Source organism: Vreelandella zhaodongensis, from assembly GCF_013415115.1.
GTDB lineage: Bacteria > Pseudomonadota > Gammaproteobacteria > Pseudomonadales > Halomonadaceae > Vreelandella > Vreelandella zhaodongensis.
Map to the genome: position 1 here is coordinate 1 of NZ_JACCDD010000010.1, position 57,671 is coordinate 57,671.

Genomic DNA, 57,671 nt, shown 5'->3' on the forward strand with positions numbered 1-57,671 from the left:
GCGCTCAAGTGGCTAAATGCCGATATTAAGATTACTCAGCCAGATGACCGGCTGGGTAAATGAATAAGGACAATAGGCGGTGGAAACGGCTCGAAATCGGGTTTTTCTACAGCCTCGTTAGCCAACAAGCGAGCCACTCGAAAATCATGCAAAGTCCTAGATCAAGAAACATTGATAGAAAACCTAAAGCGCGGCGCTGGATTGATGGGAATACGGAAAGCTCTGCCCTGCTACTTGGAGCGATTCGCACCCTCGAAGCGGGTTACGGTGGTGATTTCTCAGGCTTCGTCGATTTCGCTCCAGCGGAATACCGGTTCAACGGCGAAGAATCCGGAGGATACGTGCTCCTGCGTGCTCGTAAGAGCGGATCAGTGCGTGCCCAAGTACAGATAGAAGCTGATGAATGGACGGAACTAGAGTTAAAAGATTCGGGCGATCTCCGTGCGCTCGTTGAGCTCATTACAGAGCACCGCCTGACGGATTTCGACTTTGCAACCGAAAGGAGTCAGGCGGAGTTTGATGAAGCCGTGAAAGCCGCGCTTGATGATCCGCAGAGTGAGCGAAAAGAAAGGTTAAAGTATGCGGATCCGCAGGCTAAGAAGGTGTGGAGAAAGGTTGCGGTCTACACGAGAAATCCTGATGTTGTAGCGGAGGTGTTACACTGGGCCAACGGCAACTGCGAAGAATGTGGAAAAACTGCACCCTTTTTGAGGAGTTCGAACGGTACACCATATCTCGAAGTACATCATCGTCAACAGCTTTCAGATGGGGGCGATGACACCATTGAAAATGCGGTTGCACTCTGCCCAAATTGCCATAGGAAACAACATTTTGGCTAACAATGCGTTGCATCGGTCAAGCCGGTGAACGCGGCGTTAGCACTACCAATAACGCAGCCAAATTCACTATGCCACTACAAACCTCGGCCGATGAGCTGGTACACAACGCTGTTAGTGCAAGGATTATTGATGCCATCATGTAGTGCATCCTTTAAGTGCCCCAACGTCATAAGGTTAACTCTCCTGTTCAGCCAAAATCGGTGCTTTGTTCGATCCGACATCAATGCATTCATCGGCAAGCGCAAGTACCTGCTCACGATGGCTTACTACCACCAGGGTCTCAACACGTGACCTTAGTGCCTGCATAAGCTGAATCTCACGCATACTATCCAGCGCCGCAGTGGGTTCATCGAGAATCATGGTGCGTGTGCCGCGCAGTAGCGCTCTGCCAATGGCGATGCGCTGTTGCTCCCCACCGGAGAGATTTCTGCCCTGTACGCCAACATCCCGATCCAGCACGCTGTCGCCAGAAGTTTCGCCGCCGACCCGTTCTAGATCCAGCAGTTTGACGACTGCCAGTAGCTCCTGGTCAGGCACGGGCTGTTGGTGTGCGTACAGAAGGTTTTCGCGAACGCTACCGCTGAAAATCAGCGGTGCTTGGGGAACGACACTTACTTCGCAAAGAATATTTTCCGGTGAAAGGCGGCGAACACTGACACCGTGGAAGAGAATCTCGCCAGCAGCTTGAGGTTCAAGCCCCAGAAGGGTTCTTAACAGCGTGGATTTTCCGCTTCCCGATGGACCACGCACCCCATACATCTTGCCAGCCTGAATCTCCGCGCTGAGCGGCATGGCTGAAGTAGCGTCATCGGCGCGCAGGACAACGTCACGTAGCGTGAACACTGGCTGCTGAGAGTCAAGAGTGATATCGGCTGTGGCCTGGGGGTTGGTCGGCAGGTCAAGGTATCTAAGGCCGTCACCGAGAGCGACGTAGTTCTTCTTGAGGTCGATCAACGCCGCCGCAATCATGACGAACGGGGAGGTAAGTTGAACCACATAGGTCGTGATCATGATGAAGTCGCCGACTTGATAGTGCTGGCGTAGCGTTTCGCTGACGGTATAGAGCGTAAACCCACCCAGCACGAGTCCCACGGCGAGCACTTGTCCACCCATCAAACCGCTAAGCTTGGCATGGGTTCCGTATACGGTGTGAACGTAGGTGCGCAAGTGACGGTCGAGGGTGCGTTCTTCATGTCCAGCAGCGAGGTTGATCTTAATGTCGTACAGTGCGCGTAGACGCTCGGCGAGGAATTCACTCAGCTGAGTATGCGTCTGGTAGAAGTTTTTGTGGATGCGGGTTGTCGTATCGGCAATTCGGTAGGTCAGCACGAAGAGCACAATGATGGCCAGAATGAAGGCGGCCGCGAAGGCAAGGTTTATCACCTGCCAGAGAATACCAAAGACAAAGCAGAGCTGAATTACAACCGGGGTGATGGTCCAGAAGAGGGCGTGGTTGATCAGGCCAAAGCTGCTCATCGCCCGGTTCACGTCGGCCATGACCACGCCTGTATCAAGCTGATGCTGCGCTTGGTAAGGTAACCGTAGCAGACGCCGCACAATACTCGAGTACACGGCCGCATCGCATCTAGCCATCACGTATGCACTGGCGAGATTCTTGCCCCACTCCATCATGTTGCTTAACGTCCAGCCGACTGCATAGGCAGTAGCAAAGACGTAGATCATACCCACTGCCGCCTCACCCGAATCCTCTACTAATAGGTTGGTTGTTTGCCGCAGTAAATAGGGAACAGATGCACCCACCGCCGCTATACCGATCATCAGCAGCACCACCAATACGAGATGGACAAAGAATCGCGGATAGCGTGCGCGAACCAGCTCGAGCCCGCGTCGATAGGTCGTCACGTAGGATGAAGGAGAGGTATCTCTCATGGCAGGGCTCTTTAGTCTGGATATCAATGATCGGGCGCATCCGCTCGGTCAAGTGCGGAGCATCGCCTAGTACTCGCCCAACCTCAGCGCGTATTGACTAAATATAACGCTAAGAAGTGTAACTCATTCGCATATGTATTTTAAATGAAGTAGTAGTATGCGGTACGGTGTGATCCTTCTTTTCACTCGTAAGGACTGCGCCCGAGGCCGCAAAGCCATACTGATTTCTTTATATTTTCGCTTCTCTACCAAAGAAGCCGGTGCTGAAAGAGCTTTCGGACTCGTAACCCAGTGAGAAGGATATGACGGCCACATTCTCGTTACCGCTTCGCAAACGGTCCGCTGCCATTAGCATGCGCCAGCGTGCCAGATAGTTCATGGCCGTACTTCCATTGGTGACTATACGGCCTCGCCGATGGCAACCGCGCATTATGGGCCTCCTGGGGCATCGAGGACGACGGGCTACGTGTTTTTTTAGCGGCGACACCAGCTACTTCGACGGCTTTGCCTAGATCGGCCAGCGCTTCGGCCCCTTCGATGTGACGCTGCCCAGTTCCGGCGCCACGGGTTGGAGCGTAGGCCGATACAAGCTCCGTCAGCCTTTGGTAATCCTACGTGTGGACAAATCATTCTTAGGTACTAGACTGAGCATTAGATTATTAATAACTGTTAATGGCGCGACCTATACGCAAGAGATGACCCTATGTCTCGTTTGATGATGTGGCTGATATGTCGTGGAGCTATGAGCAATCGTTGGAGGAAGTGGGGGAGACGAGAGAGTGAATAAATAGCCGGGAATAACCCCGCACTGAACTCCCAGAAAATGAAAGTAACATCAACGTAGGGAGCTACGACATGGGAACAGCAGCCGCAAGTCAGAATCTTCAATATGGTTACCCGACACCCGGGCCGCAAACCCCCTCCGGGCAACGGGTAATGGATCATGTGTTCTTCTTGTCCAATGCGGGGTGGAAAGCCGCCAGAGAGCAGAACCGTTACGACTACGTGGTAGTAGGGACGGGGTTTTGTGCCCTGGCGTTTGCGAAACGTGTTTTGGCGTCAAACCCTCATAGCCGTATTCTTATGATCGAGCGCGGCCCTTTCTTTCTTCCGGAGCATTTTCAAAACCTTCCCTTGCCCTTTAAAGACACCCTGGGTGGGCTTTCTGAAACCTTCCCTTGGACGATGTCCGCTTCTACTGCCCTGGGCAAGAATGGCCCGGTTCGCTGGCAACACGGCATGGTGCCTTTCTTTGGCGGTCGCTCTACGCTGTGGAGTGCCTGGTGTCCACGGCCGAATGATGCTGAATTTAGCGGTTGGCCGAAAGCTACCATCGATGCCGCACGAAAGTATTCTGATACCGCTGAGGAGCTGCTGCGAGTCCAGAGAGCTGATCAAATTGACCAGGGGCGCAGCACAGAGGAGTTAAACGTCATCGGCAAGAGTCGGCCCGTCTATGGCCCCCTGCAGAAGCGTATTCAATCGCTGCTTGAAGAAAAGGGGGAGAGTGTCGAGGGCATCTACCGAACCCAGGCCGCACCTTTGGCGTCCGCCTCTAAGAATGTCAACGGCGTTGACTTCCAGAAGTATTCAACACCTGGCGATATTCTCGCACTGGCCGATCAGCAGGCCAAGTTGCATGCTGACGGGAAAGGCGCCAGGCTGGATATTGTCACTGAGTGCGTTGTAGAAAGAATTCAGCAACAAGAGATCAATGGTTCTCGTCAGGCCACGGCCCTGGAAACCTCCCGAGGCGTGCTGCCACTGGGCGAGGCAAAACTGGTTCTTGCCATGGGCACCTTGCCGCCCACTACTCTCCTGCGCAACTCTTTCCCAGACACCCAAACGCTAGGTGAACGTTTTTCCGCGCATTTCATCAGCTCCATTGTGGCACGGGTTCCCAAGTCTTCACTGGATCCGCAAGATAAGTTTGGCGACCTGGAGTTGAGTGCCTGTTATGTGGCTGGTGTGGCCGAAAAAAGCTATGAACAGCAATTCCATATTCAGTTGTCATCGCTATGGGATGTGAACCCGGAGAAGAATGCGGGTACGGCATTGCGCTACATGCCGGATGTGGTGGCAACCGCGTCACAAACCCAACTGAAATCATCCGAAGGCTATGTGGTGTTTGTCTGTGCGGTGTTGGGTGAACTGGATTATAAAAACGCGGAATCCTGGTTCTTGAGCAATGCACAGGACCAAAATATCACCACCAATTCACTGCTTCAGGTCAAGGAGAATACCCGAGACTATCAGACCTGGAAGGCCATGGATAATGCCACTTTCGGTATCCTGGAAGATGTGCTGTCTCCAATGGGGGCTTCTCAGGTTGAGTACTGGCATGGTGACCCTGATTTGGGGGAATGGAGTTCCGAGCGGCCGAGTGAGGATCAGCGGCGGGTTGATGCCCTGGTTCACGAAAGTTCCACCCTGTATCTTGGTGAAGAAGCGTCCGCCCCTGTGGATCTGAATTATCGATTCAGAGGCAGCAATAATGTGTATGTCACCGGTGGCTGCTTATGGCCGCAGGGTGGTTCCTGGAACCCAACACTGACCATGGTGGCCTTGGCTCAAGATCTCGCGGACAAACTGGAAAGCGCGAAATAGCACGGCTTGCTTTCCCAAGACCGGCAGCGCCATAACGCTGCCGGTCATCATTCCCTTCCCTGTCTCCTTTCCTTCCTATGCCCGTCATAAGACTCTCGTCATCGTGCCGGGGTGGTAAAACCCTTGAAAATTATACGGAGGTTTCGTTAGTCGGCCTGTGCTTGACCACTCAAGCAAGCGTGAGACTAAGGAGATGTTACGGGCAGTGGCAGGGCAGTCATAGTGAAATAGACAGCATTAGCATAAATATGACCCAGGTCATTTCCGTAGCCTAAAGTGCTACGAGGGAGGCGTAGGACTCAACGGATTTAACTGCTAAGCTAATTTTACTAGAGCAATAAATGCCGCAGGGAACAACCTAATGCCAAATGCCCCACGCATTGAGCTTCACCCTATTAGCCAACACGTGCAGGTGCATGTTGATGGCACGTTAATCGCCGACTCCATTAATACGCTTCAACTCCGCGAACGCGGCTATCCGCCACGCCATTACTTCCCACGCGAAGACGTGCGGATGGAGTTACTCACCGTGTCAGAAACCACCACGTATTGCCCGTTTAAAGGGCATGCGGTGTATTTTTCGCTGGGTGAGCGCCAGGATATCGCCTGGAGCTACGAGCAGCCGATTGAAGGCATGGAAGCTATTGCGGGTAGGGTGGCGTTTGCAGGTGGTAGTGTAAAAGTGCAGGTGAAGGATGAGTAAGTGCAGCTTGGTATCCTCATGGTGTTATTGAAGCAGAGGATTCAGCATGCGTGTGATTTAATTACATGCAAACAATTAACCTTAATAATATTCTTAAATTATGTTGAAACAAGTTTTTGATAAAGAACAGCTTTCCAAAGTACTTACATCATCTGATGTTTGGCAATGGGATTTGCTGTCAATTTATGGTGATGTCGAAAAAGCAGTAGATCATACCGTTAAATATTGGAAATTACACAATTTAAATTTGTCATTATTAGAAAAAAGAATAATAAATGGAAAGACAGTCTTTTCCCCTGCTGTTATGGAAGATGCTTTCGCAATTAAGTTGCTTGATAGGTTTGTTAGAAGGATTTATAAAGTCCGGCAATCAGACCGTAATCGAATAGTTAGACAGCTAATAACCTTATTGAAAGACTCAGGATGTTATCATGTTCTTCGGTTGGATATAAAAGATTGTTACGAATCCATTCAATCTGATTCGATTATTAGGAAGTTTGAAGAGGAAATGATACTTGCACCTGAGTGTATTAAGTTGCTTAATGATGTTTTTACTGATCTTCGAGTAGAAAAAAATATGCATGGTTTGCCAAGGGGGTTGTCAATAAGCCCTACGCTTGCTGAGCTTTACTTGGAAGATTTAGATAAAAAGATAGCATCACATAATGATGTGATATATTGCGCAAGATATGTTGATGATATTGTGCTTTTAACACCAGTAGGAAAAGAAGATAAAGTGAAGGCCGATATTCAGTCTTTTATTAATGAAATGGGCCTGTCTCTAAATGATAATAAAGACAAGTGTTATAGTGGTCTCTCAAGTTCAGCAGAATTTGATTATTTAGGTTATTCTATTAAGGTGGAGCGTCAGAATAAAAAGCCAAACAAAGTAAATGTAAGAATATCTCAGTCAAAGATAAATAGAATAAAGACACGAATAGTTAAAAGTTTCTGCGATTATAGAAAGAGAAACGATTTAATTCTTTTGAAAAGAAGGCTTGAATATCTTTGTATGCTAAAACATGTGCGGAAAGGTAAAAATGGTGATTTGTTAGCTGGAATTGCTTATAATTATCAGTATGTCACAGATGGCTTTGAATGTTTAAAAGAAGTTGATGGTTTCCTTTGTCAGCAGTTAGTTGACCCTCGGTTTGGACTTGCTAAACAAGGGCAAGAAAAGATTAAAAAAGTGTCGATATATGGGAATGCTAGAAAAGGTAATATAGGTAAATTTAGTAAAAGCCAAACAATTAAGATAATGAGAGTCTGGAAGAATGCCTAATATTATCAAGGTGGATACCAATGATAAATTGAGAACATTGATAACTGATGTTCTCCCTTATGAATTGCCACTGTGGTTTTCAAATTTTACTATGTATCAAAGATTTAGTACAAAAGCGCATGTTAACGCATACCGAGCAGTTTCTGGTTTAGACTTTGAAAGTCAAGCTGGTTTTTATATTCCACTTGATTATCTCGTATCTCGAGGAGGAGGGAAAACACCACGTACGATATCAATAATGCATCCGGTAGCTCAACTAAAGGTTTGTGATTTTTATAATAAATATGATGATCTTATAGAGTATTATTGTACAAAATCAAAATATTCACTAAGGTATCCTTATAGAAAATCAACAAAATTTTACGGCAAAGCTCGAAAAGGATCAAAGTTAGTTGATGGTGTTGAGAGTTCGGACGAAGAGCGAATTGTTTCAAGTTCTTATTTTAAATATAAAAAATATCCATTTCTATATCGGTTTTTTGAATCTTATGAGTATCATAAGCTTGAAAAGCAATTCCATAGCATGCTTCAGGTTGATATTTCAAAATGTTTTCCCAGTATTTATACGCATTCAATTGGATGGGCGGTGAAAAACAAGCGCTTAGCAAAGGCAATGCCAAGAGCATGTGGCGATTTTGACGGACAATTCGATAGTTTGATGCAATTTACAAATTATCGTGAGACTAACGGCATTATTATAGGTCCTGAAATAAGTCGAATTTTTGCGGAAATTATTTTACAAAAAATAGATTTAAATTTGGTTGATAAAATGAGTAAGCGTGAGTATAGGGTCTCTAAGGATTATGACTTTAGGCGCTATGTCGATGATTATTTTATTTTCTTTCGTTCTGAAAGTGTAAAGTTGGCTTTCATAAAGTCACTTGAGTCTTCTCTCTTAGAATATAAGATGTATTTGAATGAGGCAAAAACTACTATAACCTCTAGACCTTTTGCAACTGATATATCATTGGCGAAAAACTCATTAAGTCATGCTGTTGGCGAATATTATAAGTCGCGATATAAGGATAGAGACACTAATAGTGAGTCTGTTGTTAAGTTAAAGAATCCAAGTTACAAAGCAAACAAAGCAATAGCTGAAGTTAAAATGGCTTTGGCTAGCCATAAGGTTGAGTATAATTCAATTTCTAACTATCTTTTTAGTGCGATTGCAAAGAGGCTGTCTTCGTATTTATCGAAAATTAGAGAGGTTGAGGTAAAAGAAGATTTTCATTTGAACTGGGTTTTGGTTGATTTAGATATTTTATTCTTTGTCCATGCAATGGATATTCGTATAAGGCCAACAGATAGGTTGGCAAGATTAATTTACGATATACTTGAAACAACCGAAAGCTGGCCAGAGAACTATAAGGAAATAATAAACAAAAAAATATTTGATCATGTCAAGCATGCAATGAATATATTTATTAATCATGCTAATGATATAATTGGGCTTGAAACCTTAAATCTATTAATGATATTAACTATGCTACCATCAAAATATCAAATTCCAGAGTCGAAACTAACAGAGTATTTTGGTAGCTTGACAGAGAGTTCTGTAACCAATGATTTCTATTTTCGCTGGGTAACATTCATGCTGTATGCTGGAAAGAAGCCGGAATGCCAGCTGATTAGAGATATATTAATTGCATCAGCCGACCATTATTTGCTGAATAGCGATGATATGTTTGTTGATTCTGAATACTTTATGTTTTACTTTGATTATTTGGCTTGTCCATATATTGATAAAGCAGTAAGGAAAGATATGATGGAAAAAGTAAAAAAAATCACTTTTGATAACAGAGGGAATTTGGTAGAATTCGATCTTAACAAGCAAAGTGGAGTAGTTCTTAATAACGATTTCATTGTTAGTTGGAGAAATTCAAATTACCTAAAGAATAGTTTGGAGAAGAGGGAATATATTTTCTCTTACAGCTAGTTTATGTCGCCTGCCTCCGTAGGTTTCTGCATTCGTTCTTGTGTTTGCAGGGCTTTGGGAAACCTTAGCCACACACACGATTGGGGGGAGGCGGCACCCAATATAAGGTACTTTTTTACATTGCCTTAAATCTTGCGGAAATGTACCTGTACATACTTATAAAAAAATATTGTTTGTTTTAAATATGGGCTCAAGCCTATAGGGAAAGAGCTATTAAGGTCTCTCAACTTGGCTCAGTAAAACTATATTTTTGCTGGTAGTGTTAACCCATCCCACTAACCCTCATCACCTCTCTAGTCACCGCCTCATTCAACACCCCGCGTTTGGCTTCGATCAACGTGAGCCAGTCGCGGGCGCGGGTGATGCCGGTGTAGACCAGCTCGCGGGTGAGAATCGGGTTGATGGTGGGCGGTAGCAGTAGGGCGGTGTGCAGGAACTCCGAGCCTTGGGATTTGTGTACCGTCATCGCGAATACGGTTTCTACCGCGTGCAGGCGGGAGGGCAGCACCCAGCGGATGGGGTTATCAGCATCGCTAGTCGGGAACGCGACTCTTAACAGCTTTTGTTGTGGATTGCGGGGATCTGGCACCGCCAGGGTGATGCCGATATCGCCGTTCATTAGTTTTAGGCCATAGTCGTTTTGGGTCACCAGTACCGGGCGGCCTTCATACCAGCCTTTTTCCAACGTGTAATCACTGCCATACAGCAGCTTTTCACTACGTAGGGTTTTGGCGATATGCAGGTTTAAGCCTTCTACGCCCCATGGGCCTTTGCGCAGCGCGCATAGCAACTGAAAGTGGCTGTAGGCGCTTAGTACCTCAGAAGCCCAGGCGTTATAGGCCGCTGGGTTTTCCTCAAACGATTCCCCACGCGGGCGCTGTGCGTTCAGTACCTTTAGGTAATGTCGGTAGCCGGTGGGTGGGGCGATGGGCTCATTTTTGTGGTTAGTGCGACCTGCGCCATCGTTTAGAAATTTATCCGCGCTGCCATGAATGACCAGCTTATCTAGCGCGGTGTCATCAGCAATCGTTAGGTGGTGCAGGTCTGGGTAGCCATGGCGCAGCACGGCGTTAACGGCCTGCTGTTTTTTCCGGTCAGTTTGGGCATGGCTGGGCTGGTTAATCGCCTGGGCCAACTGGCCGATGCCGCTGTGTTCGTTAAAGCGGTGGCTTACCCGCAGCATGGTAATGGCTTGGTCGAGTGGCTGGCCGTCAGCATCCAGGTGCTCGGGTGGCAGCGGCTGGCCGGTGGCTCTTTCTAGCCATTGGGCGGTTTCCGGGGTGTAGTGGGCGGCTTCGGCACGGCGGCATAAATCGCCAAGTACCGAGCCAGCTTCTACAGAGGCCAGCTGGTCTTTATCCCCAAGCAGCACGCACTGGGCATTGGTGGGCAGGGCGCTCAGCACGGCGGCCATCATTTCGATATCCACCATGGAGGCTTCGTCGATCACCAGTACGTCCAGCGCTAGCGGGTTGGCGGCGCTGTGGCGGAAGTGGCGGGTGTCGGGGCGGGCGCCCAGAAGGCGGTGCAGCGTTGTCACTTCAGTGGGAATGGCTATCTCGCTGGGGGCTGCGGAGGGTGAGTGTTCACTTAGCAGCGTTTCTAGCTGAGCAAGTGGCAAACTGCTTACCTGCCCGGCGATGGATTCATTCAGGCGGGCAGCGGCTTTGCCGGTGGGGGCGGCTAGGCGAATGCGCAGCGGCTGGCTGGGTGAGTGGGCCAGTTGCAGGGTTTGCAGAAGGGCGAGCAGGCGCACCACGGTGGTTGTTTTGCCGGTGCCGGGGCCGCCAGTAATAATGCCGAAACGGCTGCGGGCGGCCAGGGCGCAGGCGGTTTTTTGCCAGTCGAGGCTGTCGCTTGGCTTGAACAGAACGTTCAGCGCCTGGGAGAGAAGGTCGGGCTGGCTGTCGTCACCCATCGCTTCTAACCGTGTGGCGATTTGCTGGTGCAGGGTTTGCTCATACTGCCAGTAGCGGCGTAGGTAGAGCCGCGTGTCTGAAGCTGAGTGAGTAGTCACTATCACCAGCGGTGTGTTGCCGGGGCCTTCGCTGGTGAGTAGTGGGTGGTGCAGCGCGGCTTGCCATTCGCTTAGCGTAAGCGTTGCCAGCACGTCGCTGGGCAGCGGTGGCGGGTCGGTTAAATCATCCCCTTCTGGCGGTAGCGAAAGGGCGAAATCTGGTGCGTTAAGCGTGGCGTTTAAATCCAGGCACACATGGCCTCGGCCTAGCTGATGGCTGGCCAGGGCGGCGGCCAACAGCAGCAGCGCGGGGGCATCCGGTGCTTCTGCCGCTAAAAAGCGCACCAGGGCGCGGTCTAAATCACGCAGCCAGCCCCTGGCTACCCAGCGCTCGCATAGGGTTAGCAATTCAGTGGTATCGCTTAACGCAGGGTGAGCGCTCACTGGCGCGGGGACCATTGAGGGCTGGGCATCCTGTGTCTCGACGGCATCGCCAAACAGGTCGAAAGTGTGGGTGTCTTTTGGCTTACTCATACCGTCGCTTCCTGTGCGGGGCTTGAAAACGATGCGCCTGCAAACAGGCTATCCAGTGCTTCGATCAGTTCAACCGGGGCGGGCTCGGAAAATACCCCGCGCCCTGGGCTGCGGCTACCGCGCAGAAATACTGTCATCGAACCGCCCAAGTGCTGGTGCGGGTCGTAGTCGGGCAGGCGCGCTTTTAGCAGCCGATGCATAGCCAATAGGTAAAGCGCGGCCTGGAGATCGTAGCGCTTGGCTAGCAGCTCATGGCGCAAGGCTTCCGGTTCGTAATCGCTGTCATTCGGCCCTAAATAGTTCGATTTCCAGTCCAGTACGTAAAAGCGCCCTTGGTGCTCAAAGGCTAAATCGATAAAGCCTTTGAGCATACCGTTTAGGGTATCGGCATCCAGCGCTGGGCGCTCAACCCCTGGCAGTAAGTGCTTGCTTACCAGGGCATCAATTGCTTGGGTGTTAACCCGTTGGGCGGCTAGCCAGAACTCTAGTTCCACTTGGTAGCTGCTGAGTTCGGTGAGCGCGACGCTTTGTTGGTTTGGCGCGGCCAGCGGTAACGGCGTGGTGAGTAGCGCTGAAAGCCAGCCAGCCAGCGGTTCCTGCCATGCTTGCCAGCCGCGCAGCTGCACGCGCCGCCATAGCATATCGTTGAGTGAATCGTGGTCGTTGGCAGCGGCTGCAAATCCTTGTCTGCCTGCCCATTCCAATAGCCCGTGCAGGAAAGTGCCCGGCCCTGGCCCCCTGGGAAATTTATGCAGGTGGAAAGTGTCTGCGCTCGCCCATTCGTTGTTAATCGTTCGCTCGAAATGCTCATTTAACCCCTCGTAAACTCCGCTTTCTCGCGAAAGATTGCCTAGACTGGCCTTCGCTCGAAGACTTTCCATGTCATCAGGCATGAGCGAAATATCTTGTGGTTCATCCAGTACTTCAAATGTTGTGGCTTCCTGGGCGGTGGTAGGCTCCAGGGGCGTTGCTGTGGGGGCGGTGAGGGTGCCGGAAAGGCGCAGCGCCGAGTAGCTGGCAATCCACCAGTGCTCCTTGGCCGGGCGCGTGGGGGTGCGGGCGTGCCCAAGCGTGGCGTTTTGTTCGGCGCTTTGTTCAGAGAGGGCAAGGCGCTGGGCAGTGGGTGCCGGTGGCTCGCTGACAGCAATCTCGCTGCCTTGTGCCAGCGCTTCCAGCGCGGTGGTGAGCTCTGCCGGTGCAATGGTTTTTCCGCCGCTAATCAGGTAGCCGAGGGCGCTATTTTCCAACCCTTGAAGTGGGGCTAGCCCCAGCCAAGTCGCATGGCGGGCTCGGGTCAGCGCCACATAAAGCTTGCGCAGGTCTTCCCCCAGGCGTTCGCGGTCGGCGGTGGCCAGGGTTTCTTCATCGGCGTTTAGGCTGAGCTGAAGGTTGCCGTGGGCGTCGTGCCAGCGCAGCGGTATGTCTTTATCGCTCACCGGGCGGTGGTTGGCGATAAACGGCAGAAATACCAGTGGGTACTCAAGCCCTTTGGATTTGTGGATGGTGACCACTTTGACCAAATCCGCGTCGCTTTCAAGGCGCAGCTTGTGGCTGTCGCCGTGGCTTTCCGGGTCGGCAATGGCTTCATACAGAAAGCGAATCAGCGCGTGTTCGCCGTCCAGTTCTGCGCTGGCTTGCTGCAGCAGTTCGCCTAAGTGCAGCAGGTCGGTGAGCAAGCGCTCACCCTCTAGCTCTTCCCCCAGTAGACGGGCGGGAATGTCGAAATCCACCATCATACGGCGTACCAGCGGCAGCACACCCTGGCGCTGCCATAGGCGATGATAGTGGCTGAACTGCTCTACCCGAGCCTCCCAGGCCAGTTCGTTTTGTTGCAGGTGATCAAGGTCGGCTAGGCTTAGCCCCAATACCGGCGTGGCCAAGGCGGCGCGCAGGTGGGCTTCGGCCTGGCGGGAGCTGGCGAGAGGCTCGGCGCAGGCGCGCAGCCAGCGTTCTACCTGCTTTGCCATGGGCGAGCTAAACACCTTGTCGTGGTCGGAAAGGTAAACACTCTTTACTCCACGGCTGGCCAGCGCTAAGCGAATGGCACGGGCTTCCTGCAGGCCGTTGACCAGTACTGCCATATCGGAAGGTTTTAGCGGGCTTAGGTCATCGCCTTGCTGAAAACCGCTTTTGCCTTCTTTATTGCCGCTTTGGCCTGCCGCAAGCAATTCCACCATGTAGGAGGCGCAACGCTCGGCCATCTCGGTCTGATAAGCGGTTTTGGAAAGTGGTTCTTCGCTTGTTAACGGCCAGAGCGTCATGGCGGGCAGCGGCTGGCCTTGGTGGACCAGCTGTTCGTCGCGGCCTTTGGCGTCCACCGATAAGAACGGCAGCGGGTTCTCACCGCCTTCTTCGCGAAATAGAAACGCCCCAGCCGGGTGCTGGTCGGCGTAGTGGAAGCAGTGATTGACGGTTTCCACCATGGCGCGGCTGGAACGGAAGTTGGTGCCCAGCGTGACGTGGCGGCCTGCGGTGTCTTGGCGGGCTTGCAGATAGGTGAAAATATCCGCACCGCGAAAGGCGTAGATGGCCTGCTTGGGGTCGCCGATCAGTAGCATGGCGGCATCGCGGCGGGGGTTGGCGACGTCATAGACCGCGTTAAAAATGCGGTACTGAATCGGGTCGGTGTCCTGGAACTCATCAATCAGCGCGACGGGGAACTGGCGCAGAATCTGCGCGGCCAGGGCGTCTTTGTTGGGGCCTTGCAGGGCGCGGTCTAAATGGGTGAGCAGGTCGTTGGGGCCCATTTCTGCGCGGCGTTCCTGCTCGCGCTCCATACGCACTTTGCACCACTGCACGGCGTGAATCAGCAGGTCGTTGCGCGGTTCGGGCAAGGCGTTGAGGGCGGCGGGCAGTGCCTCAAACGCCTCAAACGCTGGGTGGTTCGGTGGCTCTCCGTTCCAGATTTCAGCAATGCCCGCCGGTGTCAGTCGCTTCCATGCAGTGGCCTTCTTATCCATATCAGGACTGACAAGGTCGCTTTCCGCCCATTGCTGAATTTTATCCAGCCATTTTCCTCGATGATCTTTGCGCATTTTGCCAGGGGCAAAGTGCTTGGCTGTTTGGCCATCGTCAAAAAGCTGCCGAAGTTCATGTACCCACGCTCGCCAAGGAGCTTTTAGTTCTTCAAGGCGTGCGCTGCGTTCGGCGTCGGCAGCGCTTAATGTGTCGGCTGGCACGGGGCGTTGACTGCCGAGTGCGTCGCTTTCGTGGAGCAGCTTGCGTACATCTTCGTGGAGTTTATCCGGCGATTTCCAGTAGCGGGTAATGCTGCCCAGGGCATCGGCATCCAGCGGGTAGTAGAAGGTACGCCAGTAGTCGCGCACCACTTCTTGCTCCAGTTCGCGCTGGTCGTTTTCCAGGTTGAGTGAGAACAGGCTGCCGCTATCGAAGGCGTGCTCGCGCAGCATGCGATAGCACCAGCTGTGGATGGTGGAAACGGCGGCTTCGTCCATCCATTCGGCGGCTAGCTCCAGGCGGCGGGCGCAGGCGGGCCAAGTGGCCTCTGAGTATTGCTCGCGGAGTTGGAGTAGCAGTGGGTCATCATCGGTTAGCTCGAAAGCAGGTCTCTTCGAGGGCGCTGTGAACCCATCCTTGGGCGCTACTTTTTCCATCCCTGGAAAAAGACCCTCTCCGTGACCTGCTTCTTTCGCGTCCGGCGCTTTTCTAAACACCGCGGCGGCTTCTACCAGCCGATGGCGGATACGTTCACGCAGTTCCTGGGTGGCGGCATTGGTGAAGGTGACCACCAGGATTTCCGGCGGGGTGAGTGGGCGCACAAAGGCGCTGTCGTCTTCGCTGTGCTGCCCGCCCAGTACCAGGCGCACGTAGAGCAGCGCGATGGTGAAGGTTTTGCCCGTGCCCGCGCTGGCTTCAATCAGGCGGCTGCCGTGAAGCGGTAGCGTGAGCGGGTTGAGTGGGGTTGGCTGACTCATAGGAAGATACTGTCAAACTCAGTTGAGAAATCCTGGCTTGCGGGCAAAATTTGTAGTTGCTCTGCGCTCCAGTTCACAAGACGCTGTGACGTTAATAGGAGCATATCGGCGAGTTCGTTCAGTAGATTGAAGTGTTCTGCTATCTGGGCATAGTGCGTTGCGTAGTCATGGGCCGCTATATTGCGAATAGCTCGGCAGCGCTGCCAATCACTGGTGGCGCCAATAACCCCCTGCTTTTCAAATAGGGAAAGTACTTTGAGAAAGCTGTCAGTGGGTTCGCCCGCCAGTAGTGCACTGTGTCGCATGGCTGATGCTAAAGAGTCTTGCAGCTTGGCAAAACTCTCATTTATTGCGGCGAGTGTTTCGAACAGGTTTACATCTTTTTTATGATCCGCCAGCCAATCGCCATTCATTGGCCAATTAACTTTGCTGCGTGACTGTTGGAGAAACCAGGCGCAGCGTTGGATGGCTTCAAGTAGCTGTGCAAGGTGGCGTTGTTGGTCGCTCAGAATATCCTGGCTCATGCTGCTTCCTCTGTGTTGAGAGGCTGTGACTGGGCCAGCGCGATTGCCTGGAAAGGCGTAGGTTCTGTACCTGATACATAGGTCAGAATGTCCACTGGTAACTGGAGACGTTCTTCCAGTGCCATTTTAAGCTCGGCACAGGCAAGCAGCGTTATGGCCGCTGGGGAAATCAGCAGTAAATCAACATCGCCGCCTCGCCTTGTATCATCCAGTCGAGAGCCAAACACGTGCGTGTCTATTGAGGCGCCGGCGAACTCGCGGACACCTGACAGAATAGTATCGCGCTGTATTTGAGTGAGGCGCATGGAGACTGCTCCTTGCTTGAGTGTGCAGTATTTAAAGGTTAGCACTTTAGCGGGTTTTGCCGATATCGGGCTTTTTCACGGTCTTGAACAGCGGCGCATAAAGCGCTTCCGTCAGCGTGGCGAAGGTGTGTGTCTGGCCATCATCAGATGCTTCGAGGCGGTCGAAAAATAGCCGCTCGAAGCGGGGCCATTGGTGGCCGAGATAAGGGCTTTGCTCGACTTCGCCGGTGGTTTTAAATCCGCTCTCATAGACTTTTTCGGCCGCGGCGTAGGCGTCGCTTTCTCTGCCTTTTTCAATGGCAATGTCAGGTGTACCCAGTTTTGTCAGCCACACAAAGGCGGCCTGGGGAGCCAGCGGAAGCGGCACTTCCAGGCCGTGTTGCCAAGCGCTTAGCTGGGTTTCCAGGTGCGCGCGGGCGGTGTCGGCAGCGATAGGTTCCAGGGTGATGTTGCCCGCTTTGGAGAGCAGTTGGGTGGTCATCGGGCCGCTGAGATTGCCTGCCAAGTGGGCAACCCAGTGGCGTAGCAGCAGATGCCATTGGTACTTGCTGTTCTTGATCAGGCTGCTGCTAAGCAATAACAGGCGGCAGCGGTTGCCAGCATCATCCTGGCGTAGCTCGCCCAGCCAATCTTCCAACGTAATACCGTTACTGCCTTCCAGGTGAATGGCTTCTGGATCATCTAGCGCAACCGGCCAAGCGCCCAGGGCTTGTTCATAATCGTTGAACAGCGCTTCCATGGGTTCTGCTAAGGCGTCACGCATGCGCTCGCCAAAGGCTCCCATGGCCAATACGCCTTGGCCCTGGAAGCGTTCAAGGGCTGCGTGAAGGGCTTCGATACGCGGCTCGCCTCGATCAATGGCGTAGCGCTGGGCGGCGATCAGTTGGTCTTGCAGCTGCCAGTTTTGCAGGCCATCCAGGGCGAACGGTTCTTCGTCCAACTCGGCAATCGCTTCCTGCTCGAAATACACCCCCAGTCGGGTATTGAAGAAGGCACGTACTGGCTCGCGCAGGAATTGGCCCAATTGGCCAAGCGTCAGGCTAGTCGGGGTGTTTTCCGGTGGGGGAAGTGTGGATTGGGCAGCTTGAGGCGTGCGCGGTGCGTGTACCTCGCGCCATTCATGAACATAGGTAAATAGTCGTTTCGGTTGAGTGGTTGCATCAAAATAAGCGCGGCTAAACGGCTGCAGCGGGTGCTCGGTGGTCAGCGCTTCCAGCAGCGGCGTGCCGCTCTCGATCTGCCAGCCTGCTTCTAGGTGGTCACGCAGCTGGCCGACCAGTACCGAAGGTGGTAGCGGGGTGTTGTCGATTTGGCTTCTGCCGACCCAGCTTATATAGAGCTGGTCGCGGGCGGAGAGCAGCGCTTCCAAAAACAGGTAGCGGTCGTCTTCCCGGCGGGAGCGGTCACCGGGGCGGTAGTCACTGCCCATTAGGTCAAAATCTAACGGTGGCTGGGAGCGGGGGTATTCACCGTCGTTCATGCCTAACAGGCACACGCGCTTAAACGGAATGGCGCGCATGGGCATTAGCGTGGCGAAGTTAACCGCACCTGCTAGAAAGCGCTGGGAAAGGCTGTGTTCATCAATCTGTGCCAGCCAGTGTTCGCGCACCATGGAGAGCGGCAGCGGGTCGTTTAATTGAGCTTCCTCGCTGCTTTCCAGCATTTGCTGCAGGCCGTTTTCCAGCTTGGTGAGCATCACGCTTTCTTGGGCGTCGTCGGTCAGGAAGAAGGTTTCCAGCAGCGTGCGTAGCCGCGCTACCCAGTTAGCGGCATCGGTAGGCTGGCAGAAGGTTTCCCAGGTCTCTTCGAGCTTTTCCAATAAGGTGGCTAACGGCCCGGCAAGGCCCGCTTCCAGCCCGCCGATATCGTCAAACGGCTCGATTCCTTGCCATGCGTGGCCTTCGCCCACGGTGTAGCCCAGCAGCAAGCGGCGCAGACCAAACGCCCAGGTGTTTTGGCTTAGCCCGCCAGGAAGTTCGAGAGTCTGGCGCTGTTTGGCATTCAGGCCCCAGCGGATGCCTGCGCCTTCCATCCAGCGCTCTAGCACCGGCAGGTCGCGCTCTTCAAGCCCAAAGCGCTGGCGCAGAGCGGGCACATCGAGCAGATCCAGCAAGTCGCTGACCGAAAGGCGCAGCTCTGGCAGGCGCAGCAGCTTTTCCAGGGCAATCATTAGAGGCAGGCGGTGGCGACTGGCTTGGTCGGAAAGCGTATAGGGGATATGCCGCGGGTCGTCATTTTGTAGCTGGCCAAACACTGCGGCGATATGCGGCGCGTAGCGGTCGATATCTGGCACCATGACGATGATATCCCGCGGGCGCAGGTCAGGGTCGGCACTGAAGGCGGCCAGCAACTGGTCGTGGAGAATCTCAACTTCCCGCTGAGGACCATGGGCAATATGAAACACCATGGAGTCATCTGCCGAGTTTAGCGCGGGCCAGTGGGTTTGGGTTTCCGCCACGGGGCGAAGTTCGCGAATATCATCCTGCAGTTGGCTGAGCAGGCAGTCGCGATCAACGCCGTTAAACGGCTCGAACATATCAATACGCAGCGCCTGCTGCTCAAACAAGGTTTGGTAGTTGCCCGAATCGTCATGCTCATCCAGCAGGCGCAGGTAGTCGCGGCCCTGCTTGCCCCAGGCGGCGAGCAGCGGCTGAGCGTGCAGATGCAGGGCATCGTCGGCGTCGCCAGTGCCCAGCACATCTAGCGCTTCGGGCATGCCGGTTTTGCGCCGCTGGCGATAGCGGTTGGCGCGCAGTAAATCCTTGTGTTCGATGATATCTGCCCAGTAGAACTGGCAGGGGTTATGCACACACAGCACGATCTGGGAGCAGCGCGAGAGCGCCGCCAGGGCTTCCAGGGTTTGTTGGGGCAGCGATGAAATACCAAAAATAATCAGCCGCCGGGGCAGGCCGCGCGGGCAGGGTTGGCCTTCCAGCTGCTCAGTCGCTTTCAAAAAGCGCCGATGCACCTGGGCGCGGCTGCTGTTAAGACCTGCATCGCCTTGGGTGACGGCGACGTCTTCGCGCAGTATGCGCCATAGCGCAGGCTGCCAGCGCTGGTGCTCTTCCAGTGGGCGGGGTTCGCCCCGAGCAGTAATCAGCACGTCATCACCGTTGGCCCAGGCATCCAGCCAGTCAGCGCGGTAGACCTGATACTGGTCGAATAGGTCTGCCAGCCGCTCGGCCAGTTGGTAGTGTTTGCGCTGGTCGCGGTCGACTTCCAAGAACTGTGCCAGCGGCGCGAACACTTCCTGCCCCGCTAGCGTGGGCAGCAGGCGCAGCAGCCGCCACACTAGGCGCGATTTATCAAACGGCGAGGTCTCAGGTACCGCGTCGCCATCTTGATCAACATAGGTGAGCACCGTGCGGTAGGCCTGCCATAGAAACCGCGCAGGCAGCATGACATCCAGTGCGGCGGCGATGCCTGCGCCGCCATTTTCCGGGTCTTCCGCCAGTGCCAGCTTTAACCACTGCCCAATGCCGTTGCTCTGTACCAGAATGGTCTCGTTTTCCAACGGACCCAATGGGTGCAAGCGCATCCACTGCACCGCCAGCCCGCGCAAGTCTTCCAGGCGGTTAGCATGCACCACCATAAAGCCAGGGGTGAGAGACGCTGGCGAGAACGGTGTTGGTGAGCAGTGTGAATTGGCAGACATGCGGTGGTGTTCCTTCGCGGCATTAGGCATTGGGAATAGCGCTATGGTGCCATAAGTTAAGTTTTGAAGCTTAACTGCCTCGATGTCTCCTGCCCGAGTCTAAGCTATAGCATTGAAGTCGTTGCTTGGTTGCTTGGTTGCTTGGTTGCTTGGTTGCTTGGTTGCTTGGTTGCTTAGTGTTGCTGTGGAGCTAGCCTATTTAGCAACATCGGCTATCGCGCTATAAAGCTCTGGTCGACGATCATTCAGGATGCCGGTGGCCATTCTGTATTCAGCGATTTCATCTAACGCCAGGCTGGCGCGTAAAATGCCTGTCTGTTCGTGATCCAGGGCAGCGAGGGTGCTGCCATCGGGGCGCGCTACTAAGCTGCGCCCCATAAACTGCATCCCGCCGTGCCGTCCAACTCGGTTGCAACTAACAAAGAAGAGCCCGTTCTCTTGCGCTCGGGTGTAGGCACGATGGCGGAAGGTGTCGGGGTCTTCAAGGGGCACGTTGGCGTGGCGAAATGATGCCCAGATATTCGTTACCACTTCGGCTCCGCCAAGGGCTAGGCAACGAGTAACCTCAGGAAAGCGAATGTCATAGCAGACTTGCATGCCGATGCGGGCTGCTGGGATATCGCAGACTGGCATGCTGCGGCCCGGTGTGAAGTAGAGCTTTTCGTTATGCCATAGATGGGTCTTGGCGTAACAAGCCTGAATGCCTCCGGGGCCCAGTAGTAAGGAGGCATTATAAAGTTTGCCGGATTGAGTGGCTGAGCGCAGAGCGAGCCCTACCACGATATGACAGTCGTAGTGGGCGCAGACAGCCGATAGCGTCTTGATTAACGCACCATCGTGATTGGCAGCAGCGTTATACAGCTGCTTGGCATACTCAGTATGGGATGCGGCGCCTGAAGGGAACCCCTCTCCAGGCGCCAAAGGCTCCACATAACCAGTGTTACACAGCTCTGGAAAGACGATTAGTCCAGCACCATTTTTGGCTTCAGAGGTGGCGGTTTCGATCAACTGCTCGCCATTACCTATCGGTGCCAGAGGGGCGAAATCCAGTTGTGCAAGGCTGACTTCAAGTTTGCGGCTCATCAGTTCTCCGTCTTGACAGAGATGGTTGGGTGCTCCACGAAAGGATACACGCTTCGAGTGTCCAAACGTTCATAAGGCAGTGTCGTTAGGTCGGCTGGCCCGTAATCTGGCGTGTCTACGATCAGAATCTCTTCTGCCAGATCTTGATAGACCTGGCGGAAGTGGGTCTTTGAGCGCAGCACGATGATGTCGTAATCCCGCGGATTCTGATCAAAGACGGTAAAGGCATCCTCATCGACGCCGAAGGCTGGACGGCTGATCACACTGACAAGGATATCGCCAATGCGTAGCAGTGCTGATAGCCCAAGGTTGACGTAGCTGCCCTGGAGCATGGCGCCGGAGATATAGTAGCTCTTGGGTTCGGCCTGCAGCACCTCACATTCTACCGTCAGGCGAGGGCCTGCCCGACGTGAACTATGCGCTCCCAGGGTCAATGTAGTGGTCGCACCCACACCGGCGGCAGCGGCCATCTCAGCTGCTTGAGGGTCCCACAGGAAAGGCACTGCCGTACGCTGAGCATTACGGCGGATCAAGGCATCGAGCAGGTAGGTAGAGTCACTCATTCGATCGGCATGTTCCAGCAGCACAATCGGCTTGCTAACCCGGGGGGCTGTTTCCAAGGCATGGTTGACTGCCTCGTCGAGGCTATAGATATGCTCGGGTCTGTAGAGCTCATGGCGGTCTTGCCAGATACGTTCGCACAGTGAGGTGGCAATGGTGTTGGCGCGCTCGGCGTTGGCATCGGTGACTGTCATGACCGAGAAGCCAGTATTGGTGGCATCGGCATAGGAGAACCCCGCCATAATAGAAATATCGAGATAGCTATCCGACTCATGTTCTAGGCGTCGTGCCTCGGCAAGAATTTTGGCTAGTGGATTTAACTGGGTGGCACTGAAAATGCTGGGCGTCAGGACGCCGGGCTTGACCAGACGGCAGGTGGGCGAGAGCTTGCCCTGAAGTGTGAGGGTCATGCAGTTCGCAGTGCGCCGGCCGGTCTCGCCCATATCGGTATGCGGTGATTTTTGATAGGCGAAGGCAGCGTCGCAGGCGCGGATGCTGTCGGCATCTAGATTGCCGTGGTAGTCGAAACCCACCATAATCCGCACTCTTTCACCGACAGTACGGCGTACTGATTCGATGATAAAACGCTCTGGGTCTTCGTAACCGGGCGCCCAGGCCGCGCCGTGCAGATGGAGCAGCACCCCATCTAGATCATCAATGTCGGCTAGTCCCTTACAGATTTCCGCTGTGTAGCGTTCTACTACGTCATCCGCGACTCTTCCCAGCGCACCCAGGTAGGCGTAAACCAATGGGACTGTTGTTGCGCCGCGTGCCTGACAAATCTCAAGGAAGCCTCCGATAACCGTGTTGGTATCGGTGAGTCCTGTGACAACCTTTGCTCCACGCAGAACCCCTTCTTCGAAATCGGCGTAGTGGACAGTGTTCGGCAGGAAGCTAACTGATTCGATATGAAACCCGGCGATGGCGATCTTCATAAGGCAGTTCCTTTCGTTGTTTGTGTAGTGATGTGTGGCGTCACAGTAGGTTGGGTAGGAAGAGCACGATGCCTGGGAAAGCGATGAGTAAACACATCACCAGTACCATGATGAAGAAGAAGGGAAGAGAGCCTCGAATGGTGCGCGACATGCCCCTCTCGCCAGCGACCTGGTTGATGATAAAAAGGTTGAGGCCTACTGGGGGAGTGATTAGGCTCATTTCGATGAACAGCGCCATCATTACCCCGAACCAGATAGGGTCAAAACCAAGGCTCATCATCAGCGGATAGATGATCGGGAAGGTCAAAAAGAACATGCTCGTGCCTTCGATCAGACAGCCCAACGCAATGAACAGCAGACCGACGATCAAGGCAATGTGCCAAGGCTCCATTTCTAACGCGAGGATCATTTGACTGATCTGTTGAGGCACCATCATGAAGGACAGTGCGGTCGAGATGATATGGGCGCCGATCATCATCAGAGCGATCATGCAGGTGGTGCGAATCGACATCACTGCTGCTTCATGGATTGTGCCCAGGCTTAGTCGTCGTTCCAGGGCGAGGATCAATAGTGCGCCCATGGAGCCGACTGCTGCCGATTCGGTGGGCGTGGCAAAGCCAGTATAGATAGAACCCAGCACTGCCCCGATCAGGGTAAGTGGAGCAATGAGCAATTTCATCGCTGCCAGGGTTTGCCTCCAGGGTAGCTTGTCGCGGTCAGTATTTTTCGGTGGGTGGCGTAATGAGAGAAGCGCTACGTAGGCCATAAAGGCGAGCACGAGGATCAAAGCAGGGACCAGGCCAGCGATGAAAAGGGTGCTGATGGATTGCCCGGCGAAGCTACCGTAAAGGATGAAGAGAATGCTGGGGGGAATCATGGTGGCCAGCGTGCCACCCGCCGCGAGCGAGCCGTAAATCAGGCTTCGGTCGTACCCCCTGTCTCTTAATTCATTAACAGCCAGAGTTCCCATGGTGGCGGCTCCAGCCAGGCTTGAACCCGAGCAGGCACCAAAAATTGCACAAGATGTGATATTGGTCTGTACCAAACCGCCCGGCAGCCGTGACATCAAGGGGGACAGCCCCTGGTAGATCTTGGTCGCAATATTCCCCTTGAGCAGTAAGCTACCCATGAAGATAAACAAGGGAATCGCCGCTAAAACAAAATCATTGACGACTTCATATTGAATGGTCTCGACAATACGGAAGAGACTGGCGGGAAGAAAGAAGTAGAGCAGTGCCAATCCCAGTCCTGCCAGGCCGATCGATATCCAGATGCCGCTGAGCAGCACCAGTGCCAATATTGCCAAGGCAAGGGATAAGTTGAAGAAGGTGAGTTCCATGCTAGCCTCCCTTGGCAAGCGTGGTGGTAGTGCTGGGCAGCAGCCGCAGGATGCTACGACTGAGATGGGCCATCAGTTCGATTAGCAGTAAGGCATAGCCAGGCACGAGAAATAGGCGTGGAACCCATAGTGGGGTGCGAGTCATTGTTTGAGCACGCTCGCCACTGCTTAAGCTTTTGGTGAAGAGTTCCATGGCATGCCAAGCGAGAATAACGATGATGCCAATGGCCACTAGGGTGACCACGAATTCAAGAAGGGCGGCTGCCTGGTTAGGGAGTCGCTGAATCAGCAGCTCGACGCGGATGTGGCCCTTGGTTCGAAAGGTATCGGCTAAGCCCATAAAGGACAGAGCAACGAACAGATAGCCTACGTACTCCTCGACAAAGAAGAGACTACTGGTAAAGGGGAGTGCTCGGGCCAGTGTATTCACACTGACTAGCAACATCATCAGTATGATGGCGATAACGGCCAGCTCACGACCAATGCCTGAGGTCAGGCGAGACACCCTGTCGAGCAGGGTGTCGATCCTCCGTAAGGCGCGGATAAAGTGCATTACTTTAGCCCTCCTAGGGTCGCCTACTGTAGGCCTTGCTCATAGATTGAAAATGCTTGTTGTCCGAGCTCTCCGGTCTCCTCTAGCCACTCATCGCGGATTGGTTGGGTGCGTGTGCGAAATTCTTCCAGCGTATCGACATCTAGTCCGCTTACGGTGATGCCATACTGTTCGATGGAATCAATGAGGATGCGCATTGTGCCAATGTCTCGGTCGGTCTGAATTCGCTCATTGATCAGGCTTGCTTCCTCACGAACGATCTCTTGGAGATCCTCGGGAAGTGCTTCCATGGCGTCTTGGTTCACAAAGGTGAATTCCACCGGATAAGACCAGTTCCACCAGGTGTTGTTATCGACTACTTCATAAACACGAGCAGCGCGGGCACCGTCCATGCCGGTTAGAGCACCATCGATGGTACCCCGCTGTAACGACGTGTAGAGCTCGCCGAAGGCCACGGTGCTGGGTTCGCCACCGAGAAGGCGGATCATCTCGCCGCTTTCATGCCCAAAAACACGGATCTTTTGACCCTGCATTGCCTCAATACTGTTGAGTGGCCGGTTGGCATGGATCGCTGAGCCACTGATAACGAAGCCGGTCGTTAGCTCAGCGTTGTACTTGTCGGCAAAGATTTGCCGGTAATAAGGATCCTCTAACTCGGCGTAAGCCGCTTTGGCCTGTTCCAGGTTATCGAACAGAAAGGGCAGCCCGAGAAAGGCAATGGAAGGCTCCATTGAGCTTACATAGACATCGGCAGTATTGCCCATTTGGACGACACCATCCCGCACAGCTGACAGGATTTCTGCACCGCTGAAGGGGTGCTGGCCATAGGAGAGAAAGTTGATTTTCAGGCGACCGTCGCTACGCTCGCTGATGTTGTTGGCAAGCTCCTGATAAAGCGCCATATAGGAAATTGCGGGCGTTAGCGGTGAGACGAGCGTCCACTCATGGGTTTCCTGTGCCTGGGAGGTGGATGAGGCCCCCACTAGCATTGCAGCGGTGAGGACGAGCAGTGGAAAACGTTTCGTATGCATCGCAGATTACCTCGTTGGGGTGTTGTTTTTTTAGGGGTGGTACTGATAGTGGTACTGATAAAGATTGGCACAGCTTTCTTGATATTATAAATTGAATAATATCCATTATTGATAACAAAAAGGCATCAATGCTGCGAATCTCCGATCTTCAGGCTTTCGTTATGGTGGCCGACCTCAGTTCCTTTCATGCGGCGGCTGATCAACTCAATATTACCCAGCCGGCCTTGAGTCGACGCATTCACAAGCTAGAGGAGATGATTGGCGTGATGCTGTTCACCCGAACAACACGTCAGGTTCATCTAACCGCGGCAGGGCGCAATTTTCTTGAGCGGGCTCGTAAGATTGTCATCGACACCGAAGAGAGTTTGGCGAGTCTGCGCGGAGCTTCTTCAGACCGACGTGAACTGATACGCATTGGCTGTTTGCCATCGCTGGGTATGAAGCTGATTCCGCCGGTTCTGGACGAGTTCCTTAAGCGCTACCCGTTCGTCGCTCTCAGGGTATTGGACATGAACGCTATCGAATTAGTCGAAGAAGTGGCGAGAGGTACGCTAGATCTAGGTATCGGTATGTACACAGCCTCCAATCCCAATGTGCAGTTCAATTCGTTAGCTCGTGAGGCATTGGGAGTCGTCTGTCATCAGAAGCACCCGGTGGCTAAATGTGATGCGCTGCGCTGGCGGGATTTGCGCGACTATCCAATGGCATCGAATATCCAGCAGAGTGGCAATTGGCTGAAAATCCAACGTGCTCTTGAAGATGAGGCCATCCAGCTTAATTGGTTTCACCAAGTTCGTTCGATGCTTGGGGCAGTAATGACGGTGCAGAGTGGTGATGGCTTGGCGGTAGTGCCGCGCTCCGCTGTTGATGTGCTGGGCATTCCTGGTTTGGTGTTTCGAGAGGTTGCCGAACCCACCATTCATCGTGACATTGGCGTGTTGACCCCGAGTACTTCAATGCAGACGATTTATGTACGCGAGTTCGTCGCCAAAATAGAGGAGCACATGAGCTCACTTAATTGGTAGCGAGGCGGAAATTGGTAGAGGGGCGCAAAATTTATTCACGTTATCCCCTGACTGATATTTTGCCTTGCACGAGAGACAGGCCACCGCCAAGCTATGCGGATACCGTGCGTAAAGCGATGTGAGTCAAGCAAAGAGGAACTCCCTATGACCGAGCCTACTAACAATACCCGCCGCCATTCAGCCCAGGTGGTGGACGGCCCTGGCAAGGCGGCCAGCCGCGCGATGTTGCGGGCGGTGGGGTTTAACGATGATGACTTTACCAAGCCTCAGGTGGGCGTTGCGTCTACCTGGAGCATGGTGACCCCGTGCAATAGCCATATTGGTGAGTTGGCAGAGTTCGCCCGTGACGGTGCCGACGAGGCGGGTGGTAAAGGGGTAATCTTTAATACCATCACTATTTCCGATGGTATCGCCAACGGCACCGAAGGCATGAAGTACTCGCTGGTTTCCCGCGAAGTGATCGCCGATTCCATTGAAACCGTAGCGGGTTGTGAAGGCTTTGATGGGCTGGTGGCTATCGGCGGTTGCGATAAAAATATGCCGGGTTGCGTGATGGGCTTGGCGCGGCTGAATCGCCCCAGCGTGTTTGTGTATGGCGGCACCATTATGCCCGGCAAGGGCCATACCGATATCGTGTCGGTATTTGAGGCGATGGGTGCGCACTCCCGTGGTGATATTGATCTGATCGAGCTCAAAAACATCGAAGAAACCGCCATCCCTGGCCCGGGTTCCTGTGGCGGTATGTACACCGCCAACACCATGGCATCTGCCATTGAAGCACTGGGTATGAGCCTGCCGGGTAGCTCGGCGCAGAATGCTATTTCCCAAGACAAGCGCGATGACTGTAAAGCGGCAGGTGAGGCCGTGCTGGCACTGCTGGCCAGTGACATCAAGCCTTCTGACATCATGACCCGCGAAGCATTTGAGAATGCGATTACCGTGGTAATTGCGCTGGGTGGTTCTACTAACGCGGTGCTGCACTTGATTGGCATGGCGCGCACCATTGGTGTTGAACTGGCGCTTTCTGACTTCACTGAGATTGGCAAGCGCGTGCCGGTTCTCGCCGACCTTCGCCCCAGTGGCCACTATATGATGAGCGAGTTGGTGGCGATTGGCGGAATTCAGCCGCTGATGAAAATTCTGTTGGATGCTGGGCTACTGCACGGCGACTGCTTAACGGTGACGGGGAAAACGCTGGCCGAAAACTTAGCAGATGTTGAACCGTATCCCATGGATCAGCAGATTATTGCGCCGCTGGGTAACCCGCTTAAAGCCGAAAGCCATCTGCGTATTCTGTTTGGCAACCTAGCACCGGAAGGTGCCGTGGCCAAAATTACCGGCAAGGAAGGTACGCGTTTTAGCGGTTCCGCTCGGGTGTTTGGCTCTGAAGAAGAGGCCCAGGCGCGCATTAACGATGGCACCGTGGTGGCGGGCGATGTCGTGGTGATTCGTTATGAAGGCCCGAAAGGCGGCCCTGGCATGCGCGAAATGCTTACGCCAACGTCTGCGATTATGGGGCGCGGCCTGGGAAATGATGTGGCGTTGATTACCGATGGGCGTTTCTCTGGCGGCAGCCATGGCTTTGTTGTCGGGCACGTATCACCGGAAGCCTTCGATGGTGGCCCGCTGGCGCTGGTTCAGGATGGCGATGCCATTACCATTGATGCAGAAGCCGACACCATTGAGGTGGACATCAGCGATGAGGAAATGATGCGCCGCCGTGCCGCTTGGAAGCAGCCAGAACCGCGTTATCGTAAAGGTGTGCTAGCGAAGTATGCCAAGTTGGTCAGTTCTGCCAGTACCGGTGCTGTGACTGATTAAAGTGTGTCGCAATGCTGGCGGTGATGGCGCTAGGTAGGATAATGATGCCGCCCCAGTGAGTGGGGCGGATATTGTGAGAACACAATACTGAGGAAGTGAGATCACGTTCAGCGGCTGTTGCTATGGCGTCTCCAGCTCTAACGTGCGACGCAAGACGTTGAGTTCATCAACATCCAGGTGCTCTAACCTTCCGGCGAGCAGGTCGCTGATCTTTTGCACTGGAAGCCCCGCCCGGCGGGCGATTTCGCGGCTTCCCAGATCTGATACGGCGATCAGACGGGTAATAATACGCATAAGGCGCGTACGTTTTTCTAAATCCCTGACATCGAGGTCAGGGCTGCTTCGCGGAGGATCTAGCGTTTCTGCGTGAGCAGTTGAGTATGCCGTACTCATGGGACTCCATCAGTCTGAAATGACAAGCACACAATGCCGCCAACTCGCGCGCTTTTCAATGCTACTTTGATTAAAATTTCGATCTATTTACAAACGCGCTCAATGCGACTAGCTCTGGTAAACTATGCGCCTTCTAATTTCCTGGTGAGCCGTCTGTGGCAGGCGGCTCGTTAAACGCTTTATTGCTTTCGTAGGCCTTAGGCCGAGGAGTTTTACATGTCGAACAGCGCACCCAAAGTGGGCGTGATCATGGGGTCGAAATCTGATTGGCCCGTCATGGAACACGCGGTGGCGATGTTAGAGCGGCTGGGCGTTCCTTATGAAACTCGCGTTGTCTCCGCTCATCGCACTCCTGACTTGCTGTTCGATTACGCTAAAAGCGCTGCTGAACGTGGCCTGCAAGTGATTGTGGCAGGCGCTGGCGGTGCCGCTCATTTGCCGGGCATGGTGGCCTCCCAAACGGCGCTGCCAGTGTTGGGTGTGCCGGTGGAATCCAAAGCGCTTAAAGGTCTGGACTCGCTGCTTTCAATTGCCCAGATGCCTGGCGGCATTGCTGTTGGAACGCTGGCGATTGGTAAAGCAGGCGCGACCAATGCAGGCTTGTTGGCAGCACAAATTGTCGGTTTACAGGACACCGCCGTGCGTGAGGCGGTCGAGGCTTTCCGCGCAGAGCAAACCCAAATGGTGCTGGATAACCCAGACCCGCGCCCCGATGCGGAAGCGAACTAAGGAGTCCTGGTAATGAGCTCTGGCATCTCAAAAAACATCGGTGTGTTAGGTGCGGGCCAGTTAGGCCGCATGTTGGCGCTGGCGGGCTACCCGCTAGGTAATCGCTTCACGTTTCTAGACACGACGGGCAACCCAAGCGCGGGTATTGGCGATGTGATTGTCGACCCCAATAACCAGCACTTGGCGGAATTTCTCGATAAGGTCGATGTAGTGACCTATGAGTTTGAGCACTTGCCCGTAGCGCTGGTTGAGCAAATTGAGCAGCACAAGCCGGTTTACCCAGGAAGCCGAGCGATTGCGGTTTGCCAAAACCGTGTCGAAGAGAAAGCGTTATTTGACCGCTTAGGCATTCCCACGCCTGCTTATCGTATTGTTGAGAGCGCTGAACAGCTTGAGGCGGCCGCTAATGAACTGGGCTGCCCCGTTGTCGCTAAATCGGTGACTGAGGGCTATGACGGTAAAGGCCAAGCGGTACTCAAAGCGCCGGAACAGGCCAAAGAGGCGTGGAACAGTATTGGCCATCCCCAGTTGATCGTTGAAGCGTTTGTCGATTTTGTGCGGGAAGTCTCGATGATTGCCGTACGCGGCCGCGATGGGAGTGTGGTGTTTTATCCCATGGCGGAAAACCAGCACGTGGGCGGCATTTTACGCTACTCCGTTGCGCCGCTGCCGGATTTAGCTGCCAGCGTTCAAGAGACAGCCGACAGCTACATTCGCATGCTGTTGGATGAACTGGATTACGTGGGCGTGATGGCGTTGGAACTCTTTCAAACGCGTGATGGCAGCTTGCTGGCTAATGAGATGGCTCCACGGGTACACAATTCTGGCCACTGGACCATGGATGGCGCGGCCACCAGCCAGTTTGAAAACCATCTGCGCGCTGTACAAGGCCTTCCGCTTGGCAGCACTCAAGCCATTGCGCCCACCTGCATGGTGAACGTCATTGGTCAGGAAGGCGACAATGCCGCGATGCTGGCGATTGGCAATACTCACATGCACCGCTATGACAAAGAAGAGCGAGCAGGGCGTAAGCTCGCGCATGTCAATGTTATCGCTGACACGCATGCTGAGTTGCTTGAAAAAGTGCGTGCTTGTCAGGCACTGCTACCTGATGCGCCGCCAGTGGCGTGGAGTTTCGAAAGCTCGCTGTAATGACCGCACTGCCGAAAAGCCGCCCCAATAGGGCGGCTTTTTGATTGGTTATCTCGCCAGCTGACCGCTAAGCAGCAGCCATAGTGCGATTAAAGCAAAGTGCCCCGGATACCAAGCAAGCCATAGGCGGCGCGGCATGGCCAGTACCACAGGCGGAACGCGCTGAGCAGCCCCTGCTGCAAGCACGAGTACAACTATGCAGGTGCCTACCGTGAACGATTTTGCCATATCGGAGGCATTCATCTGACCTGCGATCCATAGCACTGGGAAGGCGGCTAAACCTGCCCACAAACGAGATTTTAGCGCGTCGCGAGTTTCGTTCAATGCCTGCATGGCGAACATTAATAGCGGAATTAGTAGCAAACCGTTATGGCCGTATTCCACCCAGAACCCCAGCAGATACCACAGTGTGACGCCTACCCCAGCGCCGAGCATTAGCCATCCGAAACCAATGGTTTGCTGTTGGTAGTGCTGCCAGCCTTGGCGCACTAAAGTACCTATCGCCAAACCACTGGCCAGCGTAAAGCAAACATTGAGAATAAAGGCATCTGAGGCGCGCGGCATCATCATGTAAGGGATTTGCGCTGCCAGGCCGATAATTAAAATACGCCATGCATAGCGCAGCGGGTTGCGTGTGTTAAACAGTCCGTGCCAAGCCACCATGGCCGCAAACAACGGAAACGCAATGCGGCCGATGGAAGAACCTGCCCAGCCTAAATCCCACCCGGTTGGCAGCACATAGCGCGTTAGGTGGTCCACCGTCATGGTCAATAGTGCTAGCCATTGTCCCCATGCTGTCCAGTGTGAAGAAGGACGTACGTCATGAGAAGTGTCTGTTGCGGTGAATGCCTGCGCAGTGGTTTGTTCAGCCATGGTACTTCCTTGTGAGTTTTTACTTACTGGGTTAGAGACCCAGTTTGGCTGAGCAAGTTCGGTGCATGTTGACGTGTCTTCAGTGAAACATGTTAGCCGCGTCCTTCAACACGACGTTCCATGTCGTAAACAGGGTGACCTAACGCCCATACTTGATCAATCGCCCAGTGCTCTTCAGAAAGAACGATAAAATCGGCGTCAGCACCAGGTACTAGGCGCCCTTTGCGAGGCAACTTTAGTGTATCGGCAGCAGTCGTCGATGCGCATCTTAAGGCATGCTCAATGCTGATACTGTGTTCATTGATACACTCGCCTAGTACCTCGAATAAGCTACTCAATCTACCGGGCTTAAGGCCCACAAAGCGCCGTTGGTCGTCAAATTCTGGCAGTGAGGCGTTGGCATCTGAGGATAGGCTGATTTGGCTAGGGTCAATGCGTGCTTTAAGTGCTCTGGCGACGGCTTCTGATGCTGGGACTTCGCCGCCAGCTAATAATTCTGGCGTCGTACTGGTAGTAAAGTCGATCAGGCCGCCTTCGCGAGCAAAGCGCAGGCCATCTTCAAACAACGCGGCGGTGCGGTTGATATGGGTAGGGTAGAACTGTGATAACGGGATAGCGCTGTGTTTAGCAACCTCACGCAGCGGTTCTAAGTGAGAGTCGGTATCGCCGGTGTGGATAAAGACAATCCCTGATTTTCCTGCCAACAAGCCTGCAGTACGGGCATCTGAGGCGAGCCGCGTTAGCTCCTGGGTCGTCGGTTGAGAACCTCGGTGATCGCTAATGGCGACTTCGCCCACACCAATAAACTCCGGAATATAGAGAATATCGCTGGCGATGGAGCCCGTGAGCGTTACCGGTGGCAGTTGATAAGAGCCTGTATAGGCGTAAGCGGTTAAGCCGCCAGCAGCGAGCTCTCGGGCTTTACCAATTAAATTAGCCGGTGTGCGAGTCAGTGCATCGGTGCCTAGAGCGCCAATCAGTGTCGTGACGCCAGAGGCACAGGCATCTTGCAGGCTTAGTTCTGCCGTTCGATTACCAAAACCACCTTCACCGCCACCACCGATATAGTGAACCAACGGATCGACTAAGCCAGGGATGACCCGTCGTCCTTCAAGGTCTACGGTGGTAATTAATGACCCCAGGTTCAACGCTTCGGAGGCGTCTATTACTGCCGCAATTCGCTGGTCAGCGATTAGCAAGTGGCATAGCCCACGGGGTTCTGGTGTGAAAAGCTGGGCATTTTTAACAAGAGTCAGCATGTGCTTCCCAAGGGGCAACAGGTGTAAGATGTGCGCCGGCCATTGGCCGGCGCAGAGATCGTGCTTATAGGCTAGACAATACTTAGTCGGACTTATAAACGAACATCGTAGTTGAAGTAGCGGTTCATGATTTCATCATAGGTGCCATCTTCTTTCAGTGCGCTCAATGCTTCATTGAACCGCTCTGCCAGGGCTTCATCCCGCGGACGAAATGCGACGCCTACCCCTTTACCAAAGATATGCTCAGGCTCTTTGATGAAATCGCTGATGCGTTGAAACTGGCTTTCAGGCGTATCAATTTCAATAGCGGCCTCAGCAATTGGATAATCCATAAAGGTGAGATCCAAACGCCCAGCAAGCAGGTCAGTGACGACGTCGTCGACGCCAGTGTAGCGGCGAATTTCTAGCACATCGCCGTAGAGTTCAGTGACGTAGTTATCCTGCAGCGTCGCCCGCTGAACACCGACTGTTAGACCTTCGAGACTGGCTCGGTCTTCAATGTCGATGTCGTGCTCATGGGTGGTGATCCAGGCGCTAGGTGTTGTGTAATAGGGCTCTGAAAACAGCACGCGTTGAGCCCGCTCATCGGTGATCGCCATAGACGACATAATGGCGTCGTAGTTACGGGCGAGAAGGCCAGGGATAATGCCGTCCCAGTCCTGCTCGACCCAGGTGCAGCTAATGTCTAGGTAGGCGCAAACGGCGTCGCCCAGTTCGATTTCAAAACCGGTAAGGGTGCCGTCAGCTTCACGGTACATAAAGGGCTCGTAGGGAATGTCGACGCCCAGACGAACTTCATCATAGTCTCGAGCGACCGCATTGGTAGTGACCAACGAGGTTGTAAAACCAACAGCTAAGATAGCGGCGAAGGGTAGCGTTGCATTACGCATAGTAGTCTCCTGAAGCATTTTTAAGTATGGGTAGTGACATGCCTAGCGGCAATTTACGTTAGCTAAAGCATGGGGGGGCGCTAAGCGCAGAATTGCTTTGCGTTATTATTAACGCACAGCAAGGATCACGCGCAGGGGCGTGAGATGGCACGGGCGTGCCAAGAGGGGAAGGCTATTCGTCGAACCACTCGCTCAGGTAGAACTGAGCAATATCGCCGTGGCTACCTGGGCGTAGCACACACAGGGGTGGCGATAGGATTGGCGCTTTAAAAAGAGGTGTATACATAGTTGCCTCTCGCGGTATAAGCCTCCCCTCAGTGGGGAGGCATACAGACTTCTAGTGCTTAATCTTCACCGAAGTAACGCTCGTGAATACGATCATAGGTGCCATCTTCTTTTACGGCAGCAATAGCTTTGTTAAAACGCTCGGCTAGGGCTTCATCACGTGGCCGAAGAGCAATGGCAAGTCCATCACCAAAGTACTTGTAGGGCTCATTGATCATATCGCCGATCACACGGTACTCACTGCGCTCGCTATCCAATAGCGTCGTTTTACCAACAGGGTAATTCACAAAGACGATATCGACGCGTTCTGCTTCCATATCCAGCAGCATATCATCCACGCTTGCGTAACGGCGAATGGTGGCGATATCCCCATATAAGTCAGTCGCGTAATTATCTTGCAGTGTGCCGCGCTGAACACCTAGGATCAGACCATCGATGTTCGCTTCGTTCACGTCTTCAAGTGCCATATCAACGGGGCCGAACCAAGCAGAGGGGACCGTTAAATAGGAGTCTGTGAACAGCACTTGGGCACGTCGCTCCTCGTTGATCGTCATCGAGGACATGATGGCGTCGTAATTACGCGCAAGCAGGCCAGGAATAATACCATCCCACTGCTGTTCTACCCATTCGCAGGTGACTTCCATTTGCTCGCAAAGGGCATTGCCGAGATCGATGTCAAATCCCGTAAGCTCACCTTCGGGGGTACGGTACTCCATCGGCTCGTAAGGAACATCGACACCAAAACGTATGTGGTCGTAGCTATCACGCGCTTGAGCGTGGCCAATGGCCAGAGATGCTGCGGTGATAGAGATGAGTATAAAACTTTTCATAAAGTTCCCTGTTAAAACGAGCCCTCAAATAGCTTGCTCAGCGCGGATGAACTAAAAGGTAAATGCGAGGCTTGCTTTATTGAGGTCGTCAGTACTCTTTATATTGTTGATTGTTTAGCTGTTTTGGTGGCATCTATAGAACACCCTCGGAGACCGAGGGTGTAATGAGCCGTTAGCCGTTATTCTTCGCCGAAGTAACGGGCGAAAATTTCATCATAGGTGCCGTCGTCTTGAAGTTCAGCTAATGCGTCGTTGAACCTCTCTGCCAGTGCTTCGTCACGCTGGCGGAAGGCGATACCAAAGCCGTCTCCGAAGTACTCTTTAGGTTCGCTGACCTGTTCACCAACGACAACGTAGTCAGTGTCTTCGTTATTGAGCAGGGTGGATTGGCCAATCGGGAAGTCCAGGAAAACGATATCCAAGCGCTGTGCCTGCATATCTAGCACCATGTCGTCCGCCGTGGAGTAGCGGCTGATGCTGGCAATGCTGTTGAAGTTGTCAGTGACGAAGTTGTCTTGCAGCGTACCGCGTTGAACGCCAATCGTTTTACCCGCCAAGGTTTCTTCATTGGCTTCGGTAATATCCAGAGTGCTGGGCGCGAACCAAGCAGATGGCATAGTGATGTAGGGGTCGGAGAACAGTACCTGCTGGCGGCGCTCATCGTTGATCGTCATTGATGACATGATAGCGTCGTAGTTGCGGGACAATAGGCCAGGAATAATACCATCCCACTCCTGTTCAACCCACTCGCAGGTAACGCCGATGCGATCACATAGCGCATTACCTAAATCGATATCAAAACCGGTCAACTCGCCATCGGCAGTACGGTACTCCATCGGTTCGTAAGGAACGTCGACGCCAATACGTACATGGTCGTAGTCTCGCGCCTGGGCAGAAGAAGCTGCCGCGATTGCTAGGCCAAGCACAGACATTGTTAGTAATTTTTTCATTCTTTTACTCCGTAGGAAGCTGGTTCACCAGAAGTTATCTTCTTTAACGTACCCCAGGTTGGCGCAAACGAAAAGAGCTATCTTAACTGTGAACCAACGTTTGTTTGACGGTCGTCAGTCAAACCTTATTGTTGTGGCTAGGCGACTTTTGCTAGGTGCTTTGTCGCTAAGTATAATTTTCCTTAAGTACAGTGTCGCTAGGTGTTTTGTGGCCTTAAGTGAGCTAACAGCTTTTTCTCCAAGAAGCGGAAGAAATACAAAATGGCAAATGTCAGGCAGAGGTAGATAGCTGCTACAAACAGGAAGGCTTCAAAGGGGGCGTAGAAACGGGCATAGACAAAGCGAGCTGCGCCTGTGAGATCCATCAGTGTCACAACGCTGGCAATCGCGCTGGCGTGAAGCATAAAGATCACCTCGTTGCCATAGGCTGGCAGGGCACGTCGGAAGGCACTGGGCAGAATAATACGCCGCATCATTAGGCTTTGAGACATACCGTAGGCGCGGGCCGCCTCAATTTCACCTTTCGCTGTGGCTTTGATAGCACCGCGGAAAATCTCGGTGGTATAAGCGGCCGTGTTAAGCGTGAAGGCAATCAGCGCCGGATAGAACGCTTCTCTCAGAATCGGCCATAAGAAGGTTTGTTGAATGCCATCGATAAACACCACACCGTAATAAATGATGTAGAGCTGAATCAGAAGTGGCGTACCACGAAATACATAGGTGTAAAAGTAGACTGGCAGACTAATCCACTTACGCTTTGAGCTGCGCATAATAGCGAGCGGTACGGCGAGCACTAACCCTGCCAACAGCGAAAGAAAGACGAGCTGGCTAGTGGTCACCAGTCCTTCCCAGTAATAGCCCAGGGTGGTAGGGGTGAAAATTAGGTTACCAGCCAGCAGGTCGTTGAACCACGCAGAAATATCCAGCATTTCACTGCCCCCCAAAGCCGATGTCGTAACGTTTTTGTAGCCGCGCAAAAATCCACTCGGATACACTGGCAATCAGTAAATAAACCGCCGCTACAGGAAGTAAGAAAGCGAAGGGTTCATGAGTGGCTCGGGATGCTTCTGCGGCTACACGCACCATGTCAGTCAAGCCGATTACCGAGACTAGGGCAGTGGTTTTGAGCAGCACCATCCAGTTGTTAGATAAGCCGGGGAGCGCATGGCGCATCATCTGTGGAAAGCGGATGCGTCGAAATACCAGCATATTACTCATTCCGTACGCTTTGCCTGCTTCGATCTGACCGTTATCAACGGCCATAAAGGCACCGCGGAAGGTTTCTCCCATATAAGCACCAAAGATAAAGCCAATGGTAAGAACACCTGCTGCAAATGCATTGAAATTTATATAAAAATCAATGTCATAGTTGTAGTAGAGTACGTCGCTGAGGGCATTGAAACCGATCTGGCCGCCAAAAAACAGCAGCATCATCAGTACTAAGTCGGGTACGCCACGAATGACAGTGGTGTAAACCGTTGCGGTGCGGTGTAGCAGCCAGCTACGCGACATCTTGGCAGTCGCGGTGAGTAGACCCAGTATAATCGCCAGAATAAGCGACAGGACTGCTAATTGAAGTGTGACGCCCGCCCCTTCGATCAGGCGGGGGCCGTAACCTTGCAAATCAAGCATGGTATGCCTCGCAGATCAGTATTTGGGGGCTAGGAATTGCTTTAGGCGCGGTGATTGCGGGTTGCCGAGTACATCTGCAGGCGCACCAGCTTCTTCCACTAAACCTTCGTGCAGGTAAATCACTTTGCTGGATACATCTCTGGCAAAGCTCATTTCGTGGGTCACTACCACCATCGTGCGGCCCTCATCGGCTAAGTCACGCATGACCTTTAGTACATCGCCAACAAGCTCTGGGTCGAGTGCTGATGTAGGCTCGTCAAACAGCATTACTTCAGGATCCATTGCCAGCGCTCGGGCAATGGCACCTCGTTGTTGTTGACCACCGGACATTTGTGCTGGGTAAGCATTGGCACGTGCGCTTAACCCAACGCGCTCCAGCAGGGCGTGAGCTTGCTCCACCGCCTCTTTTTTGGGTTTGCCCAAGACATGAATAGGCGCTTCGATGATGTTTTCAAGCAGCGTCAAATGAGCCCACAGATTAAAACTTTGGAAGACCATCGACAGCTTGGCACGCATTTGTACCACTTGCTTCCAGTCAGCGGGTTCACGACCATGCTTGGTAGTTTTAAAGCGTATTTGTTCGCCGTGGACGAAAAGCTCGCCATCGTCAGGCTGTTCCAGCAGGTTCATACAGCGCAAGAAGGTGCTCTTGCCTGACCCAGAAGCACCGATAAGAGTGATGACATCACCCTTTTGAGCTTCGAGTGAGAGGCCTTTGAGTACCTCTGTATCGCCAAAGCGCTTTTTTATATTGCGCACTTCTAGGGGGGTAGGCGTAACGGCCATAATGTAGGCTCCAGTACAGGGTTGCCGCAGCAGCAACAGGTTTAAAACATATGCTTGATTGGCGGCTGGCGCGAAAAAAGGGGCGATTCTATCAGGCCTTGCGTATATTGCGCGCTTTCCTTACATGCTAAATAGGGAAGGCAGCTGTCTTTTAGCATATTCGCAGGACTTGAATCACCTCTACGTTATTGTTGTTAATACAATTTATTTTTTGCCATGGTCAGCGTGATAGTGTGGAAAGCTAAGCAGCGTGCGTTGGCGTAACCAATAGCGCTGCCCGTGCGCCAATCTCGACTTGTGAGTTGGGAAATACCACATGTAATGGTGTATCGCCGACAATAAAATCACCTGCCACGCTGTCCTTTGCTAGACAGGTGCCTGGCTCAAAACGGCTAAAATTAGGTACGTCTTCATCAAAACAGAGGCTAAAGGCCTCTGCCTGGCGCATTAGTTCATGCTTAACTTGGAAAAATGTCATCATTTGAGCAGGTTTCTTGGGGGGCTCCTCCCCAGCGCTGAGAGTGCAAATGAGCGTTAGCATTGGCGCTAACGCAGCCATATCGTTTTTTCCAAACGGAGCCACACGCCCCAGTTCGAAAGTAAACGCTTGGGCTGCGTGATAGTGCTTGCTGTAGTGAGAGAATGTCCAGCTGTGTTGGTGCTGGTGCAGTACTGCCTGCATATCCGCCGCCGCTAGCCATTGCCACTGTTCAGGGGCAATCACGGTTTCCGCGTAGGGTTCTACGACGAAGCGGGTGTAGAGGCTGCCGCGGATGGCTGTGTGTAAATCGTAGTGGAGTTTGGGTAGCGCTTGATGGCGGTCATAAAAGGCATCTATTGCTGACATTAATTCGCGAGCCCGGTCAGGCTCCTCACCTGTCTCGGTAAGTTCGCGGTTAAATAAGCGGTTAAGATTCGTCGTGATAAAGCGCTGCTGAGCCTTCAGGGCAGGGATGTTACCTAAAATCACTAGTACTGGAGCACCTAACGTCACCGTGCCAGCTTCAATGGCAGATAGCCAGTTACCCAGTAATTCCACCGGTGCTGTTTCGTTGCCATGTATCGCGGCTGAAAACACGCAGGCATGCGCAACTGGGCGAACGTTACTCGGAGTTATCTCCAAAATTCCCGGTGCATGCAGTTGGTAGGTACCGCTAGCAAAGCGGCCTAACCGCGGTATGGGATATTTGCCATCGAGCGTCCAATCAAGCCATTGGCCAAGCATGAAGTTTTCCTTGCGCAGGGAGCGTCAGCTTTTTGTAATGTTGTACCTTTAACATGATGAAGCGTTATCACAAGGGGGGACGTCGATAGCATGAAAAACGCAGGTGCGAACATGAAAATTAACCCATAAAAAAACGCCTATACGGATTGATGTATAAGCGTTTTCATTTTTAGTTTTTGCTAATTATGGGGCGTTAATCAGCCTGCTGCCGTCGCATTTCAGACTGGTAATCCATTGCAAACGACGACTTTTGTTGCATCCTTAATCCGTGGCCCGCTGACGGAAACACTTCTTGCTCTTCTTCATCGAGGTAATGAGTGACAAGGTGCTGAAATTATTTTGTTAGCGGAGATTGTTAAAAAAAGATGGGCGTAAAAGGGGGAGGTAGGCAAGCTAGCGTTAAAAGTACAAGGCGGAAAGCAGCGTTGCCCATCGACAAAATCGAAGGAGCGCATCGAAAACATTCGCTTTTTTCTACGCTGAGCTGAGCTATTTTATTAGTAGATTTTCACAAGCCCGAGACGGGTGGTGAATAGCAGCATCGATAGCACTATCAATAGCACTATCAATAGCACTACAAGGAGTGAGTAATGACAAAGGTATTAGTTCTTTATTATTCCATGTACGGCCATATAGATACGCTAGCCGCTGCGGTGGCAGAGGGCGCGAAAAGTGTTGATGGTGTTGAAGTTGCCGTCAAACGTGTTCCTGAAACCATGCCAGAAGGCGCATTCAAAAATGCTGGCGGTAAACAGGACTTCACCACGCCAGAGGCGACTCCACAAGAGCTTGCTGACTACGACGCAATCATTTTCGGCACGCCAACACGGTTTGGTAATATGGCGGGCCAGATGCGTACTTTCTTAGATCAAACAGGTGGGCTGTGGGCCAATGGTGCGCTGCGTGGCAAGGTGGCGAGTGTGTTTACCTCCACTGGTACTGGCGGCGGTGATGAAATGACGATTACCTCTACCTGGACGACGCTGGCGCACCACGGCATGGTGATTGTGCCGATTGGCTATGGCATCGAAGAGCAGTTTGATATTTCTAAAGTGAGCGGTGGAACACCCTATGGGGCATCCACGCTTGCCGGCGGCGACGGTTCACGTCAGCCAGATGACCGTGAGCTGAAAATTGCCCGTTTCCAGGGCAAGCATGTCGCAGAAATTGCCGCGAAGCTGGCGAGCTAACACCCGCCAACATGCTAGAGACGCAATGCCTCACTGCTTAACAGTGAGGCATTTTTGTTAGCTGCCAATACGTTCAGCAATTGCTTGGCCTAGGCTTAGCGTATTTCCTTGCCCGCCAATATCGCGGGTGAGCACTTGGTTATTGCCTTCGCTCAACACATCTTCAATGGCTTTTACCATCGTATCGGCGGCTTCTTGATAGCCCAGGTGCTCTAGCATCATGGCCCCCGACCAGATTTGGCCAATAGGGTTGGCAATACCTTTGCCTGCGATGTCTGGTGCGCTACCGTGAACCGGCTCAAACAGGCTGGGGAATTTGCCTTCTGGGTTGATATTGGCAGAGGGCGCAATGCCGATAGTGCCCGTGCAGGCTGGTCCAAGGTCTGAAAGGATATCGCCAAACAGATTGCTGCCGACCACCACATCAAACCAGTCTGGGTGCAGTACAAAGTTAGCGGTCAGAATATCGATGTGGAATTTATCTACTGCAATGTCGGGATACTGTTTTGCCATTTCGGCAACCCGCTCATCCCAGTAGGGCATGGTGATTGAAATGCCGTTGGACTTGGTGGCCGAGGTAAGCTTTTTACGCGGGCGGGTTTGCGCAAGGTTAAACGCATACTTCAGCACCCGATCGACGCCGATGCGGCTCATTACCGTCTCTTGAAGAACAACCTCACGCTCGGTGCCTTCGAACATTTTGCCACCGACACTTGAATATTCTCCTTCGGTGTTTTCGCGCACCACGTAAAAATCGATATCGCCCGGCTCACGGCCTGCTAATGGACTTTTGATGCCGGGCATGAGTTTGCAGGGGCGCAGGTTGATGTATTGATCAAATTGGCGGCGAAACTGGAGCAGTGAGCCCCACAGTGAAATATGGTCGGGCACTTTGTCGGGCCAGCCAACGGCCCCGTAAAACAGCGCATCAAAACTCTTAAGCTGATCGAACCAGTCGTCGGGCAGCATTTTGCCGTGCTCTAAATAGTAATCGCAGCTACCAAATTCAAAGGTGGTGAGTGCCAGGTCAATGTTGAAACGCTTTGCGGCAGCTTCCAGGGCGCGAATACCTTCGGGCATGACTTCGGTACCAATACCGTCGCCAGCGATGACTGCAATACGGTGGACCATAGTGGCTCCTTGTGTTGTTAGCGTTCGGGACAGGTTTGATCTTGTACGACGTCAATCAACTCATCGGTAGGAAAATTAAGCTCAGCGGCGCGTTGGCGCAGTCGCTCTTCCACCGTGCTTTCCATGGTTGGCGTGCGCGAGAGAATCCATAGGTAGTTGCGATTCGGGCCTGATACCAGCGCCCACTGATAGTTGTCGTCCAGTTCTAAAATGTTGTAGCCGCCGTAGAAAGGGCCAAAGAAACTGACTTTTAAGCGCCCGACGCTTTCATCGTCAATAAAGTAGGCACGGCCTTCGGCCTCATTCCACTCTTGCTCTGTGAGATTGTAGCCACGGTTGATGACGCGTACGCCGCCGTCGTCACGCAGGCTGTAGTCAGCCGTAACGCAGTCTAAGTTGCGCTCAAAGGAGTGATCTAGGCGGGCGATTTCATACCATTGACCTAAATAATGGTTAAGTTCAAAGCCTGTGACAGGCTCTGTGCCGTCAGGAATGCCGGTGCAGCCAGCCAACAAGAGGCCGTTTAATGCCACGATACCCATCCCTTTTCCTACTGTTTTTTTTGGGGATTTTCCCATGGCCTTTTCCGTGACTCTCTCCATTACATTGCGTGGCGTTTGTGCAGAGATGGGCATCACACGGTCCTTTTTAATGAATGGTATATAAGTGTTAAACCTATCAGTATGAAGAAATAAGCGCTATGTGGGCTGCCTTTTAGCGAAGCTTCTCTGGTGATGAGGGGGAAATGCGCTATGTTGATTCTGTGCTGAAGATCCTCTTGCAAGACTGACAACAATGGAGTGTTTATGTGGCATCAACAAGAGATTCATCTGTCGGCAATGCCTAGAGGCTTTCATCTGATTACCGATGAGATTGCCAGAGCATTGCCGTGCTTAGCAGAGTGTAGCCGGGGACTGCTGCATCTTCAGTTAATGCATACGTCTGCATCGCTGACCCTGAATGAAAACACCGACCCTGACGTGCGCCATGACCTAGATGCCTTTATACGTCGTTTGGTGCCTGAAGGACTGAACTATTTTCAGCACACATTAGAAGGACCTGACGATATGCCTGCTCATGTTGCATCAAGTTTATTAGGCACTCAGCTTACCGTTGCTGTTCGTGATGGTCGGCTCGCGCTGGGCACGTGGCAGGGGATTTGGCTAGGCGAGCACCGGGAGCAGGGAGGTTCGAGGCGCGTTATAGTGACATTAACTGGTTGCTAGTGATAATGCGGGTGTTGATACGGCAGATGTACTAATTTTCCATTTTTCTTGCCATTTTGGTGCAACCGTGAAGAATGATGCGCCTTCATTGTTATAAAAAAGGTGCGTTACGTATGGATTTTACTATTCCACCCCTGTTGACGGCGATGGTTGATCGCGGCAACGGGCTGCTATGGGGCAGTGTGCTGATTTATCTGCTGATCGGTGCTGGTCTCTATTTTACCGTTATGACTCGCGGTATCCAGGTGCGTTATTTCGGTCACATGTTCAAGCTGCTGCGCAGCTCACGCCAGTCTAATGGCGGTATTTCGTCGTTTCAGGCGCTGTCCACCAGTTTGGCGGCAAGGGTAGGCACTGGTAACTTAGCCGGTGTAGCAGTGGCGATTTATTTTGGTGGTCCCGGCGCGATTTTCTGGATGTGGATGACCGCGATGGTCGGTATGGCGACTAGTTTTGTGGAGTCTACCCTGGCGCAGGCGTACAAGGTGGATCACGGTGACAATACTTTCCGTGGTGGCCCTGCCCGCTATATTGAGCGTGGTTTGGGATTGCGCTGGCTGGCGGTGCTGTTTTCAATCTGCCTGATCATTGCCTTTGGGCTGGCGTTTAACAGCGTGCAGGCTAACTCCATCGCCCAGGCAATGGAGCAGGCATTTGCCATTCCCACTTGGGCCATGGGCTTGGTACTGATGGCGGTGGTTGCGCCGATTATCTTTGGCGGCTTGAAGTCCATCGCGAAAGTGGCTGAATTGGTTGTGCCGCTAATGGCTCTCCTGTACTTAGTATTGGCGCTAGTGGTCGTAGGCCTGAATATCAGTGATTTGCCCGCCGCGTTTATGACGATCATTAAAAGTGCCTTTGGTATTGAACAGGCAGCTGGTGGTGCAATGGGGTATGCCATTTCCCAGGCCATCATGAGTGGTATTCAGCGCGGCCTGTTTTCCAATGAGGCCGGTATGGGCTCGGCACCTAATGCTGCCGCGACAGCAAGCACGCGACCTAATCATCCGGCCGCACAAGGGTTTATCCAGATGCTAGGTGTGTTCTTGGATACCTTGGTAATTTGTACCGCCACCGCTGCTATTATCATCATGGCAGGCCCTGAGCTGCTCATGAGTGACGAAAACAACGGCATCCAGTTGACTCAGATGGCGCTTTCTAGCCACGTGGGCGAGTGGGGCGGTATGTTTATTGCCGTGGCAATCTTGCTGTTTGCGTTTACTTCGGTGATTGCTAACTACTCTTATGGGGAGTCCAACATTGAGTACTTGGCTGGCCGTCGCGCGCCGGTTGCGGTATTGATTTACCGTTTGGCTGTATTGGGAATGGTCATGGTGGGCTCAGTGGCAAGTCTGGGCGCGATCTGGAACTTTGCGGACCTTTCCATGGGCATGATGGCGATCATTAACTTAGTCGCTATTCTGTTGCTATCGCCGATTGCCTTTGCGCTGTTCCGCGACTACGACACACAGCTTAAAGCTGGCAAAGAGCCGGTATTTGATCCAAGCCAATTCCCCAAACTGGCAGACAAAGTAGATCCTAACGCATGGCCAAAGCGGAAATAACCGCTATCCATTAACGTTATGGATGAAAGCCCCGTTACTGTCGAGTATGACAGGACGGGGCTTTTTTGTTGCGCAACAATTCGATTTTGTCGAATGAAACTGGGAAAACGTTGCGCTTTTGATAATCGAAAAGCGCCGTAAAATAGTCTCCAACGATCCCACTGATGTTTCAGGAGCCTATCAATGACCCTACGTACACTGCTTGTAACCTCTTCTATTCTGGGCGAAAACGGCCAGTCCAACGCGCTAGCCAACCATTTTAAAACCCAGACGGAAGCCCGCGAAGACGTGGTGGTTACCCATCGCGATGTAGTGGCCAATGCATTACCGCACCTTGCCATTGAAGAGCTTGGCGCTTGGCAAACGCCTGCGGAAGAGCGCAGTGCTGAACAGCAGGCGTTAGCGGCTCATTCTGATGAACTGTTGGCAGAGCTGCGAGCTAATGATGTGCTGGTGTTGGCGGTGCCACTCTACAATTTGGGCATTCCTTCCCAGTTGAAAGCGTGGTTTGACCGCGTGCTGCGCGCTGGTGAAACCTTCCGCTACACTGAAAACGGCCCGCAAGGTTTGATCGAAGGTAAGCGTGCAATTATTTTAGCTGCTCGCGGTGGTCAGTACGCGGGGACTGAATTAGATAGCCAGACGCCGCATCTAAAAACCATGCTTGGTTTGATGGGCATTAGCGATGTTGAGATCGTCTTTGCGGAAGGTTTGAGCATGGGAGATACTCAGCGTGATGCTACGCTAAAAGAGGCGTTTCAAGCCATCGATCAGCTGGTCGAAACGCTCTAGAAACATGTTGAGCTACGCGAGATAACCATGCCACGCCCTGAATTGCTCGAGCAGATTTATACTATTGTGGATCAGATTCCTGCTGGGCGGGTAACCACCTATGGGCGTATCGCGGCGATGACCGAGGGAGCGACACCGCGCATGGTAGGCTCGGCGATGCGCCATTTACCAGAGGGCCATCAGTTGCCATGGCACCGAGTGATTGCAGCTTCGCTGAAGCTGGCCGATCACGGCGGAGCTGATTGTCAGCATCAGAAACTGCGTAATGAAGGCGTCATGTTTGATAGCAAAGGACGTGTTCCTGCCCACCTTATCTGGCCTGATTGAGCCTGAAGCGCTTTAAAAAATAACGCCGCCCATTCGGGCGGCGTGATTGGCTTACTCTTCCAAATTAGCCCCGGATTTCCAGGACCAGTCGCGCCAGCGCAGGTCAAACAGGTCTTTGCGGCGGTCTTTCAGGTTGGTCACTGAGCCCTCGGCACGGACAACCGTAAGGCGGGTCAGGTCGAGATCCGAGAAGAAAATCATTTCGGTGTTAGGCGTGGTTTCCGCCAGCACGGCATCGTGGGGGAAGGCAAAGTCAGACGGCGAGAACACCGCCGATTGTGCATACTGGATATCCAGGTTTTCAATCGAAGGCAAGTTGCCGACGCTGCCGCACAGCACCACATAGCACTCGTTTTCGATGGCTCGTGCTTGCGCGCAGTGACGTACCCGCAGGTAGCCGTTTTTGGTATCTGTCCAGAACGGTACAAACAGAATATCCATGTCCTGATCGGCTAGCAGTCGGCCAAGTTCCGGGAACTCAACGTCGTAGCAGATCAAAATGCCTACGCGGCCCGCGTCGGTATCGAATATCTGCAGGTTGTCGCCACCTTCGATCACCCAATCGCGGCGTTCTTGAGGAGTGATATGTAGTTTTGCCTGCTTCTCGATTTCACCGTCCCGATGGAATAAGTAAGCAATATTGTAAAGTCGGTCATCGTCACCGACTTCAATCATCGAACCACCGACGATGTTGATATTGTACGATACCGCCATCCGCGATAGCTCAGTTTTAAAGCGCTCGGTGAAGCCTGCTAAAAAGCGAATCGCGCCCATTTGATCCTGCTGGGCTGCGCGGTCTTGCAGACCCATCAGCGGTGCGTTAAATAACTCTGGAAAAACGGCAAAGTCACTTTGGTAATCTGATAATGCGTCGACAAAGTATTCAATTTGTTGCAAGGCTGCTTCTACTGAATCGAACTCGCGCATTTGCCACTGTACCGCGCCAACCCGCACCTGAGTCGGGCGGGTATCTAGCACGCTTTCAGCGGGCTCGAACAGAATGTTGTTCCACTCCAGAAGAGTAGCATAGCCGCGAGATTGCTCGTCTTCCGGTAAGTACTTACGAAGCAAGCGTTTAACTTGGAAGTCGTTGGCCAGTTGGAACGACAAAATCGGGTCGTAAATCTCTTTGCGAGAGACTTTGTCAATGTACTCCGCTGGGGAGAGCTCTTGGGCGTGCTGGTGGTATTCGGGAATGCGTCCACCCGCCAGAATGGCTCGCAGGTTGTGCGAACGGCACAGTTCTTTGCGTGCTTCATATAAGCGCCGACCCAGGCGATAGCCACGATAGTCGGGGTGAATCAGTACATCCAAACCGTACATGGCATCGCCATCTTGATCGTTCAGGATGGTTTCTCGATGGCCGATCAGGTCGTCATATTTATGCGGGTTAGAAAACTCGTCGTAATCTACCTGTACGGTAAGTGCTACGCCAACCAGAACGCCATCGTCCTCAATGGCGATTTGGCCATCGGGAAACTCCTGGATCAGCTTGTCGATAGTATGCTTTGGCCATGCACCGCCGATGTCGTGATATACCGCGTCCATCAACGATTTAAGCTGTTCATAATCGTCGCTGTTGAGGTTGCGGAGATTAAGGTGCAATTCTTCTAAGGACATAGTCAGGGATTCCCAGCTGTCGTGTGAAGTTAGCGCATTGTATCACTGCTGTGCGTTGCTCGTTTTACTCGCCCCGGCGCTACGCACCAGCGGGCGTGTCAGCGTTTGTGCCATGATGACCCCAGCAAGAATCAACAGACCACCAATAAAATGGAATCCAGCGACTCGCTCGCCTAAAAAGCCCATGGCAATCAATGCACTAAATAGCGGCATTAGGTTGATAAATATGCTCGACTGGTTCGCGCCGATCTGGCGCACTGCACGCATCCACAGAAAAGTAGTAATGATCGAGGCGGGAATGCCCGCATAAAGAATTAACCACACGTTGTGGCTATCTACTGGCGTCATGGGTCCCATTAAATAGGGAGGAAGCAGAAATAGCACCGCAAAGCAGACTTGGGCATAGAGCATAACCCAAGGAGGTAGCTTCATCGCCCAGCGTTTCAGCATCACCCCATAAAGCGCGTAGCAGGTGGCGGCAACCACCATTAAGGCGTCACCAAAAGCCACTTGCAGTTGTAACAACGAAAGGGGATCGCCACGCCCAAGCAGCACGGTAACGCCGATAAATGCTAAAACCCCACCGAAGATGCCGCCAAGCGTGGGAGGTTCGCGCAAAATCAATGCGCTTAGCAGTACCGTTAGCAGAGGCACCATAGCCGCTAATATGCCCATATTGGTCGCGGTAGTCGTTTCTGCTGCTACATAGGCTAAGCCCTGCCAAAGCCCCATGCCAAGAAGCCCCAGTAACGCCAGTTTAGGCCAGTTGCGGTAGATTTCATCACGGTGTTTCAACACAGCGGGCAGTACGAAAGGCGTCATCACTACCAGCGCTAACAACCAGCGTAGAAAGGCGATACTGCTGGGTGCAATAGCACCAACAGTCAACTGATTGATAGTCATATTTCCTGACCAAATTAATACCGTGGCCAGTGGGGGTAAAAAGTAAATCAATGGCATAGCACGTTCCCTTATCGTTAGCCTGGTAATGTGACGTGCTTTAGCGCGATGAGCAAGTAGCGCAGTAGGTTATATAAAGAAGCGATATTAACGTGGTTAAAGGTCTGTACGTCGCCGCAAGTATGTCATACGCTTGTTTGAATATGATTGGCAAGACGTTCTAACAATATAAAGGAGTACCGTGATGAACCAAGCGCCCGCTTATCCTCACCTGTTTCAGCCGCTGACCGTTGGCCATTTGACGCTGCCTAATCGTGTGCTGATGGGCTCGATGCACACCAACCTAGAGGAAGCGCCCAACGGCTTCGAGCGGCTAGCAGCTTTTTATGCCGAACGCGCTCGTGCGGGCGTTAGCCTGATTGTGACGGGGGGGATTGCCCCCAATGCCGAAGGAGCGGTATTTCAAGGGGCAAATGCACTTACGGATGAGAGCCAGCTAGCGGAACATCGTGGGGTGGTAGAGGCTGTGCATGAAGCGGGCGGGCATTTGTGTATGCAGATTCTTCATGCGGGCCGCTATGCCTACTCACCAGAGCTTGTGGCACCTTCTGCGATTCAGGCGCCGATCAATCCGTTTATGCCTCGGGCACTGTCAAGCGACGACGTTGAGCAGCAGATCGCCGACTATGTGCGCTGCGCGCAGCTTGCCCAGCAGGCGGGTTATGATGGTATCGAAGTAATGGGCTCTGAAGGTTACTTGATTAACCAGTTTATTTGTCGTCGCACCAATCAGCGCGATGACGAGTGGGGCGGTGATTTTGAGCGACGCATTCGCTTCCCAATTGAAATTGTGAAACGCATCCGCGAAGCGGTGGGGGAGCGTTTCTTGATGATTTTCCGCCTGTCGATGATTGACCTGGTGGATGAAGGCAGTACCTGGGAAGAAGTCGTGCAGCTTGGGCAAGCCATCGAGGCCGCTGGTGCTAACGTGATCAATACTGGTATTGGCTGGCATGAAGCCCGAGTGCCGACGATTGTCACCAGCGTACCGCGTGCAGCGTTTACCGAAGTCACCAAACGCATTAGAGCAGCACTCTCAATTCCACTGATTACCACCAACCGTATCAACATGCCGGAGGTTGCAGAGCGTGTGTTGGCAGATGGGCATGCGGATATGGTGTCGATGGCGCGTCCATTTCTGGCTGACCCTGAATGGGTGCGTAAAGCCGAAGAGGGCCTTGCGGACGAAATTAATACCTGTATCGCCTGCAACCAAGCCTGCCTGGATCACACCTTTATGGGCAAGTTGACGTCATGCCTGGTCAATCCAAGGGCGTGTCATGAAACCGAGCTCTCCCTTGAGCCAGCACAAACGCCAAAGCGGGTCGCGGTGGTTGGCGGTGGCCCCGCTGGGCTTGCCACTGCCGTGGCAGCTGCCAGCCGTGGCCATCATGTGGTGCTGTTTGAGCGCAGAAGCGAGCTGGGTGGGCAGTTTAACTACGCCCGTAAAATCCCTGGCAAAGAGGAATTTAATGAAACCCTGCGCTACTTCCGTGTGATGTTAGAAAAGCACGCGGTAGATGTTCGCCTAAACACAGCGGCTACTGTCGATACCTTGGCTGAGTTTGACGAGGTGGTGATTGCCACCGGCGTTATCCCCCGTGAACTTGCGCTACCAGGGGCTGATCACTCCAGTGTGCTTAGTTACGCCGAGGCCATTGAGCATCCTGAACGTGTGGGCCAGCGCGTGGCAGTGATTGGCGCTGGCGGTATTGGGTTTGATGTCTCGGAGCTGCTCGCCCACCAGGGGCACCCTGTGATGGACTTGGCTGCCTGGTGTGATGAATGGGGGGTCGACTTGGCAATGGAGGAACGAGGCGGCTTGAAGTCACCGATGCCGCCTGCGTCACCTCGTGACATTGTGATGCTCCAGCGCAAAAGCTCTAAGCCAGGTAAGAACCTGGGTAAAACCTCGGGCTGGGTGCATCGAGCTTCGCTAAAACAACGCGGTGTTAAAACCCTAAGCGGGTGCGAGTATTTGAAAATTGACGACGCGGGATTACATATTCGCCACGATGGTGAAGAGCAAGTACTGGCCGTGGATAGCATTGTGGTGTGTGCGGGTCAGGAGTCGGTGCGCGAGCTGATTCGGCCATTAAGCCAGACGGGCACAAGTTTCCATGTGATTGGTGGCGCTGATGAAGCGGCAGAATTAGATGCTAAACGGGCGATTGATCAAGGCACACGAGTTGCGGCGACTCTGTAGGTGTAAGTAGAGCGCGTGACGTAAACGTTAAAATGGCGATAGACTGGTCAATCAGTTTTGCTGTTAATCACAGTTAACAATCTAAGGCGCGGGTGGCACCCAGCTCGCGCCGTATGACCGTCAGATAAAAGGACTATCGTCATGACCTCGGAGTGTACCCCACGATTTTTAGCCAGTGATAATACCTCCGGTATTTGTCCGGAGGCCATGAAATACTTGCTGGAAGCCAACCAAGCCGATGATTTGGCTTATGGCAACGACCGCTGGACCGCCCGCGCTGCAGATCGTTTTCGCGAGATGTTTGATTTCGATTGCGACGTTTTTTTTGTGTTCAATGGCACCGCAGCAAATTCACTGGCGCTTTCCGCGATGGGGCGCAGCTACCACAGCGTTATCTGTCATGAGCTCGCACATATTGAAACGGATGAGTGTGGTGGCCCTGAGTTCTTTTCAAACGGCGCGAAGCTGCTTACCTCACCGGGGGCCAACGGCAAACTCACCCCGGAGGGCATTGAGGCACTGGTGACTAAGCGCAGTGATATTCATTACCCTAAGCCCAAGGTAGTGTCGCTTACCCAAGTGACAGAAGTGGGTACGGTGTACTCACGGGAAGAGTTGTTGGCGATTCGTGCCATGGCAGATAAGCATGATTTGCGCTTGCATATGGATGGTGCGCGGTTCGCTAATGCCTGTGCTGGCCTGAATGCAAGCCCTGCCGAGCTAACGTGGCAGGTCGGGGTGGATGCGTTGTGTTTCTCGGGTACTAAGAACGGCCTGGCGTTTGGCGAAGCCATTCTGTTTTTCAATCGTGACTTGGCTGAAGATTTCTCGTATCGCTGCAAGCAAGCTGGGCAACTGGCTTCAAAAATGCGTTACGTGTCTGCACCCTGGCTGGGGCTGTTAGAGAGCGGTGCCTGGTTAACCAATGCAGAGCATGCTAATGCGATGGCGCGTTATTTGTCAGAGGGGCTCCAGGCATTGCCTGGTGTATCTCTGATGTTCCCTACCCAGGCGAACAGTGTGTTCGTTGAATTGCCGCCCCATGCGATTGAAGCGTTGAAAACGAAGGGCTGGACCTTCTACACCTTTATTGGGGCCGGTGGCGCACGTTTTGTGTGTGCCTGGAACACTACCGTTGAATTGTTGGATCAGCTGTTGGCAGATGTGAAATCCGTGTTGGAGTAATCGGGAGTTCTGACAATATGCTTGCGCCGCCTACTTAGGCGGCGCATCTGTTTCTGGATGACAATTGTTTCAGCGTCACTACTTTTCTAGCTATGTATGTAGGGCACTATGTGTGTTTAAGCACGTGTTTCAACGCAACTAAATCTTTCTTGTGATGCTCAAACTGTTAATTAATGTGCGTTGAAGGTTTAGTCATCACGTTTTGCTAATGCTGACTACGCTGATAGTGCGACACCTCGTTTTACACACCGCTTTGATGTTTGGGCTTGGCGGTAGCTGCTGGGGATGGGCCACAGGAGAGTTCCATGAGCATCTTTGATCACGTTCAAGACCGATTTGCCCGCGTTCAACAGGAAGACATGAGCCTTGAGGAGTATCTGGCGCTTTGTCGTCGCGATCCTAAGGTTTATGCCAGTGCTTCTGAGCGCATGTTGGAAGCAATTGGCGAGCCTGAAGTGATCGACACGGCGAAAGACCCGCGTCTATCACGCATTTTTTCGAATAAGGTGATTCGTCGCTACCCTGCGTTTGCTGAGTTTCACGGCATGGAAGAAGCCATTGAGCAAATTGTGGCGTACTTCCGTCACGCGGCTCAGGGGTTAGAAGAGCGTAAGCAGATTCTTTATCTACTCGGGCCAGTGGGCGGCGGTAAGTCGTCGTTAGCTGAGCGTTTGAAATTGTTGATGGAGCGTATTCCATTCTACGCCATTAAAGACTCGCCGGTGTACGAGTCACCGCTAGGACTATTTTCGCCAGAAGAAGATGGCGAACTGCTAGAGCAGGAATACGGTATTCCCCAGCGCTATCTACACAGCGTGATGTCTCCTTGGGCGGCTAAGCGTTTAAAAGAGGCGGGGGGGGATATTTCCCAGTTTCGGGTAGTACGCCTTTACCCCTCACGGCTAAATCAAATTGCTATCTCTAAAACTGAGCCGGGTGATGAAAATAATCAGGATATTTCGTCGTTAGTGGGTAAGGTGGATATCCGCCAGTTAGAGCTTTACTCCCAAGACGACCCCGATGCCTACAGCTTCTCGGGTGGGCTTTGCCGCGCTAACCAGGGGCTGATGGAATTTGTCGAGATGTTTAAAGCGCCGATTAAGGTGCTGCATCCGCTGCTTACTGCTACCCAGGAGGGCAACTACAACCCCACAGAAGGCATGGGGGCAATTCCTTTTGACGGTGTGATCTTAGCCCACTCCAACGAATCGGAATGGCAGGCGTTTCGCAACAACCGCAATAACGAGGCGTTTTTGGATCGGGTCTATATCGTCAAAGTGCCTTACTGTTTGCGGGTTTCCGAAGAGATCAAGATTTATCAAAAATTGCTTGAAGACTCTTCGCTGAACGCAGCGCCTTGCGCGCCTGATACGTTGCGCATGCTGGCGCAGTTCTCGGTGCTTTCGCGGCTAAAAGTGCCCGAAAACTCCAGTATCTACTCCAAGATGCGCGTTTATGATGGCGAAAACCTGAAAGATACCGACCCGCGTGCGAAATCGATCCAGGAGTATCGTGATGCAGCAGGTGTAGATGAGGGCATGCAGGGCTTATCTACGCGTTTCGCCTTCAAGATACTGTCTAAAGTGTTTAACTTCGACGGTACTGAAGTCGCCGCGAACCCTGTGCATTTACTCTATGTGTTGGAGCAGGCGTTAGAGCGCGAGCAACTGCCTTCTGAGGTGTTTGAGCGCTACATTGGCTTTATCAAAGAGTTTCTGGCGCCGCGCTATGTCGATTTCATTGGCAAGGAAATCCAGACCGCGTATCTGGAATCTTACAGCGAGTATGGTCAGAACATCTTTGATCGCTACGTCACCTACGCTGATTTCTGGATTCAGGATCAGGAGTATCGCGACCCAGAAACGGGCGAATTGCTGAACCGCCAGTCATTGAACGATGAGCTGGAGAAAATCGAGAAGCCAGCGGGCATCTCTAACCCGAAAGACTTCCGTCACGAAGTGGTGAACTTTGTACTGAGGGCGCGGGCGCAAAATAATGGTATGAATCCCAGTTGGCAGTCTTATGAAAAACTCAAAGGTGTTATCGAACACAAAATGTTCGCCAATACTGAAGAGCTACTGCCGGTGATTTCTTTCAATGCTAAGGCGTCGAAGTCGGATCAGAAAAAGCACGAGGATTTTGTCGCGCGAATGGTTGATCGTGGCTATACCGAAAAACAGGTTCGGCTGCTTTCAGAGTGGTATTTACGCGTACGTAAGTCCCAGTAGCGGATAATCGGGAGGTCGTATGACCTACTTTATCGATCGCAGGCCTAACGCTAAGCATAAAAGCGCGGTCAATCGGCAGCGCTTTTTGGAACGTTATCGCAAGCATATTAAACGCTCAGTAGAGGAGGCGGTAAACCGCCGCTCCATCACCGATATGGAGCGGGGGGAGAAGGTATCTATACCTACCAAGGATATTTCTGAGCCCGTGTTTCAGCACGGGCCAGGTGGGGCACGACAAATTGTCTCGCCGGGGAATAAAGAGTTTTTAGAAGGGGATAAAATTCGCCGCCCTAGTGGCCAGGGCGGCGGAGATGGGGCTGGCGAAGGGGGCGCCTCAAATAAAGGAGAGGGCGACGATGAGTTTGCCTTCACCCTTAGCCGAGAAGAGTTCCTCGAGTTTGTTTTTGATGGCTTGGAGCTGCCCCATTTGCAGCGCAAGCCCTTAAAGTCGCTTGAAGAAATAAAAATGGTGCGGGCAGGTCTGGCGCGAGATGGGGTGCCATCGCGAATCAGTATTACCCGATCAATGCGTGAAGCCTATGCGCGGCGGATCGCTATGCGTGCGCCGATTAAGCGCGCCTTGAAAGAAGCACAAGAAGCGTTAGCGGCAGAAGAGCGTAAAGATCCCGTGCTTCGCAATCCAGCCCGTATCGTTGAGCTGAAAGCAGAAATTGAACGCTTGGAAAAGCGTATTGAAGCGGTGCCATTTATTGACACTTATGATTTGCGTTACCACCAGTTGGCAGCGCAGCCTCAGCCTTCCAGCCAAGCGGTGATGTTTTGTGTGATGGATGTTTCCGGCTCCATGACCCAAAACCATAAGGACATTGCCAAGCGGTTTTTCTTATTACTTTATCTATTTTTGGAAAAGCATTACGAGAAAGTAGAGCTGGTGTTTGTTCGTCACCACACGGCTGCACGAGAGGTCAACGAAGAGGAGTTTTTCTACTCCCGAGAGACGGGGGGCACTATCGTTTCCAGCGCACTTAACCTGGTGAATAACATCATTGACAAGCGCTACCCCGCGGGGCAGTGGAACCTGTATGTTGCTCAGGCATCGGACGGCGATAACTGGGATGATGACTCGAATATTTGTCGAGATTTGCTGGTTAAAAAGCTAATGCCGCAGTTGCAGTACTACGCCTACGTTGAAATTACCCCTCATGAACATCAGTCGCTGTGGCATGAGTATGAAACCGTGGCTGAGCAGTTTTCCGAGCGTTTTGCCATGCGCCAAATCGTTGATGCTGGGGATATATATCCTGTTTTCCGCGAACTGTTTAAGCGCCGTCTGAGCCAAGAACAGTGACGCGAGCCGAGGAGTGCGCCATGAGTGTAGCCCGCAAACCAATAGCAACCGGTTCTGACTGGAATTTTGACGTATTGGAGCGCTTTGATGAGGAGCTTGCCAAGCTTGCTGATGAATATCGCCTAGACACTTACCCCAATCAAATCGAGTTGATTACCACCGAACAGATGATGGATGCCTACGCCAGTGTTGGGATGCCGGTGGGTTACCATCACTGGTCGTTTGGTAAACAGTTTCTTGCCGTTGAGCAGGCCTACAAACGTGGCCAGATGGGCCTTGCTTACGAGCTGGTCATTAACTCCAACCCATGTATTGCCTATCTGATGGAAGAGAATACCCTGATGATGCAGGTGCTGGTCATTGCTCATGCCTGCTACGGGCATAACTCTTTCTTCAAAGGTAACTACCTGTTTCGTGCCTGGACCGATGCGGACTCCATTGTTGATTATCTGGTGTTTGCTCGTAAGTATATTGCCCAGTGCGAAGAACGGCATGGTGTCCAAGCGGTAGAGCAGCTGTTAGATGCCTGTCACGCACTACAAAATTACGGTGTAGACCGCTATAAGCGGCCTTCACCCATTTCTGCAGAGGAGGAGGTTCGGCGTCAAGAAGAGCGCGAAGCCTACCTGCAAACCCAGGTGAATATGTTGTGGCGAACGATTCCTGAGCCACCCAACGGGGTATCCCCGCTACCGGGTAGCCTGCATAGTGACGATGACCCACTTGGCTTGCATAACGGCGGCCGCTATCCCTCTGAGCCCCAAGAAAATCTGCTTTACTTTATTGAGAAAAATGCGCCGCTGCTGGCTCCCTGGCAGCGTGAAATTGTGCGTATTGTGCGCAAGCTGGCGCAATATTTTTATCCCCAGCGGCAGACTCAGGTTATGAACGAAGGTTGGGCCTGTTTTTGGCACTATACGTTAATGAATAGGTTGTACGATGACGGTAAGGTTGATGAAGGCCTGATGCTGGAGTTTTTGCAATCCCACTCGGCGGTTATCAATCAGCCAGGGTTTGATAGCCCTTACTATAGTGGGATTAACCCGTATGCGCTGGGTTTTGCAATTTTTATGGATATTAAGCGGATTTGTGAAGCACCCACCGATGAAGACCGTGAGTGGTTTCCTGATATTGCGGGCAGTCCGTGGCGCGATACCGTCGAGTTTGCCATGCGCAACTTCAAGGATGAGTCGTTTATACAGCAGTTTTTATCGCCCAAGGTAATGCGCGATCTCAAGCTATTTTTACTGGTTGATGATGACCAAGTAGAGACGTTAGAAGTGGCGGCAATTCACAACGAGCGTGGTTATCGGCGGGTGCGCGAGGCACTTTCAACCCAGTATGCACTGTCAGTGCGTGAGCCTAATATACAAGTCGTTGAGGCAGCGATTCGTGGTGACCGTTCGCTGACCTTGAACCATGTACAGGATAGCCGTCGCCCGCTTGGCCGCAGCGTTTATCCAGTGATTCGCCACTTGCAGCAGCTATGGGGGTTTCCGGTGCATTTGGTATCCATGGAAGAGGGACGAGTGACACGTCGTTACCAGTGGCCTATTGAAGAAGAGAGCGATGCCAGTTAACGGTTCAAAGCCGAGATGTTTCAAAGCAATGAGCAATCACAATAACTGATACCTAAAATAACTACCCCGCGTTATGCGCGGGGTAGAGGTGCTTTGCTTGACGGCCCGATAATCAGCCTTGGGCAGTCCATGACTGACACCAGCCTTTGGGCTCGACGCTATGCTCTGGGAATAGCTGGCATCCTTCTTTGTCAGCCACCCAAAACATGCAGTTATCGCATACTTCGCCTTCTTCATAGGCGGGGTGATCGCTTGCGTCACTGGCAACCTCAACATAGTTGAGTGCCTGAGCAGTAGGCGAAGAGGGGTCTAGACGCGGTAGTTCCTGGGCAAAAGCGGTTTTGGAAAGAATGCCAGCACCAAACGGCAGGGCGGCAAGACCCATTACGCTATTACGCATGAACTTACGACGGCTTTGATTAGCCATGGTATCTCCTTATCGTCACGGTCTGACGTTTTGCTGCGGTTATCGGGTGGTTATCCACCTCTTGATACTCCGACAAGACTTATAAGCCAGAGTTCTTCGGTACATGCTAGCGCATGCTCAAAACTAGTGCGAACAACCTTACAAGGAACGCGACAATTGGCCGCGTTACGTCGTAGTGCTTGGCCGAACTTAGCAGGCTGCTATACTCGCCACTCGTTGCAGGAATTACCATAACACTATTTACAAAAACGCGATTTACGGAGGCGCTATGCAAAACGCAGTGATTTTAATTAATACCGAAAAAGGTCAGGTTAAAGCGGTCGCCGAACGTCTTGCTGATGTGGACGGCATTAGTGAAGTCTATTCGACCTGTGGGCGTTACGATTTGGTCGCTATCGCGCGTACA

Annotated in this window: 47 protein-coding genes (1 of these 47 running past the window's edge); 20 read left to right on the top strand and 27 right to left on the bottom strand. The window is 52.7% G+C overall.

The window, feature by feature from the left end; all coding sequences use genetic code 11:
• Positions 1-59 precede the first annotated feature (59 nt).
• Complete coding sequence (locus HZS79_RS15575) at positions 60-839, top strand: HNH endonuclease (RefSeq protein ID WP_218928029.1); 780 nt, start codon at positions 60-62, stop codon at positions 837-839.
• A 174-nt stretch (positions 840-1,013) separates the two neighbouring features.
• On the opposite strand, the gene HZS79_RS15580 is transcribed toward HZS79_RS15575, so the two are convergent.
• On the bottom strand, positions 1,014-2,729 hold the full coding sequence (locus HZS79_RS15580; protein ID WP_179928324.1) for an ATP-binding cassette domain-containing protein: 1,716 nt from the start codon (positions 2,727-2,729) through the stop codon (positions 1,014-1,016).
• Between the two features lie 229 nt (positions 2,730-2,958).
• A complete protein-coding gene (locus HZS79_RS15585) occupies positions 2,959-3,159 on the bottom strand; it encodes a helix-turn-helix transcriptional regulator (RefSeq protein WP_179928325.1) in 201 nt (66 codons plus the stop codon).
• A gap of 425 nt (positions 3,160-3,584) precedes the next feature.
• On the opposite strand from HZS79_RS15585, the gene HZS79_RS15590 reads away from it, so the two are divergent.
• From HZS79_RS15590 to drt3b, 4 genes are all read left to right on the top strand, one after another.
• On the top strand, positions 3,585-5,336 hold the full coding sequence (locus tag HZS79_RS15590; protein ID WP_179928326.1) for a GMC oxidoreductase: 1,752 nt from the start codon (positions 3,585-3,587) through the stop codon (positions 5,334-5,336).
• A gap of 361 nt (positions 5,337-5,697) precedes the next feature.
• Positions 5,698-6,039, top strand: coding sequence for a DUF427 domain-containing protein (locus HZS79_RS15595; RefSeq protein ID WP_179928327.1), 342 nt, complete (start codon positions 5,698-5,700; stop codon positions 6,037-6,039).
• A gap of 100 nt (positions 6,040-6,139) precedes the next feature.
• Complete coding sequence (gene drt3a / locus HZS79_RS15600) at positions 6,140-7,321, top strand: antiviral reverse transcriptase Drt3a (protein ID WP_179928328.1); 1,182 nt, start codon at positions 6,140-6,142, stop codon at positions 7,319-7,321.
• Positions 7,314-9,257 carry an antiviral reverse transcriptase Drt3b gene (gene drt3b / locus HZS79_RS15605; protein ID WP_179928329.1) on the top strand — a complete coding sequence of 648 codons (1,944 nt, stop codon included), beginning with the start codon at positions 7,314-7,316 and terminating at the stop codon, positions 9,255-9,257. The genes drt3a and drt3b overlap by 8 nt, the downstream gene beginning before the upstream one ends.
• A 262-nt stretch (positions 9,258-9,519) precedes the next feature.
• Here drt3b and recD read toward each other — a convergent pair whose 3' ends face one another.
• The 10 genes from recD to HZS79_RS15655 all read right to left on the bottom strand — a co-directional run bounded on the left by recD (position 9,520) and on the right by HZS79_RS15655 (position 25,669).
• Positions 9,520-11,748, bottom strand: a complete 2,229-nt coding sequence (gene recD / locus HZS79_RS15610; RefSeq protein ID WP_179928330.1) for an exodeoxyribonuclease V subunit alpha — start codon at positions 11,746-11,748, stop codon at positions 9,520-9,522.
• The gene (gene recB, locus HZS79_RS15615; protein ID WP_179928331.1) at positions 11,745-15,683 is read right to left on the bottom strand and encodes an exodeoxyribonuclease V subunit beta; all 3,939 of its coding nucleotides are present in this window, start codon (positions 15,681-15,683) and stop codon (positions 11,745-11,747) included. The genes recD and recB overlap by 4 nt, the downstream gene beginning before the upstream one ends.
• Entirely contained in the window at positions 15,680-16,207 is a 528-nt protein-coding gene (locus HZS79_RS15620) for a hypothetical protein (protein WP_179928332.1), read from the bottom strand. Before HZS79_RS15620 ends, recB begins: the two co-directional genes overlap by 4 nt.
• Positions 16,204-16,512, bottom strand: a complete 309-nt coding sequence (locus HZS79_RS15625) for a nucleotidyltransferase family protein (RefSeq protein WP_162218853.1) — start codon at positions 16,510-16,512, stop codon at positions 16,204-16,206. The genes HZS79_RS15620 and HZS79_RS15625 overlap by 4 nt, the downstream gene beginning before the upstream one ends.
• A 46-nt stretch (positions 16,513-16,558) precedes the next feature.
• Positions 16,559-20,167, bottom strand: coding sequence for an exodeoxyribonuclease V subunit gamma (gene recC / locus HZS79_RS15630; RefSeq protein ID WP_179928333.1), 3,609 nt, complete (start codon positions 20,165-20,167; stop codon positions 16,559-16,561).
• Between the two features lie 195 nt (positions 20,168-20,362).
• Positions 20,363-21,250 (bottom strand): carbon-nitrogen hydrolase family protein, encoded by an 888-nt coding sequence (locus tag HZS79_RS15635; protein WP_179928334.1) that lies wholly within the window; start codon positions 21,248-21,250, stop codon positions 20,363-20,365.
• Positions 21,250-22,746, bottom strand: a complete 1,497-nt coding sequence (locus HZS79_RS15640; protein ID WP_179928335.1) for a M81 family metallopeptidase — start codon at positions 22,744-22,746, stop codon at positions 21,250-21,252. The genes HZS79_RS15635 and HZS79_RS15640 overlap by 1 nt, the downstream gene beginning before the upstream one ends.
• A 40-nt stretch (positions 22,747-22,786) precedes the next feature.
• On the bottom strand, positions 22,787-24,085 hold the full coding sequence (locus tag HZS79_RS15645) for a TRAP transporter large permease (RefSeq protein WP_179928336.1): 1,299 nt from the start codon (positions 24,083-24,085) through the stop codon (positions 22,787-22,789).
• Between the two features lies 1 nt (position 24,086).
• Positions 24,087-24,638 carry a TRAP transporter small permease subunit gene (locus HZS79_RS15650; RefSeq protein WP_179928337.1) on the bottom strand — a complete coding sequence of 184 codons (552 nt, stop codon included), beginning with the start codon at positions 24,636-24,638 and terminating at the stop codon, positions 24,087-24,089.
• A 23-nt stretch (positions 24,639-24,661) separates the two neighbouring features.
• Positions 24,662-25,669: a TRAP transporter substrate-binding protein gene (locus tag HZS79_RS15655; RefSeq protein ID WP_179928338.1), complete on the bottom strand. Its 1,008-nt coding sequence runs from the start codon at positions 25,667-25,669 to the stop codon at positions 24,662-24,664.
• Between the two features lie 128 nt (positions 25,670-25,797).
• Between HZS79_RS15655 and HZS79_RS15660 the strand changes: the two genes are divergently transcribed.
• Together HZS79_RS15660 and ilvD are read left to right on the top strand one after the other, a co-directional pair.
• Positions 25,798-26,694, top strand: coding sequence for a LysR family transcriptional regulator (locus HZS79_RS15660; protein WP_179928339.1), 897 nt, complete (start codon positions 25,798-25,800; stop codon positions 26,692-26,694).
• Between the two features lie 144 nt (positions 26,695-26,838).
• Positions 26,839-28,515 carry a dihydroxy-acid dehydratase gene (gene ilvD / locus HZS79_RS15665; RefSeq protein WP_179928340.1) on the top strand — a complete coding sequence of 559 codons (1,677 nt, stop codon included), beginning with the start codon at positions 26,839-26,841 and terminating at the stop codon, positions 28,513-28,515.
• A gap of 120 nt (positions 28,516-28,635) precedes the next feature.
• Here ilvD and HZS79_RS15670 read toward each other — a convergent pair whose 3' ends face one another.
• Positions 28,636-28,908, bottom strand: coding sequence for an XRE family transcriptional regulator (locus HZS79_RS15670; protein WP_038477068.1), 273 nt, complete (start codon positions 28,906-28,908; stop codon positions 28,636-28,638).
• Between the two features lie 216 nt (positions 28,909-29,124).
• Here HZS79_RS15670 and purE point away from each other — a divergent pair, with 216 nt between their 5' ends.
• Together purE and HZS79_RS15680 are read left to right on the top strand one after the other, a co-directional pair.
• Positions 29,125-29,637 carry a 5-(carboxyamino)imidazole ribonucleotide mutase gene (gene purE, locus HZS79_RS15675; protein ID WP_162218856.1) on the top strand — a complete coding sequence of 171 codons (513 nt, stop codon included), beginning with the start codon at positions 29,125-29,127 and terminating at the stop codon, positions 29,635-29,637.
• 12 nt (positions 29,638-29,649) lie between these two features.
• On the top strand, positions 29,650-30,789 hold the full coding sequence (locus tag HZS79_RS15680) for a 5-(carboxyamino)imidazole ribonucleotide synthase (protein WP_162218857.1): 1,140 nt from the start codon (positions 29,650-29,652) through the stop codon (positions 30,787-30,789).
• 48 nt (positions 30,790-30,837) lie between these two features.
• On the opposite strand, the gene HZS79_RS15685 is transcribed toward HZS79_RS15680, so the two are convergent.
• From HZS79_RS15685 to HZS79_RS15725, 9 genes are all read right to left on the bottom strand, one after another.
• Positions 30,838-31,662: a TraX family protein gene (locus HZS79_RS15685; RefSeq protein ID WP_162218858.1), complete on the bottom strand. Its 825-nt coding sequence runs from the start codon at positions 31,660-31,662 to the stop codon at positions 30,838-30,840.
• A gap of 92 nt (positions 31,663-31,754) precedes the next feature.
• Positions 31,755-32,921, bottom strand: a complete 1,167-nt coding sequence (iadA, locus tag HZS79_RS15690) for a beta-aspartyl-peptidase (protein WP_179928341.1) — start codon at positions 32,919-32,921, stop codon at positions 31,755-31,757.
• A 92-nt stretch (positions 32,922-33,013) separates the two neighbouring features.
• Complete coding sequence (locus HZS79_RS15695; protein ID WP_162218860.1) at positions 33,014-33,811, bottom strand: transporter substrate-binding domain-containing protein; 798 nt, start codon at positions 33,809-33,811, stop codon at positions 33,014-33,016.
• Between the two features lie 344 nt (positions 33,812-34,155).
• Positions 34,156-34,926 carry a transporter substrate-binding domain-containing protein gene (locus tag HZS79_RS15700; protein ID WP_162218861.1) on the bottom strand — a complete coding sequence of 257 codons (771 nt, stop codon included), beginning with the start codon at positions 34,924-34,926 and terminating at the stop codon, positions 34,156-34,158.
• Between the two features lie 179 nt (positions 34,927-35,105).
• Positions 35,106-35,876, bottom strand: coding sequence for a transporter substrate-binding domain-containing protein (locus HZS79_RS15705; protein WP_179928342.1), 771 nt, complete (start codon positions 35,874-35,876; stop codon positions 35,106-35,108).
• A 197-nt stretch (positions 35,877-36,073) separates the two neighbouring features.
• Entirely contained in the window at positions 36,074-36,805 is a 732-nt protein-coding gene (locus tag HZS79_RS15710) for an ABC transporter permease (protein ID WP_162218863.1), read from the bottom strand.
• A 1-nt stretch (position 36,806) separates the two neighbouring features.
• Positions 36,807-37,508, bottom strand: coding sequence for an ABC transporter permease (locus HZS79_RS15715; protein WP_162218864.1), 702 nt, complete (start codon positions 37,506-37,508; stop codon positions 36,807-36,809).
• Between the two features lie 15 nt (positions 37,509-37,523).
• A complete protein-coding gene (locus tag HZS79_RS15720) occupies positions 37,524-38,294 on the bottom strand; it encodes an ABC transporter ATP-binding protein (protein WP_162218865.1) in 771 nt (256 codons plus the stop codon).
• A gap of 241 nt (positions 38,295-38,535) precedes the next feature.
• Positions 38,536-39,519, bottom strand: a complete 984-nt coding sequence (locus HZS79_RS15725) for a succinylglutamate desuccinylase (RefSeq protein ID WP_162218866.1) — start codon at positions 39,517-39,519, stop codon at positions 38,536-38,538.
• Between the two features lie 590 nt (positions 39,520-40,109).
• Between HZS79_RS15725 and wrbA the strand changes: the two genes are divergently transcribed.
• Positions 40,110-40,709, top strand: coding sequence for an NAD(P)H:quinone oxidoreductase (wrbA, locus tag HZS79_RS15730; protein WP_162218867.1), 600 nt, complete (start codon positions 40,110-40,112; stop codon positions 40,707-40,709).
• A gap of 57 nt (positions 40,710-40,766) precedes the next feature.
• Here wrbA and HZS79_RS15735 read toward each other — a convergent pair whose 3' ends face one another.
• Together HZS79_RS15735 and HZS79_RS15740 are read right to left on the bottom strand one after the other, a co-directional pair.
• Complete coding sequence (locus HZS79_RS15735) at positions 40,767-41,840, bottom strand: tartrate dehydrogenase (RefSeq protein WP_162218868.1); 1,074 nt, start codon at positions 41,838-41,840, stop codon at positions 40,767-40,769.
• A 17-nt stretch (positions 41,841-41,857) separates the two neighbouring features.
• Positions 41,858-42,382, bottom strand: a complete 525-nt coding sequence (locus HZS79_RS15740; RefSeq protein ID WP_179928360.1) for a lipocalin family protein — start codon at positions 42,380-42,382, stop codon at positions 41,858-41,860.
• A 264-nt stretch (positions 42,383-42,646) separates the two neighbouring features.
• Between HZS79_RS15740 and HZS79_RS15745 the strand changes: the two genes are divergently transcribed.
• The 4 genes from HZS79_RS15745 to HZS79_RS15760 all read left to right on the top strand — a co-directional run bounded on the left by HZS79_RS15745 (position 42,647) and on the right by HZS79_RS15760 (position 45,750).
• Positions 42,647-43,066, top strand: coding sequence for a secondary thiamine-phosphate synthase enzyme YjbQ (locus HZS79_RS15745; protein WP_162218869.1), 420 nt, complete (start codon positions 42,647-42,649; stop codon positions 43,064-43,066).
• Between the two features lie 113 nt (positions 43,067-43,179).
• Complete coding sequence (locus HZS79_RS15750; RefSeq protein ID WP_162218870.1) at positions 43,180-44,631, top strand: alanine/glycine:cation symporter family protein; 1,452 nt, start codon at positions 43,180-43,182, stop codon at positions 44,629-44,631.
• A 183-nt stretch (positions 44,632-44,814) separates the two neighbouring features.
• On the top strand, positions 44,815-45,423 hold the full coding sequence (locus HZS79_RS15755) for an FMN-dependent NADH-azoreductase (RefSeq protein ID WP_162218871.1): 609 nt from the start codon (positions 44,815-44,817) through the stop codon (positions 45,421-45,423).
• 27 nt (positions 45,424-45,450) lie between these two features.
• Positions 45,451-45,750 carry an MGMT family protein gene (locus HZS79_RS15760; RefSeq protein ID WP_162218872.1) on the top strand — a complete coding sequence of 100 codons (300 nt, stop codon included), beginning with the start codon at positions 45,451-45,453 and terminating at the stop codon, positions 45,748-45,750.
• Between the two features lie 51 nt (positions 45,751-45,801).
• Here the strand turns inward: HZS79_RS15760 and HZS79_RS15765 are convergent, their stop codons facing one another.
• Complete coding sequence (locus HZS79_RS15765; protein ID WP_162218873.1) at positions 45,802-47,370, bottom strand: carbon-nitrogen hydrolase family protein; 1,569 nt, start codon at positions 47,368-47,370, stop codon at positions 45,802-45,804.
• Positions 47,371-47,412: 42 nt separating this feature from the next.
• A complete protein-coding gene (locus HZS79_RS15770) occupies positions 47,413-48,330 on the bottom strand; it encodes a DMT family transporter (protein ID WP_162218874.1) in 918 nt (305 codons plus the stop codon).
• A gap of 184 nt (positions 48,331-48,514) precedes the next feature.
• On the opposite strand from HZS79_RS15770, the gene HZS79_RS15775 reads away from it, so the two are divergent.
• From HZS79_RS15775 to HZS79_RS15795, 5 genes are all read left to right on the top strand, one after another.
• Positions 48,515-50,536, top strand: a complete 2,022-nt coding sequence (locus tag HZS79_RS15775; protein ID WP_162218875.1) for an NADPH-dependent 2,4-dienoyl-CoA reductase — start codon at positions 48,515-48,517, stop codon at positions 50,534-50,536.
• A 141-nt stretch (positions 50,537-50,677) separates the two neighbouring features.
• On the top strand, positions 50,678-51,721 hold the full coding sequence (locus HZS79_RS15780; protein WP_162218876.1) for a threonine aldolase family protein: 1,044 nt from the start codon (positions 50,678-50,680) through the stop codon (positions 51,719-51,721).
• Between the two features lie 305 nt (positions 51,722-52,026).
• Positions 52,027-53,949 (top strand): PrkA family serine protein kinase, encoded by a 1,923-nt coding sequence (locus HZS79_RS15785; protein ID WP_162218877.1) that lies wholly within the window; start codon positions 52,027-52,029, stop codon positions 53,947-53,949.
• A gap of 19 nt (positions 53,950-53,968) precedes the next feature.
• Positions 53,969-55,258, top strand: a complete 1,290-nt coding sequence (locus HZS79_RS15790) for a YeaH/YhbH family protein (protein ID WP_162218878.1) — start codon at positions 53,969-53,971, stop codon at positions 55,256-55,258.
• A 20-nt stretch (positions 55,259-55,278) separates the two neighbouring features.
• The gene (locus tag HZS79_RS15795) at positions 55,279-56,838 is read left to right on the top strand and encodes a SpoVR family protein (protein ID WP_162218879.1); all 1,560 of its coding nucleotides are present in this window, start codon (positions 55,279-55,281) and stop codon (positions 56,836-56,838) included.
• 112 nt (positions 56,839-56,950) lie between these two features.
• Here HZS79_RS15795 and HZS79_RS15800 read toward each other — a convergent pair whose 3' ends face one another.
• Positions 56,951-57,265, bottom strand: a complete 315-nt coding sequence (locus HZS79_RS15800; protein WP_162218880.1) for a high-potential iron-sulfur protein — start codon at positions 57,263-57,265, stop codon at positions 56,951-56,953.
• A 268-nt stretch (positions 57,266-57,533) separates the two neighbouring features.
• Between HZS79_RS15800 and HZS79_RS15805 the strand changes: the two genes are divergently transcribed.
• Positions 57,534-57,671, top strand: partial view of an Lrp/AsnC family transcriptional regulator gene (locus HZS79_RS15805; protein WP_162218881.1) — the 5' portion only. The gene runs 138 nt beyond the window's last position; only the first 138 of its 276 coding nucleotides appear in the window; its start codon is at positions 57,534-57,536; the stop codon falls past the right edge of the window.

Coding starts and splice junctions, on each gene's coding strand:
- HZS79_RS15575 (WP_218928029.1), top strand. CDS start 60: ATGAATAAGGACAATAGGCGGTGGAAACGGCTCGAAATCGGGTTTTTC.
- HZS79_RS15580 (WP_179928324.1), bottom strand. CDS start 2,729: ATGAGAGATACCTCTCCTTCATCCTACGTGACGACCTATCGACGCGGG.
- HZS79_RS15585 (WP_179928325.1), bottom strand. CDS start 3,159: ATGCGCGGTTGCCATCGGCGAGGCCGTATAGTCACCAATGGAAGTACG.
- HZS79_RS15590 (WP_179928326.1), top strand. CDS start 3,585: ATGGGAACAGCAGCCGCAAGTCAGAATCTTCAATATGGTTACCCGACA.
- HZS79_RS15595 (WP_179928327.1), top strand. CDS start 5,698: ATGCCAAATGCCCCACGCATTGAGCTTCACCCTATTAGCCAACACGTG.
- drt3a (WP_179928328.1), top strand. CDS start 6,140: ATGTTGAAACAAGTTTTTGATAAAGAACAGCTTTCCAAAGTACTTACA.
- drt3b (WP_179928329.1), top strand. CDS start 7,314: ATGCCTAATATTATCAAGGTGGATACCAATGATAAATTGAGAACATTG.
- recD (WP_179928330.1), bottom strand. CDS start 11,748: ATGAGTAAGCCAAAAGACACCCACACTTTCGACCTGTTTGGCGATGCC.
- recB (WP_179928331.1), bottom strand. CDS start 15,683: ATGAGTCAGCCAACCCCACTCAACCCGCTCACGCTACCGCTTCACGGC.
- HZS79_RS15620 (WP_179928332.1), bottom strand. CDS start 16,207: ATGAGCCAGGATATTCTGAGCGACCAACAACGCCACCTTGCACAGCTA.
- HZS79_RS15625 (WP_162218853.1), bottom strand. CDS start 16,512: ATGCGCCTCACTCAAATACAGCGCGATACTATTCTGTCAGGTGTCCGC.
- recC (WP_179928333.1), bottom strand. CDS start 20,167: ATGTCTGCCAATTCACACTGCTCACCAACACCGTTCTCGCCAGCGTCT.
- HZS79_RS15635 (WP_179928334.1), bottom strand. CDS start 21,250: ATGAGCCGCAAACTTGAAGTCAGCCTTGCACAACTGGATTTCGCCCCT.
- HZS79_RS15640 (WP_179928335.1), bottom strand. CDS start 22,746: ATGAAGATCGCCATCGCCGGGTTTCATATCGAATCAGTTAGCTTCCTG.
- HZS79_RS15645 (WP_179928336.1), bottom strand. CDS start 24,085: ATGGAACTCACCTTCTTCAACTTATCCCTTGCCTTGGCAATATTGGCA.
- HZS79_RS15650 (WP_179928337.1), bottom strand. CDS start 24,638: ATGCACTTTATCCGCGCCTTACGGAGGATCGACACCCTGCTCGACAGG.
- HZS79_RS15655 (WP_179928338.1), bottom strand. CDS start 25,669: ATGCATACGAAACGTTTTCCACTGCTCGTCCTCACCGCTGCAATGCTA.
- HZS79_RS15660 (WP_179928339.1), top strand. CDS start 25,798: ATGCTGCGAATCTCCGATCTTCAGGCTTTCGTTATGGTGGCCGACCTC.
- ilvD (WP_179928340.1), top strand. CDS start 26,839: ATGACCGAGCCTACTAACAATACCCGCCGCCATTCAGCCCAGGTGGTG.
- HZS79_RS15670 (WP_038477068.1), bottom strand. CDS start 28,908: ATGAGTACGGCATACTCAACTGCTCACGCAGAAACGCTAGATCCTCCG.
- purE (WP_162218856.1), top strand. CDS start 29,125: ATGTCGAACAGCGCACCCAAAGTGGGCGTGATCATGGGGTCGAAATCT.
- HZS79_RS15680 (WP_162218857.1), top strand. CDS start 29,650: ATGAGCTCTGGCATCTCAAAAAACATCGGTGTGTTAGGTGCGGGCCAG.
- HZS79_RS15685 (WP_162218858.1), bottom strand. CDS start 31,662: ATGGCTGAACAAACCACTGCGCAGGCATTCACCGCAACAGACACTTCT.
- iadA (WP_179928341.1), bottom strand. CDS start 32,921: ATGCTGACTCTTGTTAAAAATGCCCAGCTTTTCACACCAGAACCCCGT.
- HZS79_RS15695 (WP_162218860.1), bottom strand. CDS start 33,811: ATGCGTAATGCAACGCTACCCTTCGCCGCTATCTTAGCTGTTGGTTTT.
- HZS79_RS15700 (WP_162218861.1), bottom strand. CDS start 34,926: ATGAAAAGTTTTATACTCATCTCTATCACCGCAGCATCTCTGGCCATT.
- HZS79_RS15705 (WP_179928342.1), bottom strand. CDS start 35,876: ATGAAAAAATTACTAACAATGTCTGTGCTTGGCCTAGCAATCGCGGCA.
- HZS79_RS15710 (WP_162218863.1), bottom strand. CDS start 36,805: ATGCTGGATATTTCTGCGTGGTTCAACGACCTGCTGGCTGGTAACCTA.
- HZS79_RS15715 (WP_162218864.1), bottom strand. CDS start 37,508: ATGCTTGATTTGCAAGGTTACGGCCCCCGCCTGATCGAAGGGGCGGGC.
- HZS79_RS15720 (WP_162218865.1), bottom strand. CDS start 38,294: ATGGCCGTTACGCCTACCCCCCTAGAAGTGCGCAATATAAAAAAGCGC.
- HZS79_RS15725 (WP_162218866.1), bottom strand. CDS start 39,519: ATGCTTGGCCAATGGCTTGATTGGACGCTCGATGGCAAATATCCCATA.
- wrbA (WP_162218867.1), top strand. CDS start 40,110: ATGACAAAGGTATTAGTTCTTTATTATTCCATGTACGGCCATATAGAT.
- HZS79_RS15735 (WP_162218868.1), bottom strand. CDS start 41,840: ATGGTCCACCGTATTGCAGTCATCGCTGGCGACGGTATTGGTACCGAA.
- HZS79_RS15740 (WP_179928360.1), bottom strand. CDS start 42,382: ATGGGTATCGTGGCATTAAACGGCCTCTTGTTGGCTGGCTGCACCGGC.
- HZS79_RS15745 (WP_162218869.1), top strand. CDS start 42,647: ATGTGGCATCAACAAGAGATTCATCTGTCGGCAATGCCTAGAGGCTTT.
- HZS79_RS15750 (WP_162218870.1), top strand. CDS start 43,180: ATGGATTTTACTATTCCACCCCTGTTGACGGCGATGGTTGATCGCGGC.
- HZS79_RS15755 (WP_162218871.1), top strand. CDS start 44,815: ATGACCCTACGTACACTGCTTGTAACCTCTTCTATTCTGGGCGAAAAC.
- HZS79_RS15760 (WP_162218872.1), top strand. CDS start 45,451: ATGCCACGCCCTGAATTGCTCGAGCAGATTTATACTATTGTGGATCAG.
- HZS79_RS15765 (WP_162218873.1), bottom strand. CDS start 47,370: ATGTCCTTAGAAGAATTGCACCTTAATCTCCGCAACCTCAACAGCGAC.
- HZS79_RS15770 (WP_162218874.1), bottom strand. CDS start 48,330: ATGCCATTGATTTACTTTTTACCCCCACTGGCCACGGTATTAATTTGG.
- HZS79_RS15775 (WP_162218875.1), top strand. CDS start 48,515: ATGAACCAAGCGCCCGCTTATCCTCACCTGTTTCAGCCGCTGACCGTT.
- HZS79_RS15780 (WP_162218876.1), top strand. CDS start 50,678: ATGACCTCGGAGTGTACCCCACGATTTTTAGCCAGTGATAATACCTCC.
- HZS79_RS15785 (WP_162218877.1), top strand. CDS start 52,027: ATGAGCATCTTTGATCACGTTCAAGACCGATTTGCCCGCGTTCAACAG.
- HZS79_RS15790 (WP_162218878.1), top strand. CDS start 53,969: ATGACCTACTTTATCGATCGCAGGCCTAACGCTAAGCATAAAAGCGCG.
- HZS79_RS15795 (WP_162218879.1), top strand. CDS start 55,279: ATGAGTGTAGCCCGCAAACCAATAGCAACCGGTTCTGACTGGAATTTT.
- HZS79_RS15800 (WP_162218880.1), bottom strand. CDS start 57,265: ATGGCTAATCAAAGCCGTCGTAAGTTCATGCGTAATAGCGTAATGGGT.